This is a genomic window from Kitasatospora sp. NPDC043950, from assembly GCF_056435345.1.
Map to the genome: position 1 here is coordinate 23,200 of NZ_JBWKER010000046.1, position 50,363 is coordinate 73,562.

At 73.2% G+C, this 50,363-nt stretch carries 26 protein-coding genes; 18 read left to right on the forward strand and 8 right to left on the reverse strand.

The window, feature by feature from the left end; translation table 11 throughout:
* Positions 1 to 258: 258 nt before the first annotated feature.
* Positions 259 to 2,514, reverse strand: a complete 2,256-nt coding sequence (locus AC07BF_RS27570) for an RICIN domain-containing protein (RefSeq protein WP_478334059.1) — start codon at positions 2,512 to 2,514, stop codon at positions 259 to 261.
* A gap of 242 nt (positions 2,515 to 2,756) precedes the next feature.
* Here AC07BF_RS27570 and AC07BF_RS27575 point away from each other — a divergent pair, with 242 nt between their 5' ends.
* The 8 genes from AC07BF_RS27575 to AC07BF_RS27610 all read left to right on the forward strand — a co-directional run bounded on the left by AC07BF_RS27575 (position 2,757) and on the right by AC07BF_RS27610 (position 12,021).
* The gene (locus AC07BF_RS27575) at positions 2,757 to 3,644 is read left to right on the forward strand and encodes an SIS domain-containing protein (RefSeq protein WP_363586278.1); all 888 of its coding nucleotides are present in this window, start codon (positions 2,757 to 2,759) and stop codon (positions 3,642 to 3,644) included.
* On the forward strand, positions 3,641 to 4,633 hold the full coding sequence (locus tag AC07BF_RS27580) for an ROK family protein (RefSeq protein WP_363586279.1): 993 nt from the start codon (positions 3,641 to 3,643) through the stop codon (positions 4,631 to 4,633). The genes AC07BF_RS27575 and AC07BF_RS27580 overlap by 4 nt, the downstream gene beginning before the upstream one ends.
* Positions 4,630 to 5,580: a 1-phosphofructokinase family hexose kinase gene (locus AC07BF_RS27585; protein ID WP_478334060.1), complete on the forward strand. Its 951-nt coding sequence runs from the start codon at positions 4,630 to 4,632 to the stop codon at positions 5,578 to 5,580. The genes AC07BF_RS27580 and AC07BF_RS27585 overlap by 4 nt, the downstream gene beginning before the upstream one ends.
* Before the next feature lie 25 nt (positions 5,581 to 5,605).
* Entirely contained in the window at positions 5,606 to 6,466 is an 861-nt protein-coding gene (locus AC07BF_RS27590) for a class II fructose-bisphosphate aldolase (RefSeq protein WP_363378434.1), read from the forward strand.
* A gap of 50 nt (positions 6,467 to 6,516) precedes the next feature.
* A complete protein-coding gene (locus AC07BF_RS27595) occupies positions 6,517 to 8,298 on the forward strand; it encodes a glycoside hydrolase family 35 protein (protein ID WP_363586281.1) in 1,782 nt (593 codons plus the stop codon).
* 423 nt (positions 8,299 to 8,721) lie between these two features.
* Positions 8,722 to 10,035 carry an extracellular solute-binding protein gene (locus AC07BF_RS27600; RefSeq protein ID WP_363586282.1) on the forward strand — a complete coding sequence of 438 codons (1,314 nt, stop codon included), beginning with the start codon at positions 8,722 to 8,724 and terminating at the stop codon, positions 10,033 to 10,035.
* Positions 10,036 to 10,147: 112 nt separating this feature from the next.
* Positions 10,148 to 11,104: a carbohydrate ABC transporter permease gene (locus AC07BF_RS27605; protein WP_363625770.1), complete on the forward strand. Its 957-nt coding sequence runs from the start codon at positions 10,148 to 10,150 to the stop codon at positions 11,102 to 11,104.
* Positions 11,101 to 12,021: a carbohydrate ABC transporter permease gene (locus AC07BF_RS27610; protein WP_363633010.1), complete on the forward strand. Its 921-nt coding sequence runs from the start codon at positions 11,101 to 11,103 to the stop codon at positions 12,019 to 12,021. The genes AC07BF_RS27605 and AC07BF_RS27610 overlap by 4 nt, the downstream gene beginning before the upstream one ends.
* A 55-nt stretch (positions 12,022 to 12,076) precedes the next feature.
* On the opposite strand, the gene AC07BF_RS27615 is transcribed toward AC07BF_RS27610, so the two are convergent.
* A complete protein-coding gene (locus AC07BF_RS27615) occupies positions 12,077 to 12,835 on the reverse strand; it encodes a DeoR/GlpR family DNA-binding transcription regulator (protein WP_363586284.1) in 759 nt (252 codons plus the stop codon).
* 172 nt (positions 12,836 to 13,007) lie between these two features.
* Here AC07BF_RS27615 and nagA point away from each other — a divergent pair, with 172 nt between their 5' ends.
* Positions 13,008 to 14,186, forward strand: coding sequence for an N-acetylglucosamine-6-phosphate deacetylase (nagA, locus tag AC07BF_RS27620; RefSeq protein WP_478334061.1), 1,179 nt, complete (start codon positions 13,008 to 13,010; stop codon positions 14,184 to 14,186).
* Here the strand turns inward: nagA and AC07BF_RS27625 are convergent.
* Both AC07BF_RS27625 and AC07BF_RS27630 read right to left on the reverse strand, forming a co-directional pair.
* Entirely contained in the window at positions 14,111 to 14,689 is a 579-nt protein-coding gene (locus AC07BF_RS27625; RefSeq protein WP_478334062.1) for an ATP-binding cassette domain-containing protein, read from the reverse strand. The genes nagA and AC07BF_RS27625 overlap by 76 nt on opposite strands.
* Before the next feature lie 463 nt (positions 14,690 to 15,152).
* The gene (locus tag AC07BF_RS27630; RefSeq protein WP_363588726.1) at positions 15,153 to 15,794 is read right to left on the reverse strand and encodes a MarR family winged helix-turn-helix transcriptional regulator; all 642 of its coding nucleotides are present in this window, start codon (positions 15,792 to 15,794) and stop codon (positions 15,153 to 15,155) included.
* Positions 15,795 to 16,492: 698 nt separating this feature from the next.
* Between AC07BF_RS27630 and AC07BF_RS27635 the strand changes: the two genes are divergently transcribed.
* From AC07BF_RS27635 to AC07BF_RS27655, 5 genes are read left to right on the forward strand one after another with little or no spacing between them, the layout of a single operon-like run.
* A complete protein-coding gene (locus AC07BF_RS27635) occupies positions 16,493 to 17,455 on the forward strand; it encodes a LysR family transcriptional regulator (protein ID WP_363633446.1) in 963 nt (320 codons plus the stop codon).
* Between the two features lie 9 nt (positions 17,456 to 17,464).
* On the forward strand, positions 17,465 to 18,310 hold the full coding sequence (locus tag AC07BF_RS27640) for an ACP S-malonyltransferase (protein ID WP_363626112.1): 846 nt from the start codon (positions 17,465 to 17,467) through the stop codon (positions 18,308 to 18,310).
* Between the two features lie 3 nt (positions 18,311 to 18,313).
* Positions 18,314 to 18,565: a phosphopantetheine-binding protein gene (locus AC07BF_RS27645; RefSeq protein ID WP_350884062.1), complete on the forward strand. Its 252-nt coding sequence runs from the start codon at positions 18,314 to 18,316 to the stop codon at positions 18,563 to 18,565.
* Positions 18,566 to 18,576: 11 nt separating this feature from the next.
* Complete coding sequence (gene asnB / locus AC07BF_RS27650; protein ID WP_363588720.1) at positions 18,577 to 20,571, forward strand: asparagine synthase (glutamine-hydrolyzing); 1,995 nt, start codon at positions 18,577 to 18,579, stop codon at positions 20,569 to 20,571.
* Positions 20,568 to 39,914 (forward strand): SDR family NAD(P)-dependent oxidoreductase, encoded by a 19,347-nt coding sequence (locus tag AC07BF_RS27655; RefSeq protein WP_478334063.1) that lies wholly within the window; start codon positions 20,568 to 20,570, stop codon positions 39,912 to 39,914. The genes asnB and AC07BF_RS27655 overlap by 4 nt, the downstream gene beginning before the upstream one ends.
* Before the next feature lie 92 nt (positions 39,915 to 40,006).
* On the opposite strand, the gene AC07BF_RS27660 is transcribed toward AC07BF_RS27655, so the two are convergent.
* The gene (locus AC07BF_RS27660) at positions 40,007 to 41,095 is read right to left on the reverse strand and encodes an NADH:flavin oxidoreductase (protein ID WP_400988611.1); all 1,089 of its coding nucleotides are present in this window, start codon (positions 41,093 to 41,095) and stop codon (positions 40,007 to 40,009) included.
* Between the two features lie 393 nt (positions 41,096 to 41,488).
* Between AC07BF_RS27660 and AC07BF_RS27665 the strand changes: the two genes are divergently transcribed.
* The 4 genes from AC07BF_RS27665 (at position 41,489) to AC07BF_RS27680 (ending at position 47,464) form a co-directional block, all read left to right on the forward strand.
* Positions 41,489 to 42,226, forward strand: a complete 738-nt coding sequence (locus tag AC07BF_RS27665; protein WP_478334064.1) for an oxidoreductase — start codon at positions 41,489 to 41,491, stop codon at positions 42,224 to 42,226.
* 30 nt (positions 42,227 to 42,256) lie between these two features.
* A complete protein-coding gene (locus AC07BF_RS27670; protein ID WP_363587136.1) occupies positions 42,257 to 43,453 on the forward strand; it encodes a cytochrome P450 in 1,197 nt (398 codons plus the stop codon).
* Between the two features lie 107 nt (positions 43,454 to 43,560).
* Positions 43,561 to 47,037 carry a carboxylic acid reductase gene (gene car / locus AC07BF_RS27675; protein ID WP_478334065.1) on the forward strand — a complete coding sequence of 1,159 codons (3,477 nt, stop codon included), beginning with the start codon at positions 43,561 to 43,563 and terminating at the stop codon, positions 47,035 to 47,037.
* Positions 47,038 to 47,092: 55 nt separating this feature from the next.
* Positions 47,093 to 47,464, forward strand: a complete 372-nt coding sequence (locus tag AC07BF_RS27680) for a nuclear transport factor 2 family protein (protein WP_363587138.1) — start codon at positions 47,093 to 47,095, stop codon at positions 47,462 to 47,464.
* A gap of 26 nt (positions 47,465 to 47,490) precedes the next feature.
* Here AC07BF_RS27680 and AC07BF_RS27685 read toward each other — a convergent pair whose 3' ends face one another.
* From AC07BF_RS27685 to AC07BF_RS27695, 3 genes are all read right to left on the reverse strand, one after another.
* Positions 47,491 to 48,192, reverse strand: coding sequence for a hypothetical protein (locus AC07BF_RS27685; protein ID WP_363587139.1), 702 nt, complete (start codon positions 48,190 to 48,192; stop codon positions 47,491 to 47,493).
* A 110-nt stretch (positions 48,193 to 48,302) separates the two neighbouring features.
* Entirely contained in the window at positions 48,303 to 49,850 is a 1,548-nt protein-coding gene (locus AC07BF_RS27690) for a Na+/H+ antiporter (RefSeq protein ID WP_478334066.1), read from the reverse strand.
* Positions 49,851 to 49,999: 149 nt separating this feature from the next.
* The gene (locus AC07BF_RS27695; RefSeq protein ID WP_363587141.1) at positions 50,000 to 50,167 is read right to left on the reverse strand and encodes a hypothetical protein; all 168 of its coding nucleotides are present in this window, start codon (positions 50,165 to 50,167) and stop codon (positions 50,000 to 50,002) included.
* Between the last annotated feature and the right edge of the window lie 196 nt (positions 50,168 to 50,363).

Below are 50,363 nucleotides of genomic sequence, written 5' to 3' on the forward strand. Positions count from 1 at the left end.
CTGCGCCTGTTCGTGCCCCCGTTGCGCCCCCCCCCCCCCCCCCCCCCCCCCCCCCCCCCCCCCCCCCCCCCCCCCCCGCAACTGGTTGGGGAGAGCCAAACGCCCAGCGGCCCGGAGGTCAACGGGCTCGCCTCCGCACTGGCCGATTCTCGCCAACTAGCCGAGGGGGAAGGGATATTGGGTGCTGCCGGGCGGTAGCGGAAGGTGCGGGGCCGGCGTGCCCGGCCCCGGCTCCCGGCCGGGGTTAGGGGCGGGTGGTCAGTTGACGGTCCAGACCTGGAGTTGCGAGCCGGTGTCGGGCTGTTGGGTGGTCCGGGCGCCGTCGGCGGTGGACGCGGTGGTGAGCAGCAGGCCGCTCTTCTGGGAGGTGATTCGGTAGCCGCCGGCGGCCGGGGTGAGCTGCCAGCGCTGGTTGCCGCCGCCGGTGCAGGCCCACTGGATCACCTTGGCGCCGGCGGAGGTGGAGCCGCCGTCGACGTCCATGCACAGGTGCGACTCGCCGTTGGCGATCTGGTAGCTGCCGTCCGCCTGCCGGGTGAACATCCAGGTCTGGTTCGGGCCGCCGTTGGGGGCCCAGGTGACCAGTTGGGTGCCCTGGGCGGTGGAGTGGCCGGGGTCGTCGAGGGCCTTGCCGGCGGCGGTCAGGGTGTGGGTGCCGTCCAACGGGGGGTTGGGCGCGGTGCCGGTGGCGGTCAGGGTGAGGGTCTGCTCGCCGGGGCCGCGGGTGCCGCCGACGGGGTTGCCGGTGGTGTCGGCCCAGCTGCGGGTGGGGGTGGTCTCGGTGGACCGGCTGTTGGTGGAGGAGAGGCCGAGGACGAGTCCGCTGTAGCGGTTGACCAGCTTGAACGTGCCGGTGGCGGTTCCGTCGGCGGACTTCCCGGGGATGACGAACCACTGCTGGCCGACGGTGGGCCCGCCCGGGCCGGCGGCGGTGGCGGTGGGGCGGGCGCCCCAGGCGCGACCGGCGGTGGCGGTGGAGTCGACGCCGAGCAGGCGGCCGGTGGCGGCGTTGGCGATCCGGTAGGAGCCGTCGCCGTTGGTGGTGAAGCTCCAGGCCTCCAGGTCGGAGCCGGTGCCGGCGGCCAGCGAGGTGGTGGCCGGGCCGCCGGCGACCTGGGCGAGGAGCCGGCCGTCGGCGTTGCCGATCCGGTAGGTCCTGCCGGGGTCGACGGGGGGAGCGGCGGGCGCGGAGCCGTTGATCGTCACGTCCACGTACTCGCCGGACGCGCCGTTGGAGCAGCCGAAGGCGCAGTACGAGCGGAAGGTCCTGCCGACGACGGTGCTGTTGGTGCGGTTGGCGCTGTCGAGGAACCAGCGGTACCAGGACGCGGTGTGGTAGCCGCCGGTGTCGCCGATCGGCACCCACTTCTGGCTGGCGAGGTCGGCGGTGGCGTAGTACTGCTGGGGCGCCGAGCCGCTCTGGTCGACGGCCTGCGGCTCGGCGATGTACAGCCCGAGGTAGGCGTTGTAGGTGATGTCCATGACGAACAGCGGTGAGGTGGGGGGCATCGTGCCGGCGGCGACCTGCTGGGCCACGGTGCCGGTGTTCGCCGGGTCGTACTCGTCGGCGACCGGGGTGTAGCCGGTGGGGTGCGCGGAGTCGGCGGGCACCAGGTTGCTCTCCTGGCCGCCGGTGCCGGGCTGCGACCACGCGCCGTCGTACCACTTCTGCCACGAGTCGGGTGCCATCTTGGCGGCGATCGGGGCCCGGGCCACGTGTTCGTGGAAGGCCTTCCAGCTGCCGCCCTTGTCGACGATCCGCGAGCCGTAGAAGACGTAGAAGTAGCCCGAGGCCGTGTCGACGAAGAGGCGTTGGTCGCCGTCCCCGTAGTCGAAGGTCTGGTTCGGGAAGGCCGCGGTGTCGCCCCGCTGGGTGCTGTAGGGCGAGGTGATGGCGTGGTCCTTGATGGTCCACGTCCGGCCCTGGTCGCTGGAGACGGCGTAGTCGATGGCGTCGAAGTGGAGGCCGTCGCCGAAGGGTTGCGGGGTGAACTCGTTGTGCACCAGCCCGTACCAGTCGCCGGTGTCCGGGTCGACCCAGATGCCGGAGAGGTCGCAGTAGTTCTTCTGGGCGTAGCCCGACCCGGCGGGCGCGGAGGTCGAGGTCAGGCCGGTGGGGCTGTTGTTGCAGCGCCAGGTGGTGTCGTTGTTGCGGTCCTGGGGGTTGGCGGGGTTGACGGCGTTGCTGAGCGCGCTCGACCGGGTGGCGGAGTCGAAGTCCGTGCCGGTGAAGAAGTCCCAGTAGCGCGGGTCGTTCGCGCCGTAGAGCGCGGCGGACTGCTGGAAGTAGAAGGTGCCGTCCTTGTCGGTGTACGGGACGGCGGGGGTGTCGGTGGGGTGGGCGTAGCCGACCGGCTTGCCGACGCTCACGGTGTACGGGGCGGTTGACGGGGCGCCGGCCGGGGCGGCTGACGGTTCGGGGGCGGCCGACGCGGACGGGGCGAGGCCCGCGCTCAGCGCCAGGAGCGCGGGGGCGAGGACGGCGGCGAGTGCTCTGCGGGGTGGGGCGGACACGGGGTCTCCTTCGGTGCTGCACCGTCGGGGCGGGGGTGGGCGGTGCTTCTCGGGCCCGCCGGTCGTCGTTGGGGGCGCGACCGCCGAGGCCGGCGATGGCATGCAGTATCCGGCCCTCTTGCGCGCAACTGTCAACACCTCTGAGCAACAAATTGCGCAGACGGGTTCCATGGAGTGCTTGAAGATGCTTGAATCTGGCCAGAAAGAAGCAGGTATCAGCAACTATTTCATGGAGGTGGCCGATGGCGACCCATGTCGAGGCCGAGATCGCCAGCCAGCCGGACTGCTGGCGCCGCGCTGCGGAAGTCGCCGCGGCGGAGTGCACGGCGCTGCCCGAGGCCGGTGAACGGGTCGCGGTGATCGGCTGCGGGACCTCGCTGTTCATGGGCCAGGCGTACGCCGCCATGCGGGAGTCGAGCGGACAGGGCGTCACGGACGCCTTCGCCGCCTCCGAGTTCCCGGGCGTCCGCTCGTACGACCGCGTGATCGCGCTGACCCGCTCCGGCACCACGACCGAGGTCCTGGCCCTGCTGGAGCGGGTGCGCGGAAAGGTCCGCACCGCGGCCGTCACCGCCGACCCGCGGACGCCGGTGATGACCGCGGCCGACGACATCGCCGTGCTGGACTTCGCCGACGAGCGGTCCGTGGTGCAGACCAGGTTCGCCACCACGGCGCTCACCCTGCTGCGGGCCCACCTGGGCCTGCACACCGAGGCGGTGGAGGCCGACGGCCGGGCGGCCCTGGCGGAGCCGCTGCCCGAAGGCCTGGTGGACTGCACCCAGTTCACCTTCCTCGGCACCGGCTGGACGGTCGGGCTGGCGAACGAGGCCGGCCTCAAGCTGCGCGAGGCCGCGCTCGCCTGGAGCGAGGCGTACCCGGCGATGGAGTACCGGCACGGCCCGATCAGCATCGCCGCGCCGTCCACCGCCACCTGGATGCTGGGCGCCGCACCGGCGGGCCTGGCCGAGCAGGTCCGGGGCACCGGCGCCCGCTGGATCGAGGGCCGGCTCGACCCGCTCGCGGAACTGGTGCGCGTCCACCGGCTGGCCGCCGCGCTGGCCGCCGCGAAGGGCCTGGACCCGGACCAGCCGCGCAACCTGACCCGGTCCGTGGTGCTCGCCGACTCATGACCGATCAGCCTCGGCTCACGACCGGCCGGCGTCAGCCCGTGCCCGACCGGCGTCTGGTCGTCGCCGTGGACGTCGGCGGCACCGGCATCAAGGCAGCCCTGCTGGACCGGGAGGCGGCCGTCCGGCACCAGGTGCGGCGCGCCACCGGGCGCGAACGGGGCCCGGAGGCCGTCGTGGCCACCGTCGTCGACCTGGTCGCGGACGTGCGGCGGGAGGCCGGGCGGCAGGGCGCGGAGGTCGACGCCGTCGGCCTGGCCGTTCCCGGCATCGTCGACGAGGCCACGGGGACGGGCGTGTACTCCGCCACGATCGGCTGGCGGGACGTCCCGTTCCGGGAGCTCGTCGCCGAGCGCACCGGCCTGCCCGTGGCCGTCACCCACGACGTGCGCGCCGGCGGCGTGGCCGAGGCCCGGCTCGGAGCCGGGCGCGGCGAGGAGCGCTTCCTGTTCGTCCCGGTCGGCACGAGCATCGCCGCCGCTGTCATGACCGGCGGCCGCGCCCTGCCCGGCGCGCACCACCGGGCCGGGGAGATCGGCCACCTCGTGGTGCGCCCGGGCGGGGAACCGTGCGCCTGCGGGGCCCGGGGCTGCGCCGAGACCTACGCCTCGGCGGCCGCCGTGGCGCGGCGCTACACCGAGGCCACCGGCCGGCCGGCCCCCGCACCGGAGGTGGCGCGGCTGGCCGCCGAGGGGGACCGGGCGGCCGGCGCCGTCTGGCAGGAGGCGGTCGACGCCCTGGCCGACGCCCTGCTGACGGCCGTCCTGGTGCTGGACCCGCCGCTGGTCGTCCTGGGCGGGGGCCTCGCCGAGTCCGGCGACCTGCTGCTCGCCCCGCTGGCCGCCGCGCTGGCCGCCCGCGCCCGGATCCAGGTCGCGCCGCGCCTGGTGCCCGCCGCGCTCGGGGACCGGGCCGGCTGCCTGGGCGCCGGACTGCGCGCCCTGGACGCGGCGGCCGGCCGCGCGGCCCCGGAAGGGAGCCCGGCGCCGTGATCGTCACCGTGACCCCGAACCCCGCCCTGGACATCACCTACGGCGTGCCGGCGCTGCGCCCGCACACCAGCCACCGGGTGGCCTCCGTCCACGAACAGGCCGGCGGCAAGGGCGTGAACGTGGCCCGGGTCCTGCACGGCCTCGGCCGGCCCACCACCGCCGTCCTGCCGCTCGGCGGGCCCACCGGCGCGGTGCTGCGGGCCGACCTCGACCGGGCCGGCATCGCCTGCCTGGGCGTTCCGCTCGCCGCCGGCACGTCGACCCGGCGCACTGTCGCCGTGGTCGACGCCGTCGACGCCACCGTGCTGAACGAGCCCGGACCGGAACTCTCCGCCGAGGACTGGACAGCCCTGCGCACCGCCGTCCGCAGCCTGCTCCCCACCGCCCGGGCCCTGGTGCTGTCCGGGAGCCTGCCGCCGGGCCTGCCGGGCGACGCCTACGCGGATCTGGTCCGCCTCGCCCACGCGCAGGGCGTGCCGGTCGTCCTGGACGCCGACGGCGCCGCGCTCACCGGGGCACTGGCGGCCGGGCCCACGGCCGTCAAGCCGAACGCGGTCGAACTGCGCCGCGCCACCGGCATCGCCGACCCGCTCCGCGCGGCACACGCCCTCGTCGACGCCGGCGCCCGGGCGGTGGTCGCCTCGCTCGGCCCCGACGGACTCCTCGCCGTCACCCCGGACGGCAGCTGGTGGGCCCGCCTGCCCCCGGAGGCCGACGTGCGGGGGAACCCGACCGGCGCGGGGGACGCGGCGGTCGCGGCGCTGGCCGCGGCCCTCGCCGACCGTGCGCCGTGGCCGGCGGCGCTGGCCCACGCGGTGGCCCTGTCGGCCGCCGCCGTCCAGGCCCCGTACGCCGGCCGGTTCGACCCGCAGGCCTACCGCGGCCACCTCCCGCTGGTCCGGGTCACCCCGGCCGCACCCTCCGCGGGCTCAGCCCCTTCCGACTGAACAGCCCCACCCGACAGGAGAGTTCATGCCCCTGGCAGCCACCGGCGGCCTCGTCGCCCGGGCCGCGGCCCGGCACGGCGCCGTCGCCGCCTTCAACGTCATCACCCTGGAGCACGTCGAGGCCGTCGTCTCCGCCGCCGAGACCGCCGGCACCGCGGTGATCCTCCAGGTGAGCGAGAACGCGGTGCGGTTCCACGGCGGGCGGCTGGCCCCGCTCGCCGCGGCCGCCGTGCGCTGCGCCGAGCCGAGCACCGTCCCGGTGGCGCTGCACCTGGACCACGTGAAGACCGGCGTCCTGCTCCGCCAGGCCGCCGAATGCGGGTTCAGCTCGGTGATGTACGACGCCGCGCACCTGCCCTACGCGGAGAACGTCGCCGCCACCCGCGAGGCCGCCGTCTGGGCGCACGGCGCCGGGCTCTGGCTGGAGGCCGAACTCGGCGAGGTCGGCGGCAAGGACGGCCGGGGGCCGCTGGACGCCCACGCACCGGGAGCCCGCACCGACCCCAAAGAGGCGCGGCGCTTCGTCGAGGAGACCGGCGTGGACGCCCTCGCCGTCGCCGTCGGCAGCTCCCACGCGATGACCTCCCGCGACGCCCGGCTCGACCACGACCTGCTCGCCGCCCTGCACGCGGCCCTCGACGTCCCGCTCGTCCTGCACGGCTCCTCCGGGGTCCCCGACGACGAACTGCGCCGCGCCGTCCACGGCGGCATAGCCAAGGTCAACATCGGCACCGCCCTGAGCATCGCCATGACGACCGCCGTCCGGTCCCACCTGGCGGCGGACGAGCGGGGCGTCGACCCCCGCGCGTACCTGGCCGCGGGCCGCGGGGCGATCACCGAGGCCGTCGGCCGGCTCCTGCCCGTCGTCGCGGGAACCGCCGGATGACCGCGCCCCGGCCGACACCGTCCCCCGAACCACCCCCTCAAGGACCACTCATGCTCCAGATCGACCGGACCGGGTTCACGCTCGACGGGCGCCCCCTGCGCCTGCTCTCCGGCGCCCTGCACTACTTCCGCAGCCTGCCCGGGCAGTGGCCGCGCCACCTGCGGATGCTGCGGGCGATGGGGCTCAACACCGTGGAGACGTACGTCCCCTGGAACCTGCACGAGCCCCGTCCCGGCGCGTACGACTTCACCGGCATCGCCGACCTGGAGGCCTTCCTGCGGGCCGCCGCGGACGCCGGACTGCACGCGATCGTCCGCCCGAGTCCCTACATCTGCGCCGAGTGGGAGAACGGCGGCCTGCCCTGGTGGCTCCTGGCCGAACCGGGCGCGGCGGGCCGCGGCCTGCCGCTGCGCACCAGCGACCCGCGCTTCCTGGCCCACGTCGACCGCTGGTACGACACGCTGATCCCGATCCTGGCGGCGCACCAGACCACGCGCGGCGGAAACGTCCTGATGGTCCAGATCGAGAACGAGTACGGCTCCTACGGCACCGACCGGGCCTACCTCGCCCACCTCGCCGACGGCCTGCGCGCCCGCGGCATCGACGTCCCGCTCTGCACCTCCGACGGGCCGGAGGACTTCTTCCTCACCGGCGGCGCCCTGCCCGGCCACCTCGCCACCGTCAACTTCGGCAGCCGCGCCACCGAGGCCTTCGCCGAGCTGCGCCGCCACCGCCCCCAGGACCCGCCGATGTGCATGGAGTTCTGGAACGGCTGGTTCGACCACTGGGGGGAGCCGCACACCACCCGCCCGGCCGAGGACGCCGCCGCGGCCCTGCGCGAGATCCTGGCGGCCGGGGCCTCCGTCAACCTCTACATGGCCCACGGCGGCACCAACTTCGGCACCTGGGCCGGCGCCAACACCGCCGATCCGCGCACCGGCCGGGGCTACCAGCCGACCGTGACCTCCTACGACTACGACGCCCCGCTGGACGAACGAGGCGCCCCCACGGCCAAGTTCCGGGCCTTCCGCGAGGTCCTGGCGGCGTACGCGGACGGCCCGGTGCCGGAGCCCGAGGAGCTCCCGGCCACGCTGCCGGCGTGCCGGGTGGAGCTCGACCGGTCCCTGCCGCTGGCGGACGTGGTGGACCACCTGTCCACCGGCGAGGTCCGCTCCGCCGTCCCGCTCTCCTTCGAGGAACTCGGCCTCCCGCACGGCCTCGTCCGCTACCGGACCACCATCCCCGGCCCGCGCGCGGAATACCCGCTGACCGTCGAGGGGCTCGCCGACCGGGCCCACGTCCGCGTCGACGGCACCCACCTCGCCACCCTGGAACGCGACGTCGAGCACGAGCCCCTGCTCGTCCCGGTGCCCGGCGGCGGTGCCCGGCTGGAGCTGCTGGTCGAGTCGATGGGCCGGGTCAACTACGGCGCCGGGATCGGCGACCGCAAGGGGATCGCCGGGGCCCTGCACACCCAGCAGTACCTGCACGGGTGGACGGCCGACCCGATGCCGCTGGCCGACGGGACGCCGGACCGGCTCCCCTGGGGCACGGCCGGCGCCCCGGCCGCCGGCCCCGGCGCGGCCTTCCACCGCGGCGCCTTCGAGGTCGCGGAGCCCGCCGACGGCTACCTGGCGCTGCCGGGCTGGGGCAAGGGCTACGTCTGGGTCAACGGCTTCCTGCTGGGCCGCTACTGGGACCGCGGACCGCAGTGCACGCTCTACCTGCCCTGGCCGGTTCTGCGCAGCGGGACGAACGAGATCACCGTCCTCGAACTCGACCGGTCCGGCGAACCCGCCGTGCACCTGGTGGCCCGGCCCGACCTGGGCTGACACCCCGTGCACCCGGCCCGTCGCCCGGCTCTCCGACCGGGTCTCCGCGCGACGGGCCGTGTCGAAACCGAGACCGCTTCGTGCTCCGAAGCTCTAGGAACCTGCTCGATATTGAGCAATACTCATCCGAACTGCGCACCATAGAGCAGGGGGTGGTCCGATGGGCACGCGACCACCGACACCCGGACCGGGCCAGGGCCAGGGCCAGGAGCCGGACCAGGATCCGGCCCGGTGAGGAGGCCGCCGACGCGCGGCGGCACTCCCGGCCGGCCCCAGAACCTCCGGAACCCGGACACCCCTGCCGACCCCCACCGCACCCCCACCTCCACCCCCACCGCACCGCACCCGCTCGCGCCAGCCGCCGTCCACCCGACGCCGTGCCGCGATGGCCGAGGGCCAGTACACGTAAAGGACGAGATCCTCATGGCGAAGACACGAATCCGCACCCGCCTGCTGGCCGCCGCCGCCACGCTGCCGCTGCTCACCGGCATCGCGGCCTGCGGATCGGGCGGTGACGGCGCCTCGGGCGGCGGAGGCTCCGCCGAGGTCACGTTCTGGGGCTGGGCGCCGGGCTACGAGGAGGCGGTGGCCCAGTACAACGCGGCCCACCCGGACGCCAAGGTCAAGTTCGAGAAGATCGTGTCGGGCAGCAAGGGCGGCTACGCCAAGATCTTCGCGGCCGTCAAGGCCGGCAACGCCCCCTGCCTGGCCCAGGTCGGCTACGAGTCGCTGCCCAGCTTCGTCGTGGAGGGCGCCGTCCAGGACGTCAGCGGCGAGGCCGGGCAGTACCAGTCGCAGTACGGGGACGGCGCCTGGAACGCGGTGAAGGTCGGCGGCCAGGTGTACGGCATCCCGGTCGACGTGGGCCCGATGGCGCTCTACTACCGCACCGACCTGTACGCCCAGTACGGTCTGAAGCCGCAGGCGACCTGGGAGGAGTTCGCCGCCGACGCCGCCAAGGTGCACGCCGCCAACCCCAACGGCTACCTGAGCGTGTTCAACCCGGACGACCCGTGGTGGTTCGCCGGCATGTCCGCCCAGGCCGGCGGCAGTTGGTTCGGCACCGACAGCAAGGGCTGGAAGGTCTCGCTCGCGAGCGACCCGGCCACCGCCAAGGTCGCGAAGTACTGGCAGGGCCTGATCGACCAGGGCCAGGTCAAGTCCGAGCAGGGCTTCAGCCCCGACCTCTACAAGGACCTCCAGGACGGCACGCTCGCCGCCTACCCCGGCCCGGTCTGGTTCTCCTCCATCCTCGAACAGAACGCGGCGCAGGCGTCCGGCAAGTGGGCGGTCGCACCGATGCCGCAGTGGCAGGGCGGCGCCAAGTCGGTCGGCAACGACGGCGGTTCGTCCACCGCGGTGGTCAAGGGCTGCAAGAACACCGCCGCTGCGCTGCGCTTCGCCAACTGGATGAGCACGGACGCCGCCGCCGTCGGCACCCTCGTGGACAAGGCCGGCATCTACCCCGCCTCCACCAGCGGCACGTCGGTGCCGGCACTGGCGAAGCCGAGCGCCTACTTCGGCAACCAGCCGATCTTCGACGTCTTCAAGCAGGCGACGGCGCAGGCCCCCAAATGGAGCTGGGGCCCGACCATGACCCAGACCTCCAGCGACCTCACCGACGCCTTCGGCGCGGCCGTCGCCGCCCACGGCGACCTGACGGCGGCGCTGGGCACGGTGCAGAACAAGACCGTCGACGCGATGAAGTCCAAGGGGCTGACGGTCACCGCCGGCTGACCGGCTCGCCGGCGGACCCCGCGCGGTCCGCCGGCCCGGGCGCGTCCGACCCGTCCGACCCGTCCGACACGCCCGAGGGACCGACCACCGCCCGCACGAGAGAGAACCCCAGATGAGCGCAGCAACCCCGGCGGCGCCGGGCCGCACCGCCCCGAAGGCCGCCACGGTACGACGGACGCCGTCCCGCAACCGCGCGGCCCTCGGCTTCCTGGCCCCCTTCGGCCTGCTGTTCACCGTCCTGTTCCTGCTGCCCATCGGGTACGCGCTCTGGCAGAGCCTGTACCGCGTGGAGCGCTCCGGCCTCGGCTTCGGCCCGGCCAGAACGGTCTTCGCGGGGCTCGACAACTACACCGCGGCCCTGGGCGACGGCTCGTTCCTCGCGGGCGTCGGCCGGGTGCTGCTCTTCGGCGTGGTCCAGGTCCCGGTGATGCTCGGACTGGCCCTCGGCCTCGCCCTGCTGATCGACGCCAAGGGCACCCGGCTGCGGAAGTTCTTCCGGCTCGCCTACTTCCTCCCGTACGCGATCCCGGGCGTCGTGGCCACCATCCTCTGGGCGTTCCTCTACCTGCCCGGCACCAGCCCGCTCGTCGCCGGACTGAGGGACATCGGCATCGACGCCGACTTCCTCTCCTCCGGCACCGTCCTGTGGTCGATGGCCAACATCGTCACCTGGACCTGGACCGGCTACAACATGCTGGTCATCCTCTCCGCCCTGCAAGCCATCCCCAGCGAGCTCTACGAGGCCGCCGACCTCGACGGCGCCGGCCCCTGGCGGACCGCCTGGCACATCAAGATCCCGCTGGTGGCCCCCGCCCTGGTGCTGACCGGGATCTTCTCCATCATCGGCACCCTCCAGCTCTTCACCGAGCCGATGGTCCTGCATTCGCTGGCCTCGACCGTCTCCGCCGACTACACGCCCAACATGGCGGCGTACAACGCGGCGTTCGGCACCAACGACTACGGCAAGGCGGCGGCCATCGCCGTCCTGCTGGCCCTGGCCACCTGCGTCCTGTCCTTCACCTTCCTGCGCCTCTCGGTGCGCATCACCGGAAACCGGGTGACCGCATGAGCACCGCCGACCTCCGCCGCCGCCCCGAGACCGCGGGCCCGGCGCGCCGCCGCCCCGCCGGGCCCGCCCGACTGGGCGCCCCCGGCCGCCGTCCGCGCCCCAACGTCCTCGGCACGGCCGTCCTGTTCGTGCTCTCCGCCTACTTCCTGCTGCCCGCCTGGTGGCTGCTGGTGGCCTCCACCAAGAGCAGCAGCGACCTGTTCGGCAGCGGCGGCTTCTGGTTCTCCACCCTCCACCTCGGCGACAACCTGCACGACCTGGCCACCGCCAACGGCGGGCTCTACTTCCGCTGGCTCCTCAACACCGTGCTGTACGCGGGCGTCGGCGCCGCGGCCGCCACCCTGCTCGCGGCGATGGCCGGCTACGCGCTCACCAAGTACCGGTTCCGGGGCCGCGAGGCGGTGTTCAACACGATCCTCGCCGCGGTGCTCGTCCCCGCGCCGCTCCTCGCCCTGCCGGTCTACCTGCTGCTGTCCAAGGCCCATCTGGTCAACACCGTCTGGGCGGTCCTGCTGCCCAGCATGGTCAGCCCGTTCGGCGTCTACCTCAGCCGGATCTACGCCGCCGCGTCCGTCCCGGACGAGATCCTGGAGGCCGCCCGGATGGACGGCGCGGGGGAGTTCCGGATCTTCTTCACGGTGGTCCTGCGGATCTTCTCGCCGGCGCTGGTGACCATCTTCCTGTTCCAGTTCACCACCATCTGGAACAACTTCTTCCTGCCGCTGGTCACGCTCTCCGACCAGAAGCTCTGGCCGGTCAACCTCGGCCTCTACTACTGGAACGGCCTGCGGGACCACACCCCGTACAACCTGGTCGTCACGGGCTCGTTGGTCTCGGTCGTCCCGCTGGTCGTGGCCTTCCTGCTGTTGCAGCGGTTCTGGCGCACCGACCTGACGGCGGGCGGCGTCAAGGCCTGAACCGGGCCCCGGGGCGTGGCCGGTGGATCAGGCCACCCCCGGGGCCCGTCGGCGGTCAGGCCCGCCGGACCCGGACGCCGCAGCCGGTGACGGCCCGCTGCTGCGCCTCCGTCAGGCCGTCGTCCGTCACCAGGTCGTGGACGTCGGAGAGCGGGCAGATCCGGGCGAAGGTGACCTTGCCGACCTTGGTGCTGTCGGCCAGCACGACCGAGCGCGCGCTGCTGCGCAGGAACGCCCGGTCGGTCTGGGCCTCCATCTCGTCGTGCGTGGTGCAGCCCTCCTGCGCCGTCAGGCCGTCGACCCCGATGAAGGAGATGTCCAGGTGGTACTGCGAGAGCATCCGGTCGGCGGCCGGACCGACCAGCTCGTAGCTGGCCGTGCGGGCGATGCCGCCGATCACCACGAGGCGCACCTCGGGGCGGACGATCAGGTCGGCGGCGATGTTCACCGCGTTGGTCACGACGGTGATGCCGGTGCGCTCGGCGAGCACCCGGGCGAGCTCGCTGGTGGTGGTGCCGCCGCTGAGGCCCACCACCGCCCCCTCCGGCACGAGTTCGGCCGCGGCCAGGGCGATCCGGCGCTTCTCCTCCCGCTGCTTCTCGCCGCGGTGGCGCAGCGGCAGTTCGAGGTTGACCGAGCCGGTCACCGCGCCGCCCCGGGTGCGGTGCAGCAGCCCCTGCTCGTGGAGCTCCTGGAGATCGCGGCGCACGGTCGCGGTCGAGACGTCCAGGAGCTCGGCGAGCGCGTGCACATCGGCGCTCCCCGCTTCGGTGACGTGCGAGAGGATCCGGGTGGCGCGATCAGCTTTGAGCATGACGCGATTCTAGCCCGGTCCGGAGCCAAACCCCTGGGTGGCGCCGGGTCGGACTGATTTCGGCGAGCAGGTCGCAGGTCTGGTCGTCCGCTCGAAACTGACTATCATGGCGATGAAACAAGCAACTTCACTCAGTTCTACGGCTGCCCGGAGCAGCGCCGGAGGTGACCGCGTGACCACCGCGGACCGTGACCGTACCGCACTGGCCGGCGCCCGGCTGGTCCTGCCCGGCGGCGTCGTCGAGGGCGGCCGCCTGGCCGTCGAGGGCGACCGGATCGTCGGCCTCGGAGGCGAGAGCGAGCCCGGCGACCTCGACCTGACCGGGTACACCGTCGTCCCCGGCTTCGTCGACCTGCACGTGCACGGCGGCGGTGGCGCCTCCTACGCCTCCGGCATCGCGGAGGAGGCCCTGCTCGCCGCCCGTACGCACCTGGAGCACGGCACCACCACCACGGTCGCGTCCACCGTCACCGGGGAGATCGACGAGGTCGCCCGCCAGGCGTCCGTGCTGTCCGAGCTGGTCGAGGACGGCGTGCTGGCCGGCATCCACTTCGAGGGCCCGTTCATCTCGCACAACCGCTGCGGCGCCCACCGCCCCGACCTGTTGCGCGACCCGGACCCGGCGCTGGTGCGCAAGCTGGTCGACGCGGCCCGCGGCCACGCGAAGATGGTCACCCTGGCCCCCGAACTGCCCGGCGGCCTGGACTCGGTGCGGATGCTCGCCGACCTCGGCGTGATCGCCGCCGTCGGCCACACCGAATCCGACTACGCCACCACGCTGGAGGCGATCGACGCCGGCGCGAGCGTCGCCACGCACCTCTTCAACGCGATGCCCGGCATCGCCCACCGCGCCCCGGGCCCGATCGTGGCGCTGCTGGAGGACGAGCGGGTCACCGTCGAGCTGATCAACGACGGCGTGCACCTGCACCCGTCCGTGCTCGACCTCGCCTACGGCACCGCCGGGGCGTCCCGGGTCGCCCTGATCACCGACGCGATGGGCGCGGCCGGCATGGGCGACGGCCTCTACCCGCTCGGCCCGCTCCAGGTCGAGGTCAAGGACGGCGTCGCGATGCTCCCGGACGGCAGCTCCATCGCGGGCTCCACCCTGACGCTGGACGTCGCGTTCAAGCGCTCGCTCACCGTCGACGGCCTGACGCTGAACCAGACCGTCGAGTCGCTGTCCGCCACCCCGGCCCGCCTGCTGGGCCTCGCCGACTCGATCGGCTCGCTGGAGACGGGCAAGCAGGCCGACCTGGTCGTGCTCGACTCCGAGGGCTACGACCTGGTCGCCGTCATGCGCCGCGGCCGCTGGGTCCTCGGCGGCGAGCGCTTGCTGCCCCGGGCCGGCTGACCGGCGGGGTGGCGGAGCCGCGGTCCGCGGTCCGCCGGTGTCCGCAGAGCTGCTGGAATCCCGGGTCGGTGCGGAGGAACTCGGCGTACGTGCCGGTGGCGGCGGCCGTGCCGTCGGAGAGCATGACGACGGTGTCCGCCGCTGGACAGGCGCACCCCGCGTTCCCCGACCTCGGTGTCGAGGCCCGCCGTCAGGCCGTGCACCTTCCCGGTGAGGTTGACGAGGTCGAGGACCTCCCAGAGCCGGTCGTCGGTGACGTCCGGGGCGGCGTAGCAGAGGTTGTCCCGCAGGGTGCCGTGCAGGATCGGGCAGTCCTGTTCGACCCAGCCGAGGTGTGAGCGCCATTCCGCGAGGCCGAGGTCCGTGGCGGGCCGCCCGTCGATGCGGATGCTGCCGCTCCACGGCTCGTAGAAGCGGTTGATCAGGGCGAAGGCGGTCGACTTTCCGGCCCCGGACGGGCCGACCAGGGCCACCAGCGCGTGTGCGGGAACGGTGAGCGACAACCCCCGGAGGACCGGCGCGTCGGGGCTGTAGCCGAACCGCAGATCGCGGATCTCCAGCGAAGGCGCCGACGGCGGGCCCTGGTCCGGTTGCGGTCCGGAGGTGGTGCGGCCGGCCGTCGTCGCCCCGCTGCCGTCCTCGGTGGGCGCGCAACTGCCGCCAGGCGGTCACCGGGCGGCGGCGGAAGAGCGTGTGCAGATAGGCGGCGCCCCCGGTGAACAGCTCGTCCGCCCCGTGCCCGGCCAGGTGCCGGGTGGCGCCGTGCTCGACCAGGTGCCCGCCAGCTCTGCTGGCGGGCTGTTCCGCGCGAGTCGGCGGCCGCCGGTGCGCCCGTCGCCCGGTCGCTCATCCTCCGGCGTCCGCGGTGGGGCGCCGGGCACCGCTTCGGTGTCGAGGGTCGCGATCACCGCCGGGCCCGAAGTCCACTTGCTGTCGGCCGAGTCGAGTCACCGATGGCGGCGGTGCTCACAGCTCCGTCGGGTAACCGCTCCGGGGAGGCTTGGCGTTGGCGAGCTGTCGCCGGGGCGCCCGAGGGGGGCGGGACGGGGACTCGCGTGACGGCGAACGCGGCGGAGTCCAGGCCGGGGTGGTGGTGGTCTCCGGGTCGGCGGGCGGGCTGCGCAGGGCCTGGGCTTCGATGGCTTCGGCGAGACGCCGCAGGGCGATCCGGACCTGCGTGCTCTGTCCGTCGCTGAGTGCCCCGAGGACCTGTTGCTCGATGGCCAGGCGCTTGGGCATGACGTCGTCGACGGCGGCCGCGCCCGCGTCGGTGATGAAGACCAGCGCCGCGCGCCGGTCCGCGGGATTCACCGTCCGGACGACGAGGGCGCGACGTTCCAGCTTGGCCAGCGCCTTGCTCAGCGCGGCCGGCGACCGCCCCATCGAGGCGGCGAGGCGGCGCGCGATCGTCGGCTCGGTCGAGTGGCGGAGGTGGTAGAGCACGTCGAACTCCGATGAGCTGACGGCCGCCGCTTCGAACACCGGTTCAAGGAGGAACTCCAGCATCGCGTGGGCGTGTCGGAGGCCGCCGATGATCTCCATCGACGAAAGGTCGAGGTCAGGACGGCTCTGTACCCACAGCTGCCATACCGCCTGCGTTTCATCCATTCGTGCACATGCTCCAACTTGTTAACCGGTAACCTTTCAGTTACCGTATGACACGTGGCCCGCTTCGAGCTGGGCGACCTGGGCACGCTCATCGGAGACTTGTCCGGTTTCTTGCTCTCTGTGTAGTTGATCTGCTCATGTCATATGAGCCTGGACCGCGACATCCCGCCCGATAGCTTCTCGTCTATGACCGGAGCTGAGGAAAGTGTCACCATGGTCATCGCACATGTCCCCGTCATCCCGTTCCCTGGAACGAATCCGGGATTGGGCTACCTCCGGCAGATAGTACTGGACCGGAATAGCTCGGTGTCCAGCCATTTGCGCGCGTCGGCGTCAAGCAGATCGGACCGGCAGCTTGCCGGGCCCGCATCGCCCGGCAGCGCGCCGAGAAAGTCGAGTTGACGCCGCGGCGGGCATGAACTCGCCGTACTGCTCGAACACTTCGAACGGCCCGAAGCGGAACGCGTCGGCGTGACCGGCTCCGCACGGGCGGCCCGCCGCGGTCGCCACGGGCCGCCGTCGCCCTGCGTACCGAGGCCGGTCACCGCGCCCCGGTGCGCCTTTCACGGATCCGCCGCGGGCTGATCGCCCGTGGTTCGTCACCGAATTCAGAATTTCTCCGGCGGTCGCCCGCCGACCCCGAAAAATCCGCATGGCCAGATTCCGGGAAAAGGTTTCCGCGCGCTATGACCGATCGCTTGGGATTCAGTCTCACTCAATTGCGCTACTTCGTCGTCTCCGCCGAGATCGGCAACATCTCGGAGGCGGCGGAGAAGCTGTGCGCCTCGCAGTCGACGGTCTCGTCGGCGATCATGCGGCTGGAACGTCAGCTCGGTGTTCAGCTGTTGCTCCGTCACCATGCCCGTGGGGTCTCCCTGACGCCGAGCGGTCGCCACCTGCTGCGGGAGGCGCGCGCGTTGCTGGGGCAGGCCAGGAGCCTCAAGGCGCAGGGCGACGCCCTGGCGGGCGACACGGCAGGCCAGCTCGACGTCGGGTTCTTCTTCCCGATCGCCCCGTTCCTGCTGCCGCTGGTCCACCGTTTGGCCGGGGAGCGGCACCGGGCGCTGGAGCTGAACCTCCACGAGGCGTCCGCCGACCGGTTGCTGGAGTTCCTCCGGGACGGCCGGTGCGAACTGGCGGTGACGTACGACTTCCTGGCGGGCGACGCCAGGTTCCACCCGTTGGTCGATCTGCCGGTGCACGCCCTGCTGGCGGATGACGACCCGTCGGGCCTGGCCGGCCCGCTCGCTCTGGACGAGTTGGCCGGTCGACCGCTGGTCGCCCTGAACGTCCCGAGCGTGCTCCGTCACGCCGAGCGGATGTTCTCCCGCGCGGGCGTCCGCATGCCGCGGGTGGTGAAGGCGGCGAGCATCGAGACGCTTCGCGGCCTGGTGGCCGCCGGTGCCGGGTTCGCCTTGATGTATCAACCCGCCCGAACCGCAACGACGTTGGACGGGGGCAGGGTCCGCGAGGTCGAGCTGGTCGGAGACCTGCCGCCCGCGACCCTGGGCGCGGCCGTGATGCCCGAGCTGGCCATGAGCAGCCGCGGCAGGGCGTTCCTGGACGTGCTCAGATCCGCGGTCGCGGTCGGGGCGAGCCGGGGGCAGGTCGGGGCGGGTCGGGCGCAGGTCAGTGCAGGTCAGCAGGTAGTCATGGGTTGAGGGAGCGTCGTGCTGGCAGTCATCTTCGCTGGTCAGGGAAGTCAGGAAAAGGGAATGGGGGCAGAGGTCTTCGAACGGTACCCGGGGCTGGTCCAGTACGCCTCGGACGTGCTGGGGTACGACCTGGTCTCCTTGTGCACGGAGGACCCGGACGGCCTGCTGGGCCGCACGGAGTACACCCAGCCGGCGCTGTTCGTCGTCAACGCGCTGCGGACCTTCGAGCGGGTCCACCACGGGGACCGGGAGGCGGACGTCTACCTCGGGCACAGCCTGGGCGAGTACAACGCGCTGCTCGCGGCCGGGTCCTTCGCCTTCGAGACGGGGCTGCGGCTGGTCGCCAAGCGCGGCGAGCTGATGGCGGCGGCCTCCGAGGGCGGCATGACCGCCGTCATGAACACACCGCCCGGGCAACTGCTGGAGATCCTCGCGGAGGACGGCGTCGACGGCGTCGACATCGCCGGCCTCAACACCGGCTCGCAGGTGGTCATCGCGGGCACCCCGCCGGTCCTGGACGCGGCGCACGCCTGCCTGGAGCGCCGGGAGATCCGCTTCGTACGGCTCAAGGTGAGCGCGCCCTTCCACTCCCGGTACATGGAGCCGGCCAGGGTGCGGTTCGCCGAGTTCCTGACGGAGTTCGAGTTCGCCGATCCCGACACCCCCGTCATCTCCAACGTCACGGGCCGGCCGTACGAGCCGGGACAGGTGACGCGCATGCTCACGGAGCAGTTGGTCGCCCCGGTGCGCTGGACCGACAGCGTCCGCGGGCTGCTCGACGGCGACGCCGAGCTGGAATTCACCGAAATCGGGGGCCTGGCCCTCACTCACATGGTGTTCAAAATCAGGGCTGGAGTCTGACACATGGCAACCACGACGGACACGATCCGGCTGTACCTGGAAGACCGTTTCCTCTTCGAGTTCGACGACGTGATCACCCCGGACACCGACCTGTTCAAGGCGGGGGTCATCGACTCGTTCGGCTACGTCAGGATGATGAAGTTCCTGGAGTCCGAGTTCTCCGTCGAGATCTCCCCGGAGGACATCCTCGTGAACGTCTTCGTCTCGCTCACCGCGATCGACGAGTTCGTCACCAAGAAGATCTCCGCGAAGTAGAAGGACGGATCATGTGCGGGCTGGCTGGTTTCCTCTCGACCTCGCTGCACCCCGGTGCCACCGCCGAGGTCATCACCTCGATGCTGTCGAACATCCACCACCGCGGGCCGGACGAGGCGGGCTACTACCTCGACGACGGCATGGCCATGGGGGCGGTGCGGCTGGCCATCGTCGACCTCGCCGGTGGCTCGCAACCCATGTCCGACCCCTCCGGGCGCTACTGGATCTGCTTCAACGGCGAGATCTACAACCACATCGAACTCCGCGCGGAACTGGAGCGCCTCGGCCGCCCGTTCCGCACCGACCACTCCGACACCGAGGTCGTGCTCCAGGCCTGGATCCAGTGGGGGTCGGACTGCTTCACCCGGTTCAACGGCGCGTTCGCCGTCGCCATCAGGGACGCGGCGACCGGTGACCTGGTGCTGGCCCGCGACCGCTACGGCAAGCGCCCGCTGTTCTACGCCGACGCGGGCGGGGACTTCCTGTTCGCGTCCGAGATGAAGGCGTTCCGCGCCTTCCCCGGCTTCCGCTTCGAGTTCGACCCGAGGGAGCTGGCCACCACCTACGCCGCGTGGACGCCGCTGCCCGACCGCACGCCGTTCCGGGGCGTGCGCCAGCTGCCGATGGGCTCCGTGTTGACCATCAGCGCGGGCCGCCGCTCGCTGCGCCCCTACGAGGACCTCGACTTCGACGTGCCCGGCTTCGACGGCACCGAGGCCGAGGCGATCGACATGCTCCGGCAGACCCTGCGCACCAGCGTGGAGCTGCGGCTGCGCTCCGACGTCGAGGTCGGCGTCTACCTGAGCGGCGGCCTGGACTCCTCGATCGTGACGAGGCTGGCCACCCAGCTCTCCCCGTACGAGGTCCGCACCTTCTCGGTGGCGTTCCAGGACAAGTCCTTCGACGAGTCCGACAGCCAGCGCCTGGTCGCCGAGCACCTGGGCACCCTGCACACCGCCGTCCCGATCACCAGCGAGGACATCACCGACCACTTCCCGGCCGCCGTGTACCACGCGGAGGTTCCGACCTTCCGCACCTCGTTCGTGCCGATGTTCCTGCTGTCCCGGCACGTCCGCGACGCCGGGATCAAGACCATCCTCAGCGGCGAGGGCGCCGACGAGGCCTTCCTCGGCTACTCGCTGTTCCGCGAGACCCTGCTGCGCGCGCGGTGGAACGAGCTGACCGACGGCGAGCGCCGCACCCGGCTGGCCGGCCTGCACCCGGAGCTGGAGCACTTCGGCTCCGCCCACCAGGCCCACCTGCTCGGCCTGTACCAGCAGTTCTCGGTGGAACGGCTGCCGGGCCTGTTCTCCCACGAGATGCGGTACCAGAACGGGAGGTTCGCGGCCCGGCTGCTCGCCGACCGGATCGACCCGTTCGCCGACCTGCTCGACCTCGTCGCCGGGACTCCCGGCTACGCGGACATGACCGCGATGCACAAGGCGCAGTGGCTGGAGTACAAGACGCTGCTGCCCGGATTCCTGCTGTCCACGCAGGGGGAGCGGGCCGCGCTGGCGCACAGCGTGGAGAACCGCTGCCCGTTCCTCGACCCCGCGGTGGTGCGCGCGGCCGCGTCGGTGAACCTGCGCTACGACGACGGCCAGGTCGAGAAGGCCATCCTGAAGAAGGCGTTCCGCGCCGAGCTCCCGGAGTGGACCACCAGCCGCCCCAAGCAGCCCTACCGCGCGCCGGGCAGCGCCGCCTTCAAGGAAAGCCGCCCGGACTACCTGGAACTGCTGCTGTCCGACCACGAGTTGGCCGGGATCGGCTGCCTGGACGCGAAGTTCGCCCGGCGCCTGGTCGACAAGGTCATGACCTCGCCGGTGGAGGAGGTCAGCACCAAGGAGGACCAGACCTTCCTCTACCTGCTGACGACCGCCGTGCTCCACCAGCAGTTCGTGCGGGGCGGCGGTACGGCGCCGGCCGGAGCGTCGAGCGCCGCGCTGAACCTGCGGGTGACCGTGGACAACCGCCGTGCCGTGCAGCGAGTGGGGGAGAGCCGATGAGTACCGACGACATCGCGATCATCGGGCTGGCCCTGCGGTTCCCCGGCTCCGACACCCTCGTCGAGCTGTTCGACCACCTCGCGGCCGGACGCTCGCTGATCACCGAGGTGCCCGCCGAACGCTGGTCCAAGGAACGCTACTTCGGCGATCCGCGCGGCGGCGAGGAGAAGACGTACAGCGTCTGGGCCGGGTTCGTCGAGGACGCCGACCGCTTCGACGCCGCCTTCTTCAACATCTCCCCGCGCGAGGCGGAGACGATGGACCCGCAGCAGCGGTTCGCGCTGGAGCTGGCCTGGAAGGCCATCGAGGACGCGGGCTACCGGGCGGGCGAACTCGCGGGCAGCCGCACGGGCGTCTTCATGGGCCTGTGCCACGGCGACTACGCCGAGCTGATCGAACGCGACGACGTGCCGACCGACGCCTACTTCCCGACCGGCACGGCCTACTCGATCGTCGCCAACCGGCTGTCCTACTACTTCGACTTCCACGGCCCCAGCATCGCCAACGACACCGCCTGCTCCAGCTCCCTGGTCTCGCTCTACGAGGCCGTCGCCGCCCTGCACAACGGCGACTGCGACCTGGCGCTGGCCGGCGGCGTGAACCTGTGCTGGTCGCCGAAGCTGTTCGTGGCGTTCAGCAAGGCGAGCATGCTCTCGCCCACCGGCCGCTCGCACGCCTTCGACCAGGACGCGGACGGCTTCGTTCGGGGCGAGGGCGGCGCCGTCCTGCTGCTCAAGCCGCTGGCCAGGGCGCTGGCGGACGGCGACCCCGTGCACGCGGTGATCAAGGGCGTCGGCACCAACCACGGCGGCAAGACCAACTCGCTGACCGTCACCAACCCGGCCGCCCAGGCCGCGCTGATCGAGGACGTCTACACCCGCGCCGGTGTGACGCCCGAGACGGTGAGTTACATCGAGGCCCACGGGCCCGGCACGCCGGTCGGCGACCCGATCGAGATCGTCGGCCTCAAACGCGCCTTCCAGAGCCTGCACGACGCCCACGGGACGTCACCGCGGCCGGACAGCACCGGCATCGGCTCCATCAAGACCAACATCGGCCACCTGGAATCGGCCGCGGGCGTGGCCGGCGTGGTCAAGGTGATCGGCGCGATGGCCGCCGGGACCCTCCCGGCGACGGTCAACTTCCGGACCAGGAACCAGTTGATCGACCTGGACGGCAGCCCGTTCTACATCGTCGGCGACACCCGGCCGTGGCCGGGCGGCGACGGAGTGCCGCGCCGGGCCGGCGTCAGCTCGTTCGGGTTCGGCGGGACCAACGCCCACGTGCTGCTGGAGGAGCACCTCGGCGGGCCGGCCGACCGCACCACCGAGCCCGCGGGGCCGTACGTCGTCCCGCTGTCGGCGAAGAACCTGGAGCGGCTGCGGGTGCTCGCGGGTGGCCTGCGGGACCACCTGCTGGCACCGGAGACCGCGCTGCGGCCGCGCCAGGCGCTGGCCGACATCGCCCACACGCTCCAGGTCGGCCGCGAAGCGATGCGGGTCAGGGCCGTGTTCCTGGTCTCGGACCGGGAGCAGCTCGCGGCCGCGCTGGAGTCCGTCGCGGACGGCGAGGTGCGCAACCCCGCCGGGGCCGGGGCCGAACTGGTCGCGGCGGCGCAGGACTGGGCGAACGGGGGCGGCGCCGACTGGCCCGGGCATCCCGGGGCGCGTCGCGTCCGGCTGCCGACCTACCCGTTCGCCCGGGACCGGCACTGGTACGTCACGCCGCCCGTCGAGGCGCCGGGCGCCGCGCTGCTGCACCCGCTCGTCCACCGCAACACCTCCGACCTGGCGCAGCAGCGCTACACCTCCACGTTCACCGGGGCCGAGCCCTTCCTGGCCTCGCACCTGGTCCGCGGCCGGCGGGTGCTGCCCGCGGTCGCGTACCTGGAGATGGCGCGCGCCGCCGTGGAGCGCGCGGCGGCCCGGGAGGGGGCCGTCCGGCTGCGCGACCTCGCGTGGCTGCGGCCGATCGTCGTCGGCGAACCGGTCGACGTCGACCTCGCGCTGACGCCGCGCGAGGACGCGATCGCGTTCGAGTTCCGGCAGGGTGAGACGGTCCACAGCACCGGCACCGCCGAACTGGTCACCCTGCCGGACCCGTCACCGCTGGACCTGGACGCCCTGCGCGCCGCCTGCCGCACCACCCGCGGCACCGACGAGGTCTACGCCGCCTTCCGCGCCCAGGGCCTGGAGTACGGCCCGGCCATGCGCGCGCTGCGCGGGCTCCGGCTGGGCCGCGACGAGGCGATCGCCCGCATCCGGACCACCGGCGCCGACGGCTGCGTGCTGCCGCCGAGCGTCCTGGACGCCGCCTTCCAGACCTCCGTGGTCCTGACGGGCGCCGCCGCCGGCCCGACGCTGCCCTTCACCCTCGACGAGCTCCAGGTGTACCGGCCCTGCCCCGCCGAGACCTGGGCCTGGGTGCGACGCAGCGCCGGCTCCGGGTCGCTCACCACCTTCGACATCGACCTGTGCGACGGCGACGGCGTGATCAGCGCCAGCCTGCGGGGGCTCGCCCAGCGCACCACCGACGCGGGCCCGCGCGTCGTCACGGCGACCACCCGGTGGACCGACCGGCCGCTGGACGCGGACGGCGGCGCCACCCGCACCGCGCACCTCCTGACCCTGCCGGAGATCACCCGGGCGAGCCCGGCCGACGGCGTCGACGCCGCGACCGAGCAGGTGTTCGCCGAGGTCCAGCAGGTGCTCGCGTCCTCTCCCCGGACCGGGCACCGCTTCGTGGCCCTGATCGACGCCCGGGTACCGACCCACTTCCACGCACCGCTGGCGGGCCTGTTCCGCACCGTCGCCCTGGAGAACCCGCTCGTCTCGGGCCGGGTCGTCCGGGTCGCCGGCCTGGACGCGGCCTCCGCCGAGCAGCTCGCGCGGATCGTGCGGGAGGAGTGCGCCGACGACTCCGCCGACACCGAGGTCCGCTACACCGCCGACGGCACCCGGCAGGTGCTGGAGCCCGTCGAGACGCGACTGGACGCCGGACCGCAGGTGCCCGCGCTGCGGGCCGGCGGCGTCTACTGGGTCACCGGCGGCCTGGGAGGCATCGGCCGCCACCTCGCCCGCTACCTGGGCCGCGCGGGGGCGACGGTCGTCCTGAGCGGACGCTCCCCGGCGGGCTCGGTGGACGCCCTGCGCGCCGAAGGGGTCGACGCGCACTACCTGCCGGTCGACGTCGCCGACGCCGCAGGCGTGCGCGTCGCGGTCGACACGATCGTGCGCGAGCACGGGTCGCTCGACGGCGTCGTGCACGCGGCCGGCCTGCTGCGCGACCAGTACCTGCTGCGCAAGGACCTGGCCGACGTCCGCCTGGTGACGGCGCCGAAGGTCCGCGGCACGCTCAACCTCGACGCCGCGACCCGCCACCTCGACCTGGAGTTCTTCGCGCTCTTCTCCTCGGTCGCCGGCGTCTACGGCAGCCCGGGGCAGTCCGACTACTCGGCGGCCAACGCCTTCCTGGACGCCTTCGCCCGGCACCGCCGGACGCTGGTCGACGCGGGCGAGCGCAGCGGCCGGACCGTCGCGATCAGCTGGCCGCTGTGGGCCGACGGCGGCATGACGCTGGACGAGGTCACCCGCGACTCCCTGCGCCGCGAGCGCGGCTGGGAGGACCTGCCCACCGAGGACGGGCTGCGCGCCTTCGGCCGGGCCCTGCTCGCCGACGCCCCCGCGCACCTCGTCGTCGCCTACGGCGCCAAGGCCACCCTGGCCGCGCAACGCCGGGCGGCCCCGGCCCCGGCCCCCGCGGCCCCGGCCACCGCCTCGTCCGCCACCGCTGCTCCGTCAGGCGGCGCGGGCGAGGGCGACCTGCTGCAGCGCACCGAGGAACTGCTCAGGGGGGTCGTCGCCGAGGTCCTGCGGCACGACCCGGAGCACATCGAGTCGACCACCAACCTCATCGAGTACGGCATCGACTCGCTGAGCATCCTCGGGGTGACCGCCCAGCTGGAGAAGGTGTTCGGGCCGCTGTCCAAGACGATCTTCTTCGAGTACCTGAACATCGCCGAGGTGGCCGCGCACTTCGTGGAGACCCGGCGGGCGCAGCTGGAGGCGGTGCTGGGGGCGACCGGTCCGGCCGAAACCCCGGAAAGCCCGGAAACCGCGGAGACCCCGGAAGCCTTGGCAGCCCCGGTCGTTCAGACCGAGGCCCCCGCGGTCCAGCCCGAGGCCCCGGCCGCCCGGTTCGAGGCCCCGGCCGCGTCCGCCGTCACCGTGGTCCGCGAACCCGCGCGCGACGACCGGCACGACATCGCGATCATCGGAGTGTCCGGGCGCTACCCCGGCGCCGACACGATGGACGAGCTGTGGGAGCTGCTGGAGAACGGCCGGCACACCTTCGAGGAAGTGCCCGCCGACCGCTGGGGCCACGAGGCCATCCACGACAGCGACCGGTCCGTCCGCGGCAAGAGCGTGATCCGGACCGGGACCTTCCTCCGCGACCTCGACAAGTTCGACCCCCGCTACTTCCGCATCTCCAAGCGCGAGGCCGAGCAGATGTCCCCGGAGGTGCGGCTGTTCCTCCAGTCGGGCGTGGAGGCGCTGGAGGACGCCGGCTACTCGCGGCAGACCATCCACCGCCGCTACCAGGGCGACGTCGGCGTGCTCGTGGGGACCATGAGCAACCACTACAACCTGTACGGCTTCCAGAACAGCCTGACCAGGGGCGCGCCGCAGAGCGGCAGCTACACCGGGACGCTGCCCAACATGCTGTCCTACTTCTACGGCCTGACCGGGCCGTCGATCTTCCTGGACACCATGTGCTCCGCCTCGTCGACGTGCGTGCACCAGGCCGTGCAGATGCTGCGGGCCGGTGAGTGCCGGATGGTCGTCGCGGGCGGCGTCAACCTGATGCTGCACCCGTACAACCTGATCACCTCCTCGGAGGAGCACTTCACCACCGGCACCTCCGACGTGATCCGCAGCTTCGGCCACGGCGTGGACGGCACCATCCTCGGCGAGGGCGTCGGCGCGGTCGTGCTCAAGCCGCTGGTCGACGCCGAGCGCGACGGCGACCACGTGTACGCCGTGATCAAGGGCACCGCCCTGTCCAACGCCGGGACGCGCAACGGCTTCACCGTGCCGAACCCGGGCATGCAGGCGCACGCGATCCAGAAGGCGATCGAGGACGCCGGCGTCGACCCGAGGACGATCGGCTACGTCGAGGGGCACGGCTCGGGCACCGCGCTGGGCGACCCGATCGAGGTCCGCGCCCTGACGTCGGCGTTCCGCAAGTACACCGAGGACCGCCAGTTCTGCGCCCTCGGGTCCGTCAAGGCCAACATGGGGCACCTGCTCGCGGCGGCCGGCATGATCGGCCTGGCGAAGGTGCTGCTCCAACTGAGGCACGGCAAGCTGGCGCCGTCCCTGCACAGCACGGAGCTCAACCCGGACATCGACTTCGCCGACACCCCGTTCCAGGTGCAGCAGAAGCTCGCCGACTGGCAGCCGATGGTCACCGAGGTGGACGGCCGCCAGGTCACCCACCCCCGGCGGGCCGGCATCACCTCGATCGGCGCCGGCGGCATGAACTCGCACATCATCCTTGAGGAGTACCCCGAACGGCCGGTGCGCCAAGAGCCCTTCGGTGAGCAGCTGTTCGTGTTCTCGGCGATGAACGAGGCCGCGCTCGGGCGCTACCTGGCCGTCTTCCGCGACCACCTCGCCGGGGCGCGGGAGGCCGACCTCCCCGACATCGCGTACACCCTGCGGGTCGGAAAGAACGAACTGCCGCACCGCTGGGCGTTCGTGGCGGGGGACCGGCGGTCCGCGCTGGCGGCCGTCGACGGCTACCTGGCCGGGCGGCGGGAGCTGCCCGCGCACGAGCTCGCCGCCACCTGGGCCGGCGGCAAGAGCGTCGACTGGGACCAACTGCCGACGGCACGCCGGGTGTCGCTGCCCGCCTACCCGTTCGAGAAGGTGCGTTGCTGGATCGAGCAGACCGACGGCGCACCGTCCGTGCTGGCCCCGCTGGCGCTGCGCGAGCGGCTGCACCCCTTCCTGGGGCGCAACGAATCCGACGTCCGGGGCCTGCGCTACGCCCTGGACGTCCACCTCACGGACCTGCTCGACTACGGCTACCGGCTGGCCAAGGCGCCGACCATCGTGCCCACCTTCGTGGTGGACCTCGCGCTGGCCGCCGCGAAGGTCAGCGGGTTCGCCGCCGAGGCGTCGGTCCACGACCTGCGCGTGCTGCGGCCGGTCGACTGGTCCACGACCACGCGGCTCGTCACGGAGTTCGCCGACGGCCACGGCACCGTCCGGACCGGGGACGGGACGGCGGCGGTCGAGTTCACCGTGCGGGGGGCGGCCACGGCGCCGTCCGGCCGGGTCGAGCCGGCCGGACTGCGGGAGGTCCTCACCCGGGAGCAGTTCCTGGCCGAACTGGCCGAGGGCGGGCTGGACTACAAGCCGGCCTCGTGCGCGGTCGAGGGCGTGTTCCGCGCGCCGGACGGCCGGACGGTGCTGACCATCGGCAGTCCCGCGTTCCAGCAGGACCACGTCCGGCGCAACGTCACCGTCGAGCCGTTCGTGCTCGCGGCGATCGCCCAGGGCGTGCAGTGGGAGGCCAAGCGCGCCGGGGCGCCGGACTGGACCCTGGTCGCGCTCAACCAGGTCGGGGAGATCCGGGTGCGGGCCGGTTCGCCGGTCACGCACGTGGTCCTCGGCGACGACCGGATCCTGCTGGTCGGGGGCACGGGCGAGGTCGTCGGGGAACTGGCCGGGGTGCGGCGCGGTACCGGAGGGGTGGCGCCGGGCGATCGTCCGGCGCCGCAGGCCCGCCCGGTGCGAGAGCGGGAGCCGGTCGTACCGGCTGAGCAGGATGTACCAGTGGTGTCGGCGGTGTCGGGTGTCGTGGACGTCCTGCGCTCCATCGCCGCCGAGATCCTCAAGTTCGAGCCGGAGGAGCTCGACCCGGGTACCGGACTGGACGCGTTCGGCTTCGACTCCATCTCGCTGGTGACCTTCGCGAAGGAGATCCACGAGCGGTTCGGGGTCGTGGTCAGCCCGGCGGTGTTCTTCGACGTCAGCACCCTGGAGGCGCTGGGTGCCCACCTGGTCGACGAGCACGGTGCCACGGCGAAGGCCGAGGTGAAGGCCGAGGTGAAGGCCGAGGCCGGGGTCAAGATCAAGGTCGAACCCCAGCCCCAGCCCCAACCCCAGCCCCAGCCCCAACCCCAGTCCCAGCCCCAGCCGGAGTCGGAGCCGGTCCGCACCGGGCCCGACCCGCGCCGGCCGGTCGCCGTCATCGGCGCGGCCGGGCGCTTCCCGGGCGCCCGCGACCTGGACGAGTACTGGGCGAACCTGCTGGCGGGCAAGGACTCCGTCACCGCGTTCCCGCTGCACCGCTACGACGAGGAGCAGCGCAAAGCCATCGAGGCCCAGGACTTCCCCCAACGGATCGGAGCCCTGGACGACATCGACGCCTTCGACGCCGGCTTCTTCCGCATCCTGCCGCGCGAGGCCGAACTGATGGACCCGCAGCACCGCCTCGTCCTGGAGACGGTCTGGCAGGCGCTGGAGGACAGCGCGTACCGACCCGCCGACCTGCCGACCAACACGGGCGTGTTCATCGGCGTCACCGGCAACGACTACGCGACGCTGCTCGCCACGCTCGGCGTGCGACCGGACGCCTTCACCTCGACCGGCACCACGCACTCGATCCTGGCCAACCGCATCTCCTACCTGCTCGACGTGCGCGGCCCGAGCGAGCCGATCGACACGGCCTGCTCCAGCTCGCTGGTGGCGGTGCACCGCGCGATCGAGGCGATCCGCTCCGGCACCTGCGACCTGGCCGTCGCGGGCGGGGTCAACGTGCTGCTCAGCACGGACACCTTCGTCAGCGCGCACCGCGCGGGCATGCTCAGCCCGGACGGCCTCTGCAAGACCTTCGACGCGGGCGCGAACGGCTACGTCCGGGGCGAGGGCGTCGGGGTGGTGGTGCTCAAGTCGCTGGCGGCGGCGGAGCGCGACGGTGACGCGATCCTCGGGGTGATCCGGGGCAGCGCGTACAACCACGGCGGCCGGGCCAACTCGCTGACCGCGCCGAACGCCGACGCCCAGGCCGAGCTGGTGACGGCCGCCGTCGGCGACCTCGACCCGGACACCATCGGCTACATCGAGACCCACGGCACCGGCACGGCCCTCGGCGATCCGGTGGAGGTCCGGGCGCTGCGCACCGCGTTCCGCCGGCTGGGCCGCAGCGACGACGGGGCGTGCGGCCTCGGCTCGGTCAAGACCAACATCGGCCACCTGGAGTCGGCCGCGGGCATCGCCGGGCTGCTGAAGGTGCTGCTCGCGCTCAAGCACGGCGTGCTGCCCGCGACTCAGCACCTCCAGGAGGTCAACCCGTACATCGAACTGGCCGGCGGCCCGTTCCACATCGTGCGGGACAACGAGGCCTGGCCGCGCCCCCGCAGCGGTGCCGGCGGCCCCGCGCCGCGGCGTGCCGGGGTGAGCAGCTTCGGGTTCGGCGGCGTCAACGCCCATGTGGTCGTCGAGGAGTACGTACGCGGCGACCGGGACGGGGAGGGCGACGGCGGGCCGGTCGCGGTGCCGCTGTCGGCCCGCACCGCCCGGCAGCTGACCGACCGGGCCCGGGGCCTGCTCGCCTACCTGGAGTCCCCGGAGTCGGAGCAGGTGTCGCTGCGGTCCGTCGCGTGGAGCCTCCAGGTCGGCCGCGAGGAGATGGCGGAACGGGTCGGCTGGGTCGTCTCGTCCCGTTCCGAACTCGTCGACGGGCTGCGGGCGTTCGTCGCCACCGGCGAGCGCGGAGCCGAGCCGGAGCCGATCGGGCGGTGGGTCGGCGGGGGCGCCGTCGACTGGCGTTCGCTGCTCGGCGACGGCACGCCCCGGCGCGCGCACCTGCCCGGATACCCGTTCGCCCGGGACCGCTTCTGGGCCCCCGGCACCCGGCAGGAGAGCGGCACGACCCTGCTGACCGCCCGCTGGACGCCGACGCCCGCCGCCGCGACCGGCCGGTACGACCGGCGCGTCGTCGTGCTGTGCGGGGTCGACGGGGAGGTACCCGAGGCGATCCGCCTCGACACGGTCAAGCAGCGGCCGGAGAGCCGGTTCCGCGACCTGTCGTGGCAACTGCTGGAAACCGTCCGCGGCCTCGACGCCCGGGACGGCACCACGCTCGTCCAGGTCGTCACGGCGGACCTCGCTCTCGCGGGCCTGCTGCGGACCGTCACCAAGGAGAACCCGCGGATCGTCGGCCAGGTCATCGGCATCGACGGCGTCCACGGCACCGACCTGGCCGCCGCCGTCGCGGAGAACGCCCGTGCCGCCGACGACCTGGTGCTCTACCGCGACGGTGTCCGGCACACGCGCAGCTGGGCCCCGGCCGAACTCCCGGGCCCGGGTGCGGGAACGGCCTCCGGCAAGCCCTGGCGGGACGGCGGCGTGTACCTGATCACCGGCGGGGCCGGCGGGATCGGCGCCTCGACGGCCCGGCGCATCGCCGCCGACGTCCGGCGGCCGACCGTCGTACTGGCCGGCCGCTCGCCGCAGGACGGCCGGATCGACCGCCTGCTCGCCGAGCTGCGGCAGGCCGGCGCGGACGCGAGGTACGTGCGCGCCGACGTCTCCCGCTGGGAGGAGGTGCGGCACCTGATCGCCGAGGCGGGCGCCGTCACCGGCATCGTGCACGCCGCCGGCGTGGTGCGGGACTCGCTGCTCGCGGACAAGACCGCCGAGCAGTGGGACGAGGTCCTCGCGACCAAGGTGGACGCCCTCGTGCACCTCGACCGGGCCACCGGGCACTGCCCGCTGGAGTTCGTGCTGACCTTCTCCTCGGGCGCCGCTGTCACCGGCAACCCGGGGCAGTCCGACTACGCGACCGCCAACGCCTTCCTCGACGAGTTCGCCGCCGCGCGCAACGCGCGGGTCGCCGAGGGGCTGCGCCGCGGGCGCACCCTGTCCATCGCCTGGCCGCTGTGGGAGGACGGCGGCATGCAGGTCGGCGAGCGGACCCGGGCCTACCTGTGGGAGGACCGGGGGCTGGCGCCGATGCCCACGGAAGCCGGGCTCACGGCGCTGGTCGACGCCTGGAACGCGGGGGCGGACCAGGTGTGGGTGCACCACGGCGACCCGACGCGGGTGCCGACCGGGACACCGGCCCCGGCCGCCGCGCCGACAACTCCCGCGCCGACGGCTCCCGTTCCGGAGGCTCCCGTCCGTGGCGCCGACCCGAACGTCCTCGGCCACCTCCTCGCCCTGTTCGCCGAGGTCAGCGGGCTCGCCCCGGGCGCGGTCGACCCCGACCGCCCGCTGGTCGACATCGGCCTGGACTCGGTGATGGTCATCCAGCTCAACCGGGAGCTGGTGCGGACCTACCCCGAGGTCTCCTCGACGATCTTCTACGAGCACCCGACCCTGCGGGCCGTGGCCGGTCAACTCGCCGGCCTCCGGCGGGAACCGGCGCGCCGGCAGGCGGCCACGGCCGACCAGCCGGTGGCGGGCGACCAGCCGGCGGCGACTGCCGAACAGCGGGCCACCAGCGCTCGGCCGACCGCCGTCCCCGACCGGCCGGCGCCCGGCGCCGACGAGCCGATCGCGGTGATCGGGCTGAGCGGCCGCTACCCGGGCGCCGCCGACCTGGACGAGTTCTGGGAGAACCTCACGGCGGGCCGCGACTGCGTCCGCGAGGTGGACCGCTGGCCGCTGGACGGCTTCTTCGAGCCCGATCGCAACACGGCGGTGGCCACCGGCCGCAGCTACAGCAAGTGGGGCGGCTTCCTGGACGACTTCGCCGCGTTCGATCCCCGGTTCTTCGGCATCGCCCCGCGCGACGCCTACGCTATGGACCCGCAGGAGCGGCTGTTCGTGCAGGCGGCGTGGGAGGTGCTGGAGGACGCCGGGTACACGAGGGCGCGCCTCGCCGAGCGCCACGGCCACGGGGTCGGGGTGTTCGCGGGCGTCACCAAGGTCGGCCACGCCCGGCACGAGGTGGGCCGGCTGCCCTCGGGCGAACTCGTGGTGCCCGGCCTGTCGTTCGCCTCGCTGAGCGCCCGCGCCTCCTACCTGCTCGACCTGCGCGGGCCGAGCCTGACGATCGACACCATGTGCTCGGCTTCGCTGACCGCGATCCACGAGGCGTGCGAACAACTCCGGCGCGGCGCCTGCGAGGTGGCGATCGCCGGTGGCGTGAACCTCTACGCGCACCCGCTGGACTACGTCGAGCTGTGCCGCTCCGGGATGCTCTCGCCCGACCAGCACTGCCGCAGCTTCGGCACCGGCGGCCACGGGTTCGTGCCCGGTGAGGGCGTCGGGTGCGTGCTGCTCAAGCCGCTGTCCCGCGCGGTGGCCGACGGGGACCGCGTGCTCGCGGTGATCCGGGGCTCCAGCGTCAACCACGGCGGCCGTTCCACCGGCTACACCGTGCCGAGCCCGGTCGCCCAGGCCGATGTCGTCCGGCGGGCGCTGGACCAGGCCGGGGTCTCCGCCCGGCAGGTCGGCTACGTCGAGGCGCACGGCACCGGCACCGAACTGGGCGACCCGATCGAGATCACGGGCCTGACCAAGGCCTTCGAACGGGACACCGCGGAGCGGCAGTTCTGCGCGATCGGCTCGGTGAAGTCCGGCATCGGCCACCTGGAGGCCGCGGCCGGGGTGGCCGGCCTGACGAAGGTCCTGCTCCAGCTCAAGCACCGGCAACTCGTCCCGAGCCTGCACGCCGAACAGCTCAACCCGAACATCAGCTTCGAACGGACCCCGTTCCGGGTCCAGCGCGAACTGAGCCCGTGGCACTCCGACGGCCCGCGGATCGCGGCGGTGTCCTCCTTCGGTGCCGGCGGCTCGAACGCACACGTGATCGTCGAGGAGTATTCCGTGCAGCCCACCGACGGCGCGAGCAACGGCGCCGAACAAGCCCGACAACCCCAACAGGCCGAACAGGCCGAACACGTCGTCGTCCTCTCCGCGAGGACTCCCGACCAGCTCACCGCGTCCGTCGACCGGCTGGCCGGATTCCTCGACCGCAACCCGGACACCGCCCTCGCCGACCTGGCCTTCACGCTCCAGGTCGGGCGGGAGGCGATGGCCGAGCGGTACGCGGTCGCCGTCTCGTCGACGGCGGAGCTGAGGGCCGCCCTGCGGGGCGGCCGGGGGCACCGGGGCACCGCCGGGGAATCCGGCGGACTGCTCGCCGAGATCACCGGTGACGGCGACCTCCAGGAACTGCTGGTCCGGCAGTGGATCGCGGCCGGCAAGCTGTCCAAGCTGGCAGCGCTGTGGGCGGCCGGCGCCGAGGTGGACTGGGAGCGCCTGCGCCAGGGCGCGCCACGCCGGGTGGTGTCGCTGCCGACGTACCCGTTCGCCAAGGAGCGGTTCTGGATCGGCGACCTGACCCGGCAGACGCCGGCACCCGCGCTCGCGGTCGCACCCGAGTCCGTGCCGACGCCCGCGCAGATCGCGGCACCGATCGCGGCGCCGATCGTCCAACCCGCCGTCGCGCACAGGGGACTGGACGAGATCGTGCCTGCCGTGGTGCGGGAGAAGATCGCCCGCGCGCTGGCCATGGAGGTCGAGGAGGTCGAGGGCGGGCTGGCGTTCGCCGACTACGGCCTGGACTCGATCCTGGCGATCCGCGTGGTGGACCAGCTCAACGGCGCGCTGACGCTGGACCTGCCGACGAGCGTGGTCTTCGACTTCAGCACGGCCGACCGGCTGGCCGAGCACCTGCTCGCCGAGTACCGGGGCGTCATCGTCCACACGGAGGGAGCGACGGAGCCCGCCGACGAACGGGAGAGCACCCCGCCACCGGTCGTGCGGCCCGCACGGCCCGTGGCGGCCGGGCAGCCGCACGGCGGCACCGGGAGCGCGGAGCGCGGACCGATCGCGGTGATCGGCATGAGCGGCCGGTTCGCCGGCGCCGACTCGCTGGACGAACTCTGGACGCACCTGGCCGACGGCGACGACCTGGTCACCGAGGCGACCCGGTTCGACCTCGACGGCCTGAGCGCCTGCACCCGGGGCGGCTTCCTCGACCGCATCGACGAGTTCGACGCGATGTTCTTCAACATCTCCGGCACCGAGGCCGCGGTGATGGACCCGCAGCAGCGGCTGCTGCTCGAAGAGTCCTGGAAGGCCCTGGAGGACGCCGGCTACGCGGGCCGGATGGGCCGGGCGCGCTGCGGCGTCTACGTCGGGGCGTGGGCCGGCGACTACCAGGGGCTGCTGGATCCGGAGGCGCCGGCGCAGACCCTGTGGGGCAACATGACCTCGGTCATCCCGAGCCGGGTGTCGTACTTCCTCGACCTCAAGGGCCAGGCGATCGCCGTCGACACGTCGTGCTCCAGCTCGCTGGTGGCGATCGACCTGGCCTGCAAGGACCTGTGGTCCGGCGAGACCTCGATGGCGCTGGCGGGCGGGGTGTTCCTCCAGTCCACGCCGCGGCTGTACCGGCTCGCGGGCCGCGCCGGGATGCTGTCGCCGACCGGCCGCTGCCACACCTTCGACCACCGCGCCGACGGCTTCGTGCCCGGCGAGGGCGTCGGGGTCGTGGTGCTCAAGCGGCTCGCGGACGCGCTGGCCGACGGCGACCACATCCACGGCGTGATCAAGGCCAGCGGCGTCAACCAGGACGGCGCCACCAACGGGATCACCGCGCCGAGTTCGGTGTCCCAGGAGAGCCTGCTCGGCGAGGTGTACGAGCGGTTCGGCGTCGACGTGGAGCGGATCGGACTCGTTGAGGCGCACGGCACCGGCACCAAGCTCGGCGACCCGATCGAGTTCCAGGCGCTGAACCGGGCGTTCCGCGCCCGCACCGACCGGACGGAGTACTGCGCGGTCGGCTCGCTGAAGACCAACATCGGCCACACCCAGTTCGCGGCGGGCATCGCGGGCGTGCTGAAGGTGCTGCTGGCGATCAAGCACCGGAAGATCCCCGCCTCGCTGCACTTCGAGACCGCCAACGAGGCGATCCCGCTGGTGGGAAGCCCGTTCTACCTGAGCACCCGCACCCACGACTGGGAGAGCCCCGCCGGGGTGCCGCGGTGCGGGGTGGTGAGCTCCTTCGGCGCCAGCGGCACCAATGCGCACCTGGTGATCGAGGAGGCCCCGGCCGTCGCCGACGCCGTCGCGCGCACCGCCGTCGCGCCGCGGACGGACCACGTGGTGGTCCTCTCGGCGCGGACGGAGGAACAACTCCTCGAACAGCGGCGCCGATTGGCGCTCCACGTCCGCGCCCACGCGTCGATCGACCTCGGCGACCTCGCCTACACCCTGGCCGTCGGCCGGGAACGCTTCGCCCACCGCTTCGCCTGCGTGGTCCGCGACCGCGACGAGCTGGTCCAGGTGCTGGACGGCACGGTCCCGGCCCGGCTGCCCGACGACGACCTGGCGCCCGCCGAGGGCCGACGGATCCCGCTGCCGACCTACCCGTTCGCCCGCGACCGCCACTGGGCTCCGACCGCCGGCAGCAGCAACGGCGGCACCGGCAACGGCGGCACCAGCGGTGACGGCACCGGAGTCACGCTGACCCGCACGGACGGCCTGCTGCGCGACCACGTGGTGCAGGGCCGTCACCTCCTGCCCGCGGTCGCCTACCTCGACCTCGCCCGCAAGGCGCTGGGCGCCACCCGGGTGCGGATGCGCAACGTCACGTGGGTGCAGCCGCTGGAGGTCTCGGACACCCCGGTCGACGTCCGGGTCGAGGTCCGCGCGAGCGAGCAGGGCGGGCACCGGTTCGAGATCGGCACCGGCTCCACCGTGTGCTGCGAGGGCGCCATCGCGTCGTCCGACGCCCCGCGCCCGGCACCGGTCGACCTCGCCGCGCTGCGCGCGGACTGCCGGGAGACCGTGTCCGGCGAGCGGATCCACGAGGCCCTGGTGGCGATGGGCATCGACCACGGCCCGAGCCTGCGGGCGATCCGGCAGGCGCACGTCGGCTCCGGTCTCGTCCTCGCCGAACTGGCCCTGCCCGGCTCGGCGGAGCCCGGACCGCTGGCGCCCGCGATGCTGGACTCGGCGATTCAGGCGGCCGTCGCGCCCCACCTCACCGGCATGCGGGACACCGCCGTGCCGTTCGCCCTGGACCGGCTCGACCTGTACGCCCCGTGCCAGTCGGCGATGTGGGCCGTGGTGCGAGGCGGCGCGGCCGGGCCGCTCGACAAGCTCGACATCGACCTGGTCGACGCCGACGGCGCGGTCTGCGTGCGGCTGACCGGCTACACCTCGCGCCGCACCGTCCGGAGCGAGCCCGCGCTGTACGCGCCCGTCTGGGACCCGACCACCGCCACCGACGCGCCCGTACCCGCTCGCACCGACCGGGTCCTGGTCGTCGGCGGACCGACACCGCTCGACGGCGCCCTGACCTGGCCGCTGCCGCCGTCCGCCTCCGTCGAGGAGGTGACCGCCGCACTGCGCGACCTCGGACCGGTCGACCACCTGGTCTGGACGGCGCCCGAGCCCAAGCTCGACCCCGTCGACGCCGCCGGGTACACGGCCGCCCAGAACGACGGCGTCGTCGCCGCGTTCCGCCTGATCAAGGCGCTGATCGAAGCCGGGTACGACGCCCGGCCGCTGGGGATCACGCTGGTCACCACCCGCGCGCTCGCCACCCACGCCGACGACCCCGTCCAGCCGGCGCACGCCGGGCTGCACGGCCTGTTCGGCTCCCTGGGGCGCGAGTACGAGCAGTGGACCGTCCGGCGCGTCGACCTCGACGGCCCCGACTGGCCCGCCGACCTCACCGCCCTGCCCGCCCGCTCGTCCGAGGACGCCTGGGTCCGACGGGCCGGCCAGTGGCTGGCCCGGCACTGGGCGCCGTGCGAGACGCCCGCGCGACCGGTCTACCGCGAGGGCGGCGTCTACGTGGTGATCGGCGGCGCCGGCGGCCTGGGCACCGCCTGGACCCAGCACGTGGTCCGGCAGTACGGCGCGCACGTCACCTGGATCGGCCGCAGCGCACCCGACGCGGCCATCGAGGAACGGCTCCGCTCCGTCCAGGGACGCGGCACCGTCCGCTACCTCAGCGCCGACGCCGGGGACCCGGCCGCGCTGCGCCGGGCCGTCGGCGAGGTCAAGGAGCGCCACCCGCGGATCGACGGGGTCGTGCAGGCCGCGCTCGTCCTGCGGGACAGCACCTTCGCCCGGATGGACGAGGCCACCCTGCGCGCGGGGCTGGCGGCCAAGGTCGACGTCACGACGGCGATGGCCGAGGTCTTCGACGGCGAGCAACTGGACTTCGCCGTGCTGCTGTCGTCGATGCAGTCCTTCACGACGGCGGCCGGCCAGGGCAACTACGCGGCCGGCTGCACCTTCAGCGACGCCTACGCGCACGCGCTCGGACAGCACTGGGACACCCCCGTCAGGGTCATGAACTGGGGGTGGTGGGGCAACCTCGGGAGCGTCACCTCCGAGTTCTACCGGGAGCGGCTGAGCCGCGTCGGCCTGGTGTCGATCGAGCCGCGCGAGGGGCTCGCCGCCCTGGACGCCCTGCTCGGCGGGGAACAGCGGCAGCTGGCCTTCGTGAAGACCAACCAGCACAACACCCTGGCGAACTTCGACCGCGCCACCCAGGTCACCGTGCACGGCCGGACGCCCTCCCGGGTGCGCGGCGAGCTGTTGCTCGCGCCGGAGAGCGTGGACGGCCTGATGGACGAGGTCGTGCGGTGGCGCCGGACCGAGCGGGACCCGTGGCTGGCGAAGGTCCTGGCGGCCCAGCTGGCGACCGTCGACCACACCGCGATCCTGCCGGTGTACGCCGACTGGCTGGAGCACGCCCGGCGGGCCACCGTCCCGGCCGGGCCGGCGGAAGGCGTGCTCGCGGAGACCGTGCTCGCGCAGTGGGACCGGCAGTGCGAGTCCTGGTCGGCCGACGCCGACCGCAAGGCCGAACTGCGGCTGGCCTCCGCCATGCTCCGGGCGCTGCCGGACATCGTGACCGGCCGGACCAGGCCCACCGACATCATGTTCCCGCGCGGTTCGGTGGAGCTGGTGGAGGGCTGCTACCGCAACAACCACGTCGCGGACGTGTTCAACCGCGCCATGGCCGGCGCCGCCGTCGCCGTCGTGTCGGAGCGGCTGCGCCGTGAACCGGGGGCGCGGCTGCGGATCCTGGAGATCGGCGCCGGCACCGGCGGCACCAGCGCCGGGATGTTCGCCGCGCTCAAGCCGTACCAGGAGAGCATCGAGACGTACGTCTACACGGACCTCTCCAAGGCCTTCCTCAACCACGCCCGCGCCACCTACGGGCCGGGCGTGCCCTACCTGGACTGCCGACTGCTCAACATCGAACGGCCGCTGGCCGGGCAGGACGTCGGCGAGGGCGGGTTCGACCTGGTGATCGCGGCCAACGTGCTGCACGCGACCAAGGACACCCGCAACACCCTGCGCAACGCCAAGGCCGCGATGCGGGCCGGCGGGTGGCTGCTGCTGAACGAACTGTCGGCCTTCGACCTGTTCAGCCACGTCACCTTCGGGCTGCTGGAAGGCTGGTGGCTGTTCGACGACCGGTCGCTGCGGATCCCGGGCTCGCCGGCGCTGTCGCCGGAGAACTGGCGGGACGTGCTGGCGGGGGAGGGCTTCGGGACGGTGGTGTTCCCGCTGTCGCAGGCGCTGCCGCTGGGACAGCAGGTCATCGCGGCGGAGAGCGACGGGGTGGCCCGGCAGGCGGTCGGGACCAGGCCGAAGGGCGTCACCCGGCCGGTGCCTGCTGCGGCGCCTGTCGCGGCGCCTGTTGCCGTGCCTGCTGCGGTACCTGCCGTGGTGCCGACGCCCCGGCCGGAGCCCGCGCCCGCCCCGCCGGCCGCGAGCCCCGTGCCCGCCCCCGCTCCCTCCGCCGCACCGGCGTCGCGCTCCGACCTGTCCGCGCTCATCCTCGACAAGGCCGCGGCCGTGCTCGGCATCCCGGCCGAGCGGATCGACACCGCGGCCCCGCTCACCCACTACGGCCTGGACTCGATCCTGGTCCTCCAGCTCACCAACGCCCTGCGCGAGGAGTTCGGTGACGACGTCTCCGCGACCCTGCTCTTCGACGTCGAGACCGTCGACGGCCTGTGCGCCCACTTCGCCGGTGCAGGGGCCGCCGCGACGGCCACGGCGGATGCCCAGGCCGGCCCGGCGGGCGAGCGGTGGAACCTCTCGTGCGGCCAGCTGACCATGTACCGCGACCAGCAGCGCTCGCCGGAGTCGACCGCCTACAACCTCCCGCTCCTCTTCGAGATCCACGGCGAGCTGGACGAAGCCGCCCTGGAGCGGGCGGTCCGTGCCCAGAGCGGCATCCACCCGGTGCTGAGCGCCGTCTTCGGCGAGCGGGACGGCGTGCCGTTCATGGACATCGACCCGGGCCGGGCGCCGTCCTTCGAACGGGTCGACCTCACGGCCACCAAGCGCGCCGCCCAACTGGCCGGGCTGCGGGACTTGGTGAACCTCCCGTTCGACCTGGCGACGGGCCCGCTGGTCCGCGCGCACCTGGTCTCCCTCGCCGGGCGGCGGCGCCTGCTGCTGATCACCGCGCACCACATCCTGCTGGACGGCACGTCCACGGCTGTCCTGATCCGCACGCTCAAGGAGGCCTACCAGGGCCGGGGGAGCGTGAGCCGCGCCGACTACGGCGACTTCGTCGCCTGGGAGGAGGCGCTGCTCGCCGGCCCGCGCGCGCGGCAGCACCGGGACTACTGGCTGCGGGAGCTGGCAGGTCATCGACCGGCGCTCGCGCTGCCCTACGACCGGCCGTACGACCCCAAGCGGATGCCCCGGGTGGACGTGGCGACGGTCAAGCTGCCGCCGCCGCTGGCCGTCGCCCTGGCCGACGCGGCGCGCGAGCACCGGGTCAGCGTCGCCACCGTGCTGTTCGCGACGTACGTGCGGTTCCTGCACCGGCTGACCGGGCAGGACGACCTGGTCCTCGGCATGACGGCGGTCGCCCGCTACGAGGAGCGGTTCCAGGACGTCGTCGGCCAGTTCGCGAACTGCCTGCCGATCCGCTGCACGGCCGTCGGCGGCTTCCCCGAGCTGCTGAAGTCCCTGCAGCGCAAGGTGGTCGGCGGCATCGAGCACGGCGGCTACCCGCTGCTGGAGATCGCCCGGGCCGTGGGCGCGGACGACGAACCGCTGGTCCTGACCAACTTCCTGTTCCAGAACTTCGACGGCGCCGACCTGCTGACCAACGCGGCCCCGGCCGCGCCCGGGGAGTTGGACCTGCGGCTGTTCGACGACCTGCCCTACGCCGGGGAGTACGTCCTCGCTGCCGAGTCCTACCGGGACGGCGAGGGGTTCAAGGTCTTCCTCAAGTACGACGCGAACGTCTTCGACGAGGCCACCGCGCGGCGCATGACGGAGGAGTGGTACGCGGTCATCCGCAGGGAGCTGGGCCTGCGGTAGGCCGTTCCGCGGACCGCCCCCGAAACCCGGAAGCCGGGCCGCGACCGAGGTCGCGGCCCGGCTTCCGGGCGCCCGTTCGTCGAACGGCCCTGTCAGGCCAGGCTGGTGAGCACCGCCGGGTCGTACGGGACGGTCCGGGAGAGGTCGCCGCGCAGCGCCCTGGCGGCCCAGTCCGGATTGGCGAGCAGGGTGCGGCCGACGGCGACGAGGTCGAACTCGTCGCGCTTGAGGCGGGCCAGCAGTTCGTCGATGCCGGTCACGCCGGCCCGGCTGGTGTAGCCCTGGGCGAACTCGCCCTCGCCGTACTGCTGGTCCAGGCCGACCGAGCCGACCGTCACGGCGGCCTTGCCGGTGAGCTTGCGCGCCCAGCCGGCCAGGTTGAGGTCGCTGCCGTCGAACTCGGGCTGCCAGTAGCGCCGGGTGGAGCCGTGGAACGCGTCGACCCCGGCGTCGGCCAGCGGGGTCAGCAGCTGCTCCAGCTCGGCCGGGCTCTGCGCGATGCGGGCCCCGTAGTTGCCGACCTTCCACTGGGAGAACCGGAAGAAGACCGGGAAGCCCGGGCTGACGACCGCGCGGACGGCCTGCACGATCTCGGCGCCGAAGCGGGCGCGGGAGGCCGGGTCGCCGCCGTAGCGGTCGGTGCGCCGGTTGGTGCCGCTCCACAGGAAGTCGTCGATCAGGTAGCCGTGCGCGCCGTGCAGTTCGACGCCGTCGAACCCGAGTCGCTCGGCGGTCGCCGCGGCCTCGGCGAAGGCGGCCACCGTGTCGTCGACGTCCCGCTGGGTCATGGCCCGCCCGGCCGGGACGCCGTCCAGGCCGATCCCGGACGGGCCTTCGGCGGGCGGCTCCGTCCCGGTGCGCACGACCCCGGTGTGCCACAGCTGCGGGATGATCCGGCCGCCGGCCTCGTGCACCCGCCGCACCACGCGCGCCCAGCCGGCCAGCGCCTGTTCGCCGTGGAAGTGGGGCACGTGGTCGTACGCGCGGGCGGCGGCGCGGTCGACGTAGGTGCCCTCGGTGATGATCAGTCCGACCTGGTGGGCCGCCCGGCGGGCGTAGTACTCGGCGACCTCCTCGCCCGGCACGCCGCCGGGGGACTGCATCCTGGTCATCGGGGCCATCACGATGCGGTTGGGGACCGTCAGATCACCCACGACGAACGGCTCGTCCAAGCTGGACATGCTTTCTCCCGAGTTCTCGGCACTCATGGTGTGAACATTCCGTGTGCGCCTTCTCCGCCGCTCCGGCGAATCGCCGCCGGGCCGTGCGGAAAATGGTGTGGTCGGCCGCACATAGGTAACACACGATTATCGGCCCTGTTGATCGCGGCGTCCAGCGGGTGCTCTTGTCCGTGCTGCATTGCCTCAGGCGATCCACGGCATCGACACAATCATGTTGACCGTGTCCGGGAGATCACGGATAGTGGTGCAGGTGGTTCCGCGTCGCCTTCTGGGTCGCAACTGGAGAATTGATTCCCCTGCCGACCAGTGCCGCGGAAAGGAATTTCCCAGGAACGAAAGGTGGCGGAACCCAGGGTGAGCGAGAGTCGCCTTACCGCGCAGATTTCCCACGACTTGGACGGCAAACGGGCCGTGGTCACCGGCGGCAGCCGGGGCATCGGCGCCGCGATCGTGCAGCACCTGCTCGACGCGGGCGCCACCGTCGTCACCTCCGCCCGCAACCCCACCGAACACACCCCGTCCGCGGCCAAGTTCATCCAGGCCGACCTCAGCTCGCCGGCCGGGGTGCGGGCGTTCGCCGACGCCGCGCTGGACTCCCTCGGCGGGGTGGACATCGTGGTCAACAACGCGGGCGGCTGCCGGGCCTTCCAGACCGCGCTGGAAATCGAGAACGACTGGCAGTACACGGTCGACATCAATTTCCTGGCCGCCGTCCGGCTCAATGCCGCACTCGTGCCGGCCATGCGCGCGGCCGGCGGCGGGGTGATCGTGCACCTCTCCTCCATCGCGACCATTTCCTCCTACCCGATGATCCTGCACTACGCCGCCGCGAAATCCGCGCTGGAGGTGTACAGCAGGGGCCTCGCGGTCGAGTTGGCGCCGGACGGAATCCGGGTCGTCGCGATCTCCCCGGGAAACGTGATGACTCCCGGGGCGGATGAGGCGCGCGAGAAGATCGTCGACTATCTCGGCATGGAATCGGAGGGGGACTGGGCCGACGAGGTCCCGCTCGGGCGGATCGGCCAGACCGAGGACATCGCCGAGGCGGTCGGCTTCCTGGTCTCCCGGCGCGCCTCGTGGATCACCGGCAGCAACCTCGTCATCGACGGCGGCAAGAGCGCGTCCCTGTGACCGCCCGCCAGGACTGGAAGGACTGACACGATGACCGCGACAGAAGAGGGACCGCGGGCCTATCCGTTCGGTCCGGCCGAGCAGCTCGACGTGGACCCGAAGCTGGCCGAGGCCTGCGGCGAGCAGCCGGTGCTGCGGGTGAGCCTGCCCTACGGCGGCGACGCCTGGCTGGTCACCCGCCACGCCGACGTCAGGACGGTGCTGGCCGACCCCCGGTTCAGCCGGGCCGCCGCCGCGGGCGAGGACGTGCCCCGCATCGTCTCGGCCGGCCTGCCCCGCACCTCGATGCTGAGCATGGACCCGCCGGAGCACAGCCGGCTGCGGCGCAGGGTCGCCAACCCCTTCACCGTGCGCCGGGTCGAGGCGATGCGCCCGCGCGCCCAGCAGATCGTCGACGGCCTGCTCGACACCATGATCGCCACGGGCTCGCCCGCCGACCTGACCCAGATGCTCACCTGGCCGCTGCCGATCACGATGATCTGCGAACTGCTCGGCGTGCCCGTCGAGGACCGCGACCGGTTCAACGCCTGGGTGGACGGCCTGCTGATGCTCTCCGACCCGGCCCGCTCCGCACGGGACCGCGGGCACCTCAACGAGTACCTCGCCGGCCTGGTCGCCGAGCGCCGCGTCGAGCCCACCAGCGACCTGCTCGGCGAACTGGTCGCCGTGGAGGACGAGGAGAACCGGCTCACCGAGGAGGAGTTGGTCAGCCTCGGGGTCAGCCTGCTGTCCGCCGGCCAGGAGGCCACCGCCAACCAGATCGGCAACTTCGTCTACACGCTGCTGACCAGGCCCGAGCTGTGGCACGAGCTCGTCGCCGATCCCGGCCTGATCCCCGACGCGGTCGAGGAACTCTCCCGGATCATCCCGATCAGCGCCACCGCCGGCTTCACCCGGATCGCCACCGAGGACGTCGAACTGGGCGGGCAGACCGTCCGGGCCGGCGACGCGGTGGTCACCGAGTTCTCCCTGGCCAACCGGGACCCGGAGGTGTTCGACCGCCCCGAGGAGATCGACTTCCGCCGGAAGAACATCCCGCACGTCACCTTCGGACACGGCATCCACCACTGCCTCGGCGCGGCCCTGGCCAGGATGGAACTGCGCGTCGTGCTGGACACCCTGGTGCGCCGCCTGCCCGGCCTGCACCTCGCCGTGCCGGCCGACCAGGTGACCTGGCGGACGGAACGGCTCATCCGCGGAGCGGACGCGCTGCCGGTCGCCTGGTGAGACGCCGCCGGCCGGAGCGACCGCCTGACGTCAGGGAGTCGGCGGTCGCTCCGGCCGGGCCCCAGCCCGCACTTCGACATCACCCGGACACTACGGGAGGACTCAGCATGGCCGAACCACCGGAGGCGATCACCGCGGCCGTGCGTGATCCGGGCAAGGGACTCGCCGAGGTCATGGCGGCCATCATGGAGGGCTACGCCGACCGGCCCGCCCTCGGCGAACGCGCGCGGGAGCCCGTGACCGGGCGCCTGCTGCCCGGCTTCGAGACCGTCAGCTACCGCGAACTGTGGGCCCGGGTACGCGCCGTCGCCACCGAGTGGCACCACCACCCGGACCACCCGCTGAGCGCCGGCGACCGGCTCTGCATCCTGGGCTTCACCAGCACCGACTACGCCACGCTCGATCTCGCCTGCCTCCACGCCGGCGTGGTGGTCGTGCCGTTGCAGTCCAGCGCGCCGCTGTCCCAGCTGGCGCCGATCGTCGCGGAGACCGAGCCGCGCGCCCTCGCGGCGAGCATCGAGCGGCTGGACACCGCCGTCGAAGCCGTCCTCGGGGCGCCCTCGATCCGGCGCGTGATCGTGTTCGACTACCGCCCCGACATCGCCGAGCAGCGCGACGCCTTCGAATCCGCCCGGCGGCGCCTGGCCGGGGCCGGCCGCCCGGTGGCCGTCGACCCGCTGGCCGCCGTGGTCGAGGCCGGAGCCGGACTGCCGCCCGCGCCCCTGTTCGTCGCAGACCCGGGTGACGACCCGTTGGCGCTGCTCATCTACACCTCCGGCAGCACCGGCACCCCGAAGGGGGCCGTCTACCCCCAGCGGCTGGTCCGCACCGCGTGGAACGGCTTCAGCTACGGCGCGGAGGACGCACCCCCGGTCAGCGTCCACTACATGCCGCAGAGTCACCTCGCCGGCCACTGGGCGCTGATGGGCTCGCTCTCCCGGGGCGGCGTCGGCCACTTCACCGCCAGGAGCGACCTTTCCACCCTGCTCGACGACATCGCGCTGGTCCGCCCCACCGAGCTGACCATGGTCCCGCGCATCTGCGACCTGCTCTTCCAGCGGTACCGCAGCGAACTGGACCGGCGCTCCGGCGAACCCGGCGACGTCGACACGGCGGTCAAGACCGACCTGCGGGAGAACGTCCTGGGCGGGCGCGTCACCAAGGCCTTCTGCGGCACCGCCCCGCTCTCCGCCGAGGTGGCGGCCTTCGTCGAGTCCTGCCTGGGCTTCCACCTGTACACCGGCTACGGCTCCACCGAGGCCGGCGGGGTGCTGCTCGACTCGGTGGTGCAGCGCCCGCCGGTCATCGACTACAAGCTGGTCGACGTCCCGGAACTCGGCTACTTCCGGACCGACTCGCCGCACCCGCGCGGGGAACTGCTGCTCAAGACCGCCACCGCCATCCCCGGCTACTACAAGCGGCCCGAACTCACCGCCGAGATCTTCGACGCGGACGGCTACTACCGGACCGGCGACATCATGGCCGAGATCGGGCCGGACCGGCTCGTCTACGTCGACCGCACCAAGGACGTCCTGAAGCTCTCCCAGGGCGAGTTCGTGGCCGTCTCCCGCCTGGAGACCGCCTTCGTCGCCAGCCCGCTGATCCGGCAGATCTTCGTGTACGGCAACAGCGAGCGCGCCTACCCGCTCGCCGTGGTCGTCCCCGCCCCGGACGCGCTGGCCAGGGCCGACGGGGACGCCGAGTCGCTCAAACCGCTGCTCATCGAGTCGCTCCAGCGGATCGCCAAGGAGGCCGAGCTCAACTCCTACGAGATCCCGCGCGACGTCCTGATCGAGACCGAACCCTTCAGCGCCGCGAACGGCCTGCTCGCCGACAGCCACAAACCGCTGCGCCCCCGGCTCCGGGAGCGCTACGGCGAGGCCCTGGAACGGCTCTACGCCGAACTCGCCGATGGGCAGGAGCGCCGGCTGCGCGACCTGCGCCGGGCCGGGCCGGACCGGCCGGTTCTGGAGACGGTCGGCCGGGCCGCCCAGGCGCTGCTGGGCTGCGCGGGCGCCGAGCTGAGCGCCGACGCGCACTTCACCGACCTGGGCGGGGACTCGCTGTCCGCGCTGTCCTTCGCCGCCCTCATGACGGAGATCTTCCGGGTCGAGGTCCCGGTCGGGGTGGTGATCAGCCCGGCCAACGACCTTGCGCGGGTGGCGGGTTACATCGAGGAGCGGCGCCGCACCGGCGCCGCGCGGCCCACCGTCGCCTCCGTCCACGGCGAGCACGCCGTAGAGGCCCGCGCCGGCGACCTCACCCTGGACAGGTTCCTCGACGCGGCGACGCTCGCCGCCGCCCCGACGCTGCCCCGCCCCGACGGCGCCGTCCGCACCGTGCTGCTCACCGGGGCCACCGGCTTCCTCGGCCGCTTCCTGTGCCTGGAGTGGCTGGAACGGCTGGCGCCCGCGGGCGGCAGGCTGGTCTGCGTGGTCCGTGGCGCCGACGCGGCCGTCGCGGCGAAGCGGCTGGAGGCCGCCTTCGACAGCGGTGACGCCGAACTGCTCCGGCGGTACCGGGAGTTGGCCGACGGAACGTTGGAGGTGCTGGCGGGCGACATCGGCGAGCAGCGGCTGGGCCTGGCCGAGGACACCTGGCAGCGGCTGGCCGACACCGTGGACCTGATCGTCCACCCGGCCGCCCTGGTCAACCACGTGCTGCCCTACGACCAGCTGTTCGGGCCCAACGTCGTCGGCACGGCCGAACTGATCCGGCTGGCGCTCACCACCCGGCTCAAGCCCGTCACCTACGTGTCCACCGTCGCCGTGGTGGCCGGCGCCGCGGCCGCGGCCCTCGACGAGGACGGCGACATCCGCGCCACCAGCCCGGTGCGCCACCTCGGCCGGGGCTCCGGCGGCGGCGCCGCGCACGGATCCGAGCACGAGTACGGGCACGACGACGCGTACGGGTACGACGGGTACGCGCACGGGTACGCGACCAGCAAATGGGCCGGCGAGGTGCTGCTCCGCGAGGCCCACGACCTGTGCGGACTGCCGGTCGTCACCCTGCGCTCGGACATGATCCTCGCGCACGGCAGGTACCGGGGGCAGCTGAACGTGCCCGACGTGTTCACCCGCCTGCTGCTCAGCCTGCTCGCCACCGGCATCGCTCCGGGCTCCTTCTACCGGGGCGGCGGGCGCGCCCACTACGACGGCCTGCCGGTCGACTTCACCGCCGAGGCCGTCACCGCGCTGGGCGCGCGGGCCACCGAGGGCTACCGGACCTTCAACGCGCTGAACCCGCACGACGACGGCGTCTGCCTGGACACCTTCGTCGACTGGCTCATCGAGGCCGGCCACCCGATCCGGCGGATCGACGACTACGACGACTGGCTCGCCCGGATCACCACCGCGCTGCGTGCCCTCCCGGAGAAGCAGCGCCAGCACTCGCTGCTGCCCCTGCTGCACGCCTTCGCGCGGCCCGGGGAAGGCGTCCCCGGGTCGGCGATCCCCGCCGCCGGGTTCCGGTCCGCCGTGCGGGCCGCCAAGGTCGGCGCCGACCAGGACATCCCGCACCTGTCGGCGGCCCTCGTCGGCAAGTACGTCACCGACCTGCGCCACCTCGGCCTGCTTCCCCGCTGACCGCAGCACCGCACCACCATCCCCGCATTCGACCCGACGGACACAGGAGTTCGGCATGGCACAGAGCATCGGCGAGACGGTCATCTCGGGTCTGCGGCTGCTGGAGGCGAACGACTTCGCCGGCTTCCGGGCGCTGTGCACCGAGAAGGCCACCGTGTGGCAGAACGACGGCAAGGACGAGCAGGCGATCGACGAGCGGCTCGTGCACTTCAAGGCCTTCGCCGCCGGTGTCGAGTCGCTGCGGTTCGAGGTCCTCCGCCAGTTCGAGAAGCCGGACGAGGTGCTCCAGCAGCACGTCATCCACCTGCTGTCGGCCGAGGGGGTCGTCCAGGAGGTCCCGACCGTCGTCTACTTCCGGTTCGAGGGCGGCCTGATCGACCGGATCGAGGAGTGCCTCTACACCGTGCCGAAGGCCGGCACGGCCTGACCGCCCGCCTTCCTGAACCCGAACCGTCAGGCAGGCGCTGCGGCGCGGGAGTCCCGGAGGCTGCGGCGGGCGGCGGCGGTGACGAGCAGGACCCAGAGCAGGCTGAGGCCGCCCAGGGCGTAGACGCCGCCGTGCAGGAAGGCGAGGTCCAGGTCGGTGCCGGCCGGCGGGGCCCAGCCGTCGGGGTCGACGAGGACGGTGGTGGTGGTGCCGGCGGAGGACGACCCGGAGCAGCCCGAGCCCTGGAACTCCGGGTGCGGCAGCGGCTTCCCGTCCGCGCGGCGGATCGCGCAGGACCAGCTGGTCCGGCCGCTGCGGTCCTTCGAGCTGTGGGCCTCGGTGACGACGACCTCGGTCCGCTCCCCGCGGTGCGCGAGCACCTCCGCCCGGATGGTGGTGGGTGGCAGGGCCAGCAGCAGGACCCCCAGCAGGACGCCGGGCCAGAGCACCCAGCCGGCGGCCCGGACCACCATCAGCCCGCCCAGCGAGGTGATGAGCACCAGCACGGCGAGGATCGTGAACAGGGCGGAATAGTCCGGGTCCACGGCGAGCGCCATCAGGCCGACGAGCAGCAGCGGGGCGAGCACCGCGACCAGGCCCGCCGCCCGGCGGATGGTGCGGGGCGCGAGCGGGTTGTCCTTCCGGGGTCTCCGCTTGGCGGTCTTCGGCCGCTGGGCGGCGGCCGCCGCGCTCAGTGGTCTCTTCTGCTTCTTCCTGCCCTGTGCCATGTGGCCCCCCGTTCGGTGCTGCGTCGGACTGCTCGCGACAGTCTGACCTGCGGTGCGGAGGTGCGGAAGACCGGGGCCGCAAGCCGTCACGGCCGGCCGGGTCGGGCCGGTCAGACCCGCCCGAGTCCGGCCTGCTCCAGGTCGAGGTCGCGCTGGAGGCGGCGCAGGGTGGTGTCGCTGATGAGGTGTTCCGCGTAGAGGCGGTGCAGCCGGGCGTTCTGCACGGTGATGACCTCGTGCCGGAGTTGACGGTAGGCGGCGTCGGCGGTGGTGCCGTCGGGGGTCTCGGGGGTGCGGTCGAGGCGGGCGGCGAGGCCGCGCCGGACCCGGTCGATCGCGGTGTCGGGCATGACCTCCAGCGCCGCGAGGTGGTCGACGTGGTCGAGGGCGGCGCGGTTGAGGGCGTCGCGGGCGTCGTCCTCCTCGCGGGCGGTGTGCTCGGGCTCCAGGGCGAGCCCGGAACGGTGGACCACGGCGGCGAGGGTCAGGCCCTGCACGACCAGGGTGAGGACGACCACCGCCGTGGTCAGCACCAGGACGAGCGGGCGCCCGGGTATCCGGTTGCCGTCCGCGGTGAGCAGCGGGATGGACAGGGCCGCCGCCAGCGGCATGACGCCCCGGGTGCCGGCCCAGGTGACGACCCCGGCGACCCGCCAGGACAGCCGGCCGCGGGCGGGCTTGACCCCGCGGGTCAGCGGCAGCGTCCACAGCACCCGGACGGCGATCAGCACGGCCGCCAGCGCGAGCGCCTGGAGCGGCCACCAGCCGGTGCCGGCCGGCAGGTCGCGGACCAGGGCGGGCAGTTGCAGGCCGACGATGCTGAACACGACGCTCTCCAGCAGGAACACCACCACCGCGGAGACGGCGTGCAGCTGGAGCCGGATGCGGGCGTCGGTGAGGCGGTGGCCGGAGCGGCCGAGCAGGACGCCGGCGACCACGACCGAGGTCACCCCGGAGGTGTGCGCGGACTCCGCGAGCACGTACGCCGCGTACGGGGTGACCAGGGCTATCACGGTCTCCAGGACGGGGTCGGCGGTGCGGCGCCGGATCAGCCACACCAGGCCGGCCACGGCGGCGCCGACCAGGCTGCCGCCCCCGCCGAGCAGCAGGAGCTCGCCGCCCGCCGCAGGCAGGTCCACCGTGCCGCCCACGGCCACGGCGACGCCGACGGCGACCTTGAACAGCACCAGCGAGGTGGCGTCGTTGAACAGGCTCTCGGCCTGCACCAGCACCTGGACGCGCCCCGGCAGCGCCAGCCGGCGGCCGAGCGCGGTGACGGCCACCGGGTCGGTGCTGGACAGGACGGCCCCCAGCACGAACGCCATCGCGGGCGGGAGCCCGGCGACGGCGACGGCGACGAAGCCCACGGCGGCGGCGGAGGCGAAGACCAGGCCGAAGGAGAGGATCGTCACCGGGCGCCACACCGTGCGCAGATCGCGCAACGACAGTTCCTCGGCGGAGGAGTAGAGCAGGGGTGGGAGCACCACCAGGGCGATGGCCTGCGGCGGTACGTGCAGCGCGGGCACACCCGGGACCATCGCGACCGCGAGGCCGACCAGGACCAGCAGGGAGGGCGCGGGCACCCGCAACCGCCGGGCGAAGGTGGCCACGCTCGTGGCCAGAACCACCAGAACCAGAACGATCCCCACGGCGTGCATCTGCGGAAACGACCCATCACGACGATCGGGGTCGCCGCCGCCCGAGCGCTGCGGTCGTCCCCCGAGCCGACCAGACTTCCCGGCACACCGTCAATCATCTTATCGGGTCGTTTGCGCGGGACGGCAGGGTGCCCGGCAGGTCGTGCCCCTCAGCGGCGCCCGAGCAGCCTCGCCAGGAAACCGCCGCTCTTGCGCTTCGTCCGGTCGCAGGCGCAGCGGCCGGACTCGGGCACCCCGGCGAGTACCTGGTCGACGTGCATGCCGCACCCCGCGTAGCTTGCCTTGCCGCACGTCCGGCAGGTGGTTCGTCGACACATCGCGCTGCTCCTCACGTCGCACCCCCGGATGGGGTGGCCAGTCCTTTCAGGATACCCCACCCGGTATTTTTGGACGCGTGCCCCGGGCTGGCGCCCCGGACCTGGGGGGGGGGGGGGGGGGGGGGGGGGGGGGGGGGGGGGGGGGGGGGGGGGGGGGGGGGGGGGGGGGGGGGGGGGGGGGGGGGGGGGGGGGGGG

What these genes read in the sequence shown, in the direction of transcription:
- AC07BF_RS27575 (WP_363586278.1), top strand. Translation starts at nt 2,757, where the DNA reads ATGGCGACCCATGTCGAGGCCGAGATCGCCAGCCAGCCGGACTGCTGG.
- AC07BF_RS27580 (WP_363586279.1), top strand. Translation starts at nt 3,641, where the DNA reads ATGACCGATCAGCCTCGGCTCACGACCGGCCGGCGTCAGCCCGTGCCC.
- AC07BF_RS27590 (WP_363378434.1), top strand. Translation starts at nt 5,606, where the DNA reads ATGCCCCTGGCAGCCACCGGCGGCCTCGTCGCCCGGGCCGCGGCCCGG.
- AC07BF_RS27595 (WP_363586281.1), top strand. Translation starts at nt 6,517, where the DNA reads ATGCTCCAGATCGACCGGACCGGGTTCACGCTCGACGGGCGCCCCCTG.
- AC07BF_RS27600 (WP_363586282.1), top strand. Translation starts at nt 8,722, where the DNA reads ATGGCGAAGACACGAATCCGCACCCGCCTGCTGGCCGCCGCCGCCACG.
- AC07BF_RS27605 (WP_363625770.1), top strand. Translation starts at nt 10,148, where the DNA reads ATGAGCGCAGCAACCCCGGCGGCGCCGGGCCGCACCGCCCCGAAGGCC.
- AC07BF_RS27610 (WP_363633010.1), top strand. Translation starts at nt 11,101, where the DNA reads ATGAGCACCGCCGACCTCCGCCGCCGCCCCGAGACCGCGGGCCCGGCG.
- AC07BF_RS27615 (WP_363586284.1), bottom strand. Translation starts at nt 12,835, where the DNA reads ATGCTCAAAGCTGATCGCGCCACCCGGATCCTCTCGCACGTCACCGAA.
- AC07BF_RS27630 (WP_363588726.1), bottom strand. Translation starts at nt 15,794, where the DNA reads ATGGATGAAACGCAGGCGGTATGGCAGCTGTGGGTACAGAGCCGTCCT.
- AC07BF_RS27645 (WP_350884062.1), top strand. Translation starts at nt 18,314, where the DNA reads ATGGCAACCACGACGGACACGATCCGGCTGTACCTGGAAGACCGTTTC.
- asnB (WP_363588720.1), top strand. Translation starts at nt 18,577, where the DNA reads ATGTGCGGGCTGGCTGGTTTCCTCTCGACCTCGCTGCACCCCGGTGCC.
- AC07BF_RS27655 (WP_478334063.1), top strand. Translation starts at nt 20,568, where the DNA reads ATGAGTACCGACGACATCGCGATCATCGGGCTGGCCCTGCGGTTCCCC.
- AC07BF_RS27660 (WP_400988611.1), bottom strand. Translation starts at nt 41,095, where the DNA reads ATGTCCAGCTTGGACGAGCCGTTCGTCGTGGGTGATCTGACGGTCCCC.
- AC07BF_RS27670 (WP_363587136.1), top strand. Translation starts at nt 42,257, where the DNA reads ATGACCGCGACAGAAGAGGGACCGCGGGCCTATCCGTTCGGTCCGGCC.
- car (WP_478334065.1), top strand. Translation starts at nt 43,561, where the DNA reads ATGGCCGAACCACCGGAGGCGATCACCGCGGCCGTGCGTGATCCGGGC.
- AC07BF_RS27680 (WP_363587138.1), top strand. Translation starts at nt 47,093, where the DNA reads ATGGCACAGAGCATCGGCGAGACGGTCATCTCGGGTCTGCGGCTGCTG.
- AC07BF_RS27685 (WP_363587139.1), bottom strand. Translation starts at nt 48,192, where the DNA reads ATGGCACAGGGCAGGAAGAAGCAGAAGAGACCACTGAGCGCGGCGGCC.
- AC07BF_RS27690 (WP_478334066.1), bottom strand. Translation starts at nt 49,850, where the DNA reads ATGCACGCCGTGGGGATCGTTCTGGTTCTGGTGGTTCTGGCCACGAGC.
- AC07BF_RS27695 (WP_363587141.1), bottom strand. Translation starts at nt 50,167, where the DNA reads ATGTGTCGACGAACCACCTGCCGGACGTGCGGCAAGGCAAGCTACGCG.